The sequence below is a fragment of the Pseudomonas sp. 1L-E-NC-VB-C3 genome, assembly GCF_057291535.1.
Map to the genome: position 1 here is coordinate 55801 of NZ_JBXAWD010000009.1, position 55957 is coordinate 111757.

General features: G+C 59.0%; 57 protein-coding genes and 1 pseudogene (2 of these 58 running past the window's edge). 33 read left to right on the plus strand and 25 right to left on the minus strand.

Translation table 11 applies throughout. The annotated features are described in order from the left end of the window. The 5 genes from AC0Z5Z_RS15960 to AC0Z5Z_RS15980 all read right to left on the minus strand — a co-directional run. Positions 1-129, minus strand: the start of a protein-coding gene (locus AC0Z5Z_RS15960) for an NAD(P)/FAD-dependent oxidoreductase (RefSeq protein ID WP_485611298.1). 1125 nt of this gene lie to the left of the window's left edge; only the first 129 of its 1254 coding nucleotides appear in the window; it begins with the start codon at positions 127-129; its stop codon lies beyond the left edge, outside the window. Further along, on the minus strand, positions 119-1711 hold the full coding sequence (locus tag AC0Z5Z_RS15965; RefSeq protein ID WP_485611299.1) for an aldehyde dehydrogenase (NADP(+)): 1593 nt from the start codon (positions 1709-1711) through the stop codon (positions 119-121). Before AC0Z5Z_RS15965 ends, AC0Z5Z_RS15960 begins: the two co-directional genes overlap by 11 nt. Positions 1712-1774: 63 nt before the next feature. Next, positions 1775-2722, minus strand: a complete 948-nt coding sequence (locus tag AC0Z5Z_RS15970) for a dihydrodipicolinate synthase family protein (RefSeq protein ID WP_116657459.1) — start codon at positions 2720-2722, stop codon at positions 1775-1777. Between the two features lie 54 nt (positions 2723-2776). After that, on the minus strand, positions 2777-3703 hold the full coding sequence (locus AC0Z5Z_RS15975) for a 4-hydroxyproline epimerase (RefSeq protein WP_375123454.1): 927 nt from the start codon (positions 3701-3703) through the stop codon (positions 2777-2779). Positions 3704-3725: 22 nt separating this feature from the next. Further along, a complete protein-coding gene (locus AC0Z5Z_RS15980) occupies positions 3726-5351 on the minus strand; it encodes an APC family permease (RefSeq protein WP_375123455.1) in 1626 nt (541 codons plus the stop codon). A gap of 221 nt (positions 5352-5572) precedes the next feature. Between AC0Z5Z_RS15980 and AC0Z5Z_RS15985 the strand changes: the two genes are divergently transcribed. Further along, on the plus strand, positions 5573-6343 hold the full coding sequence (locus AC0Z5Z_RS15985; protein ID WP_110599539.1) for an AraC family transcriptional regulator: 771 nt from the start codon (positions 5573-5575) through the stop codon (positions 6341-6343). Here the strand turns inward: AC0Z5Z_RS15985 and AC0Z5Z_RS15990 are convergent. Together AC0Z5Z_RS15990 and AC0Z5Z_RS15995 are read right to left on the minus strand one after the other, a co-directional pair. Then, positions 6340-6933: a LysE family translocator gene (locus AC0Z5Z_RS15990; protein WP_485611300.1), complete on the minus strand. Its 594-nt coding sequence runs from the start codon at positions 6931-6933 to the stop codon at positions 6340-6342. The genes AC0Z5Z_RS15985 and AC0Z5Z_RS15990 overlap by 4 nt on opposite strands. Positions 6934-6987: 54 nt before the next feature. Beyond that, positions 6988-7824 carry an AraC family transcriptional regulator gene (locus tag AC0Z5Z_RS15995; RefSeq protein WP_485611301.1) on the minus strand — a complete coding sequence of 279 codons (837 nt, stop codon included), beginning with the start codon at positions 7822-7824 and terminating at the stop codon, positions 6988-6990. 1034 nt (positions 7825-8858) lie between these two features. On the opposite strand from AC0Z5Z_RS15995, the gene AC0Z5Z_RS16000 reads away from it, so the two are divergent. Beyond that, on the plus strand, positions 8859-9116 hold the full coding sequence (locus AC0Z5Z_RS16000) for a hypothetical protein (RefSeq protein WP_485611302.1): 258 nt from the start codon (positions 8859-8861) through the stop codon (positions 9114-9116). 79 nt (positions 9117-9195) lie between these two features. Here the strand turns inward: AC0Z5Z_RS16000 and AC0Z5Z_RS16005 are convergent, their stop codons facing one another. The 3 genes from AC0Z5Z_RS16005 to AC0Z5Z_RS16015 are packed head-to-tail and all read right to left on the minus strand — an operon-like array spanning position 9196 to position 12712. Further along, positions 9196-10434: a nucleoside permease gene (locus tag AC0Z5Z_RS16005; RefSeq protein ID WP_485611303.1), complete on the minus strand. Its 1239-nt coding sequence runs from the start codon at positions 10432-10434 to the stop codon at positions 9196-9198. Between the two features lie 42 nt (positions 10435-10476). Beyond that, the gene (locus AC0Z5Z_RS16010) at positions 10477-11559 is read right to left on the minus strand and encodes a sugar phosphate isomerase/epimerase family protein (RefSeq protein ID WP_056784758.1); all 1083 of its coding nucleotides are present in this window, start codon (positions 11557-11559) and stop codon (positions 10477-10479) included. Beyond that, positions 11549-12712 carry a Gfo/Idh/MocA family protein gene (locus AC0Z5Z_RS16015; RefSeq protein WP_485611304.1) on the minus strand — a complete coding sequence of 388 codons (1164 nt, stop codon included), beginning with the start codon at positions 12710-12712 and terminating at the stop codon, positions 11549-11551. The genes AC0Z5Z_RS16010 and AC0Z5Z_RS16015 overlap by 11 nt, the downstream gene beginning before the upstream one ends. Positions 12713-12915: 203 nt before the next feature. Here AC0Z5Z_RS16015 and AC0Z5Z_RS16020 point away from each other — a divergent pair, with 203 nt between their 5' ends. Further along, positions 12916-13929, plus strand: coding sequence for a LacI family DNA-binding transcriptional regulator (locus tag AC0Z5Z_RS16020; RefSeq protein WP_485611305.1), 1014 nt, complete (start codon positions 12916-12918; stop codon positions 13927-13929). 5 nt (positions 13930-13934) lie between these two features. On the opposite strand, the pseudogene AC0Z5Z_RS16025 reads toward AC0Z5Z_RS16020, so the two are convergent. Then, a pseudogene (locus AC0Z5Z_RS16025) lies at positions 13935-16314 on the minus strand (DUF3772 domain-containing protein). A 165-nt stretch (positions 16315-16479) separates the two neighbouring features. Between AC0Z5Z_RS16025 and AC0Z5Z_RS16030 the strand changes: the two are divergent. The 5 genes from AC0Z5Z_RS16030 (at position 16480) to AC0Z5Z_RS16050 (ending at position 18538) form a co-directional block, all read left to right on the plus strand. Continuing rightward, a complete protein-coding gene (locus AC0Z5Z_RS16030) occupies positions 16480-16989 on the plus strand; it encodes a CinA family protein (RefSeq protein WP_150635663.1) in 510 nt (169 codons plus the stop codon). Beyond that, positions 16986-17504: a hypothetical protein gene (locus AC0Z5Z_RS16035; RefSeq protein ID WP_252869229.1), complete on the plus strand. Its 519-nt coding sequence runs from the start codon at positions 16986-16988 to the stop codon at positions 17502-17504. The genes AC0Z5Z_RS16030 and AC0Z5Z_RS16035 overlap by 4 nt, the downstream gene beginning before the upstream one ends. A gap of 7 nt (positions 17505-17511) precedes the next feature. Continuing rightward, entirely contained in the window at positions 17512-17967 is a 456-nt protein-coding gene (locus AC0Z5Z_RS16040) for a DUF421 domain-containing protein (RefSeq protein ID WP_016774256.1), read from the plus strand. An 86-nt stretch (positions 17968-18053) separates the two neighbouring features. After that, entirely contained in the window at positions 18054-18281 is a 228-nt protein-coding gene (locus AC0Z5Z_RS16045; protein WP_024012535.1) for a PLD nuclease N-terminal domain-containing protein, read from the plus strand. A 110-nt stretch (positions 18282-18391) separates the two neighbouring features. Further along, the gene (locus AC0Z5Z_RS16050) at positions 18392-18538 is read left to right on the plus strand and encodes a hypothetical protein (RefSeq protein WP_016774259.1); all 147 of its coding nucleotides are present in this window, start codon (positions 18392-18394) and stop codon (positions 18536-18538) included. Positions 18539-18650: 112 nt separating this feature from the next. Here the strand turns inward: AC0Z5Z_RS16050 and AC0Z5Z_RS16055 are convergent, their stop codons facing one another. Next, on the minus strand, positions 18651-19877 hold the full coding sequence (locus AC0Z5Z_RS16055) for an MFS transporter (protein ID WP_150635661.1): 1227 nt from the start codon (positions 19875-19877) through the stop codon (positions 18651-18653). Positions 19878-19984: 107 nt separating this feature from the next. On the opposite strand from AC0Z5Z_RS16055, the gene AC0Z5Z_RS16060 reads away from it, so the two are divergent. Both AC0Z5Z_RS16060 and AC0Z5Z_RS16065 read left to right on the plus strand, forming a co-directional pair. Next, positions 19985-20437: a winged helix-turn-helix transcriptional regulator gene (locus AC0Z5Z_RS16060; protein ID WP_056784779.1), complete on the plus strand. Its 453-nt coding sequence runs from the start codon at positions 19985-19987 to the stop codon at positions 20435-20437. 168 nt (positions 20438-20605) lie between these two features. After that, complete coding sequence (locus AC0Z5Z_RS16065; protein WP_252887705.1) at positions 20606-21031, plus strand: VOC family protein; 426 nt, start codon at positions 20606-20608, stop codon at positions 21029-21031. Here AC0Z5Z_RS16065 and AC0Z5Z_RS16070 read toward each other — a convergent pair whose 3' ends face one another. Beyond that, positions 21032-21946 carry a LysR family transcriptional regulator gene (locus tag AC0Z5Z_RS16070; protein WP_236169564.1) on the minus strand — a complete coding sequence of 305 codons (915 nt, stop codon included), beginning with the start codon at positions 21944-21946 and terminating at the stop codon, positions 21032-21034. It lies immediately after the preceding gene. 202 nt (positions 21947-22148) lie between these two features. Between AC0Z5Z_RS16070 and AC0Z5Z_RS16075 the strand changes: the two genes are divergently transcribed. Next, complete coding sequence (locus AC0Z5Z_RS16075) at positions 22149-23489, plus strand: nucleobase:cation symporter-2 family protein (RefSeq protein ID WP_485611306.1); 1341 nt, start codon at positions 22149-22151, stop codon at positions 23487-23489. A gap of 33 nt (positions 23490-23522) precedes the next feature. Further along, on the plus strand, positions 23523-24032 hold the full coding sequence (locus AC0Z5Z_RS16080; RefSeq protein ID WP_041480581.1) for a nucleoside deaminase: 510 nt from the start codon (positions 23523-23525) through the stop codon (positions 24030-24032). A gap of 169 nt (positions 24033-24201) precedes the next feature. On the opposite strand, the gene AC0Z5Z_RS16085 is transcribed toward AC0Z5Z_RS16080, so the two are convergent. From AC0Z5Z_RS16085 to AC0Z5Z_RS16110, 6 genes are all read right to left on the minus strand, one after another. Continuing rightward, the gene (locus AC0Z5Z_RS16085; RefSeq protein WP_485611307.1) at positions 24202-24450 is read right to left on the minus strand and encodes a DUF6555 family protein; all 249 of its coding nucleotides are present in this window, start codon (positions 24448-24450) and stop codon (positions 24202-24204) included. 84 nt (positions 24451-24534) lie between these two features. Beyond that, the gene (locus AC0Z5Z_RS16090; RefSeq protein WP_370593551.1) at positions 24535-24741 is read right to left on the minus strand and encodes a hypothetical protein; all 207 of its coding nucleotides are present in this window, start codon (positions 24739-24741) and stop codon (positions 24535-24537) included. 178 nt (positions 24742-24919) lie between these two features. Continuing rightward, positions 24920-25852 (minus strand): MBL fold metallo-hydrolase, encoded by a 933-nt coding sequence (locus AC0Z5Z_RS16095; protein ID WP_252877893.1) that lies wholly within the window; start codon positions 25850-25852, stop codon positions 24920-24922. 40 nt (positions 25853-25892) lie between these two features. Then, positions 25893-27095: an NAD(P)/FAD-dependent oxidoreductase gene (locus AC0Z5Z_RS16100; protein WP_095179611.1), complete on the minus strand. Its 1203-nt coding sequence runs from the start codon at positions 27093-27095 to the stop codon at positions 25893-25895. A gap of 223 nt (positions 27096-27318) precedes the next feature. Further along, entirely contained in the window at positions 27319-27675 is a 357-nt protein-coding gene (locus AC0Z5Z_RS16105) for a response regulator transcription factor (RefSeq protein ID WP_056784799.1), read from the minus strand. 96 nt (positions 27676-27771) lie between these two features. After that, complete coding sequence (locus AC0Z5Z_RS16110) at positions 27772-28776, minus strand: GlxA family transcriptional regulator (RefSeq protein ID WP_485611308.1); 1005 nt, start codon at positions 28774-28776, stop codon at positions 27772-27774. 199 nt (positions 28777-28975) lie between these two features. Here AC0Z5Z_RS16110 and AC0Z5Z_RS16115 point away from each other — a divergent pair, with 199 nt between their 5' ends. Both AC0Z5Z_RS16115 and AC0Z5Z_RS16120 read left to right on the plus strand, forming a co-directional pair. Beyond that, positions 28976-29647 (plus strand): response regulator transcription factor, encoded by a 672-nt coding sequence (locus AC0Z5Z_RS16115; RefSeq protein ID WP_056784803.1) that lies wholly within the window; start codon positions 28976-28978, stop codon positions 29645-29647. A 56-nt stretch (positions 29648-29703) separates the two neighbouring features. After that, a complete protein-coding gene (locus AC0Z5Z_RS16120) occupies positions 29704-35166 on the plus strand; it encodes a trifunctional serine/threonine-protein kinase/ATP-binding protein/sensor histidine kinase (RefSeq protein ID WP_315435624.1) in 5463 nt (1820 codons plus the stop codon). Between the two features lie 57 nt (positions 35167-35223). Here the strand turns inward: AC0Z5Z_RS16120 and AC0Z5Z_RS16125 are convergent, their stop codons facing one another. After that, positions 35224-35988, minus strand: a complete 765-nt coding sequence (locus AC0Z5Z_RS16125; protein ID WP_315435625.1) for an SDR family oxidoreductase — start codon at positions 35986-35988, stop codon at positions 35224-35226. A gap of 116 nt (positions 35989-36104) precedes the next feature. Between AC0Z5Z_RS16125 and AC0Z5Z_RS16130 the strand changes: the two genes are divergently transcribed. Then, complete coding sequence (locus AC0Z5Z_RS16130; protein ID WP_056784807.1) at positions 36105-37049, plus strand: GlxA family transcriptional regulator; 945 nt, start codon at positions 36105-36107, stop codon at positions 37047-37049. Positions 37050-37061: 12 nt separating this feature from the next. Here the strand turns inward: AC0Z5Z_RS16130 and AC0Z5Z_RS16135 are convergent, their stop codons facing one another. Together AC0Z5Z_RS16135 and AC0Z5Z_RS16140 are read right to left on the minus strand one after the other, a co-directional pair. Next, on the minus strand, positions 37062-37829 hold the full coding sequence (locus tag AC0Z5Z_RS16135; RefSeq protein ID WP_485611309.1) for a sulfite exporter TauE/SafE family protein: 768 nt from the start codon (positions 37827-37829) through the stop codon (positions 37062-37064). A 143-nt stretch (positions 37830-37972) separates the two neighbouring features. Continuing rightward, positions 37973-38947: a hypothetical protein gene (locus AC0Z5Z_RS16140; protein ID WP_095179614.1), complete on the minus strand. Its 975-nt coding sequence runs from the start codon at positions 38945-38947 to the stop codon at positions 37973-37975. Between the two features lie 143 nt (positions 38948-39090). Here AC0Z5Z_RS16140 and AC0Z5Z_RS16145 point away from each other — a divergent pair, with 143 nt between their 5' ends. The 6 genes from AC0Z5Z_RS16145 (at position 39091) to AC0Z5Z_RS16170 (ending at position 44328) form a co-directional block, all read left to right on the plus strand. Continuing rightward, positions 39091-39957 (plus strand): LysR family transcriptional regulator, encoded by an 867-nt coding sequence (locus tag AC0Z5Z_RS16145; protein ID WP_353188059.1) that lies wholly within the window; start codon positions 39091-39093, stop codon positions 39955-39957. A 124-nt stretch (positions 39958-40081) separates the two neighbouring features. Next, a complete protein-coding gene (locus tag AC0Z5Z_RS16150) occupies positions 40082-40642 on the plus strand; it encodes a nucleotidyltransferase family protein (protein WP_095179616.1) in 561 nt (186 codons plus the stop codon). A gap of 620 nt (positions 40643-41262) precedes the next feature. Continuing rightward, positions 41263-41622 carry a DUF6124 family protein gene (locus AC0Z5Z_RS16155; protein ID WP_485611310.1) on the plus strand — a complete coding sequence of 120 codons (360 nt, stop codon included), beginning with the start codon at positions 41263-41265 and terminating at the stop codon, positions 41620-41622. Positions 41623-41761: 139 nt separating this feature from the next. Continuing rightward, the gene (locus AC0Z5Z_RS16160) at positions 41762-43303 is read left to right on the plus strand and encodes a T6SS phospholipase effector Tle1-like catalytic domain-containing protein (protein ID WP_485611311.1); all 1542 of its coding nucleotides are present in this window, start codon (positions 41762-41764) and stop codon (positions 43301-43303) included. Continuing rightward, positions 43303-43959 carry a DUF2931 family protein gene (locus AC0Z5Z_RS16165; RefSeq protein WP_460060704.1) on the plus strand — a complete coding sequence of 219 codons (657 nt, stop codon included), beginning with the start codon at positions 43303-43305 and terminating at the stop codon, positions 43957-43959. Before AC0Z5Z_RS16160 ends, AC0Z5Z_RS16165 begins: the two co-directional genes overlap by 1 nt. Positions 43960-44037: 78 nt before the next feature. After that, positions 44038-44328 carry a hypothetical protein gene (locus tag AC0Z5Z_RS16170; protein ID WP_485611312.1) on the plus strand — a complete coding sequence of 97 codons (291 nt, stop codon included), beginning with the start codon at positions 44038-44040 and terminating at the stop codon, positions 44326-44328. 64 nt (positions 44329-44392) lie between these two features. Here the strand turns inward: AC0Z5Z_RS16170 and AC0Z5Z_RS16175 are convergent, their stop codons facing one another. Together AC0Z5Z_RS16175 and AC0Z5Z_RS16180 are read right to left on the minus strand one after the other, a co-directional pair. Further along, entirely contained in the window at positions 44393-45352 is a 960-nt protein-coding gene (locus tag AC0Z5Z_RS16175; RefSeq protein ID WP_315435633.1) for an EamA family transporter, read from the minus strand. Between the two features lie 168 nt (positions 45353-45520). Continuing rightward, complete coding sequence (locus AC0Z5Z_RS16180; RefSeq protein WP_252887715.1) at positions 45521-46447, minus strand: LysR family transcriptional regulator; 927 nt, start codon at positions 46445-46447, stop codon at positions 45521-45523. Positions 46448-46559: 112 nt separating this feature from the next. On the opposite strand from AC0Z5Z_RS16180, the gene AC0Z5Z_RS16185 reads away from it, so the two are divergent. From AC0Z5Z_RS16185 to AC0Z5Z_RS16240, 12 genes are all read left to right on the plus strand, one after another. Next, on the plus strand, positions 46560-47312 hold the full coding sequence (locus tag AC0Z5Z_RS16185; protein ID WP_457263500.1) for a 3-oxoacyl-ACP reductase family protein: 753 nt from the start codon (positions 46560-46562) through the stop codon (positions 47310-47312). A 7-nt stretch (positions 47313-47319) separates the two neighbouring features. Beyond that, a complete protein-coding gene (locus AC0Z5Z_RS16190) occupies positions 47320-47916 on the plus strand; it encodes an NADPH-dependent F420 reductase (protein ID WP_485611385.1) in 597 nt (198 codons plus the stop codon). Between the two features lie 49 nt (positions 47917-47965). After that, positions 47966-48361 carry a nuclear transport factor 2 family protein gene (locus AC0Z5Z_RS16195; RefSeq protein ID WP_315435635.1) on the plus strand — a complete coding sequence of 132 codons (396 nt, stop codon included), beginning with the start codon at positions 47966-47968 and terminating at the stop codon, positions 48359-48361. A gap of 199 nt (positions 48362-48560) precedes the next feature. After that, a complete protein-coding gene (locus AC0Z5Z_RS16200; protein ID WP_315435636.1) occupies positions 48561-49322 on the plus strand; it encodes a hypothetical protein in 762 nt (253 codons plus the stop codon). A 189-nt stretch (positions 49323-49511) separates the two neighbouring features. Then, positions 49512-49952, plus strand: a complete 441-nt coding sequence (locus tag AC0Z5Z_RS16205; protein WP_236169177.1) for a hypothetical protein — start codon at positions 49512-49514, stop codon at positions 49950-49952. Between the two features lie 389 nt (positions 49953-50341). Continuing rightward, positions 50342-51172: a hypothetical protein gene (locus AC0Z5Z_RS16210; RefSeq protein WP_236169178.1), complete on the plus strand. Its 831-nt coding sequence runs from the start codon at positions 50342-50344 to the stop codon at positions 51170-51172. Between the two features lie 196 nt (positions 51173-51368). After that, positions 51369-51671 (plus strand): ArsR/SmtB family transcription factor, encoded by a 303-nt coding sequence (locus AC0Z5Z_RS16215; protein ID WP_024012559.1) that lies wholly within the window; start codon positions 51369-51371, stop codon positions 51669-51671. Between the two features lie 63 nt (positions 51672-51734). Continuing rightward, positions 51735-52709 (plus strand): zinc-dependent alcohol dehydrogenase family protein, encoded by a 975-nt coding sequence (locus AC0Z5Z_RS16220; RefSeq protein ID WP_485611313.1) that lies wholly within the window; start codon positions 51735-51737, stop codon positions 52707-52709. 28 nt (positions 52710-52737) lie between these two features. Then, on the plus strand, positions 52738-53079 hold the full coding sequence (locus AC0Z5Z_RS16225; protein ID WP_252869245.1) for an antibiotic biosynthesis monooxygenase family protein: 342 nt from the start codon (positions 52738-52740) through the stop codon (positions 53077-53079). A 164-nt stretch (positions 53080-53243) separates the two neighbouring features. Then, entirely contained in the window at positions 53244-53945 is a 702-nt protein-coding gene (locus AC0Z5Z_RS16230) for a DUF695 domain-containing protein (protein ID WP_256808796.1), read from the plus strand. 42 nt (positions 53946-53987) lie between these two features. After that, on the plus strand, positions 53988-54422 hold the full coding sequence (locus tag AC0Z5Z_RS16235; RefSeq protein ID WP_485611314.1) for a bleomycin resistance protein: 435 nt from the start codon (positions 53988-53990) through the stop codon (positions 54420-54422). Between the two features lie 169 nt (positions 54423-54591). Continuing rightward, positions 54592-55737 (plus strand): ATP-binding protein, encoded by a 1146-nt coding sequence (locus tag AC0Z5Z_RS16240; protein ID WP_485611315.1) that lies wholly within the window; start codon positions 54592-54594, stop codon positions 55735-55737. 39 nt (positions 55738-55776) lie between these two features. On the opposite strand, the gene AC0Z5Z_RS16245 is transcribed toward AC0Z5Z_RS16240, so the two are convergent. After that, positions 55777-55957, minus strand: partial view of an ABC transporter ATP-binding protein gene (locus AC0Z5Z_RS16245; RefSeq protein WP_236169182.1) — the 3' portion only. Its footprint extends 1676 nt past the window's final position; the window shows 181 of its 1857 coding nt (coding positions 1677-1857); the start codon falls outside the window, past its right edge — the gene reads right to left on this strand; its stop codon occupies positions 55777-55779.

A 55957-nucleotide genomic window follows, 5' to 3' on the forward strand; every position in this document is an offset into this window, starting at 1 on the left:
GCCGTGCCCCGGTTCCTGCTGATCGATGACCACCACGCGCAAACCCTGACGCGCCAGGCGCAGTGCGCAAGCGACGCCGATAATCCCCGCGCCGACCACCGCGATGTCGTGCGAAGGATTATTCGCCATGGTGTGTCGCTTCCCGTTGGCCATCGAGCAAGCGCCGAAGGTTGAGCGGATTGGTCTGTTGCAGCGCCGTCGGCAGCAAGCTGTCGGGGAAATCCTGATAGCACACCGGCCGCAGGAAACGCAGGATCGCCGCAGTGCCCACCGAGGTGCTGCGCGCGTCCGAGGTTGCCGGGTAAGGCCCGCCATGCACCATCGCATCGCAGACTTCCACGCCGGTCGGCCAGCCATTGACCAGCAAGCGCCCGGCCTTGCGCTCGAGGGTTGGCAGCAACGCGCGCGCCAGTGCAAGGTCGGCGTCGTCCATGTGCAAGGTCGCGGTCAGTTGACCTTCCAGATGTTCGCAGACCTGACGAATTTCCTCGTCACTGCTGCATTGCACCACTAGCGATGTCGCGCCGAACACCTCAGCCTGCAAATGCTGATCGGCGAGGAAATCCGCCGCGTCGGTGCTGAAGAGATACGCCTGGCACTGATTTGGGCCGCTGCCAACTTGGCCAACCGCTACCGCACGCGCACGGGGATTGTCTTGCAGAGCAGTCACGCCTGCTTGATAGGCGCCGAAGATGCCGGGCGTGAGCATGGTTTGCGCCGCGCTGCGCGGGATCAGTTCCGCTATCGCGCCGAGAAACCCGTCGAGCGCCGGGCCTTTGCGGGCAATCAGCAATCCCGGGTTGGTGCAGAACTGCCCGGCGCCCAGTGTCAGCGACGCGACAAACCCTTCGGCCAACGCCTGCGTCCGATTTTCCAGCGCGGCGGGAAACAGCAAAACCGGGTTGATCGAGCTCATTTCCGCATACACCGGAATCGGCTCCGGCCGCACTTGCGCGGCTTTCATCAAGGCCAGTCCACCAGCCCGTGAGCCGGTGAAACCAGCGGCTTTGATGCGCCAATCACTGACCAATGCGATGCCGACTTCGTACCCCGAATCGAACAATAAGGAAAACACGCCTTCGGGCAGAGCGCAGGCCCTGACCGCTTGCGCGACTGCGCGGCCGACCAGTTCGCTGGTGCCGGGATGCGCGCTGTGCGCCTTGACGATCACCGGGCAACCAGCCGCCAATGCCGCAGCGGTGTCGCCACCGGCCGCGGAAAATGCCAGGGGAAAGTTGCTCGCACCAAACACCGCGACCGGCCCCAGGGCAATCTGTCGTTGCCGCAGGTCGGAGCGCGGCAGCGGTTGGCGTTGCGGTTGCGCACTGTCGACGCGCACGTCCAGCCACTCACCCGCGCGCACCGTACGGGCGAGCAGGCGCAATTGCGAGCAGGTGCGGCCACGTTCGCCCTGGAGGCGTGCACGCGGCAAACCGGTTTCGGCGTGGGCGCGTTCGATCAGTTCGTCGCCAAGGTTTTCGATGTGTTCGGCAATGCTTTCGAGAAATGCCGCACGGGCGCTCAGGCTGGTTTCGCGATACGCATCTTGCGCCGCCCAGGCCAGGGCGCAGGCTTGTTCCACCTGTTCGGCTGATGCCCCGGCGTACTGCGGTTCAAGTGCCTGGTTGGTCGCCGGATCAATCGCGCGAAAGGCTGGACGATTACCGGTCACGGCTTGCTGGCCGATCAGCATGTTGCCCGTCAGAGTCATGGTGTCTTCCTGTGAAATGAGCGAGGCCTGCCGCGAATCGTGATGACTCGCAGCAGGTGGTGGTCAGGCGAAGTTCTGTTCGGCAGACCAGTTCTCGTACCAGTGACGGAACAGCGAATACTGCTTCTCGGCATAGCGCCGTTGCGAGTCGCTCAGCACGTCTGTTTCGTTGAAGTGCAGGGTGTATTCCTTGTCGCCGTTGAGCACCATCAAGTGCTTGTAATACAGCACCAGATCACAGCCTTCGTCGAACGATGACAGCACTGCCAATGCCGATTCCAGCTCCCGTGCCTGACGCCGGGCCTTGGCATCGCCCTGCGCCGCCTGCTTGCTCAGCGCGACCAGTTGCAGCACTTCGCGAGGAAGGGCGTTGCCGATACCGGTGATGGCGCCGGTGGCGTTGCAGTTGACGAAACCGTGCACCACTTGCGTGTCGACACCGACCATCAGCGTCACGTCATCGTCCTTGGATGTGATGTTCTCAGCCGCGTAGCGCAGGTCTGCGCCCCCACCAAATTCCTTGAAGCCGATCAGGTTCGGGTATTCGCGACGCAGTTCGAAAAACAGATCGGCGCGGGTGGCGAAGCCGTAGTAAGGGCTGTTGTAAATCACCGCCGGCAAGTTCGGTGCGGCTTGCAGGATGGCAGCGAAGTGGGCCTTTTGCGCCGTCGCCGAAGCACCACGGGACAGCACGCGCGGAATGACCATCAAGCCTTGCGCGCCGACTTTCGCCGCATGCGCTGCGTGGGAAACCGCTTCACGGGTATTCACCGCACCAGTGCCAACGATGGTCGGCACCCCGGCGGCGACCAGGCGCGCCACGCCTTCCTGACGCTCGGCTTCAGTCAGCAGCGGCCAGTCGCCCATCGAGCCGCAATAGACCACGGCGCTCATGCCGATATCAATCAGCTCGCGCCCCTTGCTCACCAGCGCATCGAAGTCCGGTTTGCGCTGGGCGGTGCACGGGGTCATCAGGGCCGGCATGCAACCAGTGAAGATGTTGTCGCTCATGATTCAACTCCTTGGCATTTGGTTTTATTCGAGGGAAAAAATCGGCGTGGCGGCTCAGATGCCCCACGCGAACGGGTCGCTGTCGTCGATCAGCAAGGTGCTGTCGGCGGTCATGTAGGCGCGGCCGGTGATGAACGGGCGAATGCGTTCACCTTCCCATTCGAAGCGGCCTTCGAACTGGCTGCCGGTGATGCTCGCCTGGATCCACGGTGCGCCCGGTTGCAGCTTGTCGTCGGCTGCCAGGCAGGCAAGTTTGGCGCTGGTGCCGGTGCCGCACGGTGAGCGGTCGTAGGCTTTGCCGGGACACATGACGAAGTTGCGGCTGTCGGCCTGATCGTCATCGGCGAACAATTCGATGTGGTCGATGACCGCACTGTCTTCGCCGAAGATGCCCTGATCTTCCAGCGCCTTGAGCATGGCCCAGGTGTACGCGGTCAGGTGTTCGACGTTGTCCATGGTCAGGGTCTGGCCATGCTCGGAAACCAGAAAAAACCAGTTGCCGCCATAGGCGATATCGCCGACCACGCGGCCAAAACCGGGTACGTCCACCGACACCTGTTTGCGATAACGGTAAGCGGGCACGTTGCCCAGAGTGACCGAGCCATCGTCGTGCAGCGTCGCGCTGACTTGCCCCACCGGTGTGTCGATCTTGTGCACGCCCGGCTGGATTTTCCCCAGATGCTGCAACGAATTGATCAGGCCAATGGTGCCGTGGCCGCACATGCCCAGGTAGCCGGCGTTGTTAAAGAAGATCACTCCGCAGGTGGCATCAGGCGAGACCGGCGGGCAATACAGCGCGCCGACCAGCACATCGTTGCCGCGTGGCTCGAGCAGACAGGCGCGCCGCCACTGGTCATGCTGGTTGCGCAAGGCATCGCGTTTCTCGGCCATGCTGTTGCCGGACAACTCGGGGAAGCCGCTCATCACCAGCCGTGTCGGTTCGCCGCCGGTGTGGGAATCAATGACGTGTACTCGTTTCATGGAGAGATCCCGTTGGATGATTTCAGTAGGCGCCGGCAGGGCGGGCGGTGACGGTGGACGAGGGCGCAGGGCTTTCGCTTTCTTCGTCCTCGTCGTCCAGGCGCAGCAGATGCGCAGGCACGCCGGTTGCTGCACCCCAGTAGTAAATGCCGGTGGCGCAAGCGGCGACGACGATCGTGTCGAACGGATGGGCGAGGATGCCCAGGCCACCGAAGGTGCCGAGTTTCGACAGCACGATGGTCACCGCGTAGAAGGCGATCAGCCACGCCGATGAGCGCACCTGACGCGCCAGACTCAGGTGCGCAGTGGGCACAAAGCGACCGCAGAACAGGTAGATGACAAACATCAGGATTTGCAGGCCGAGCAGCCACGACACGGTGTTCCAGCCCGACCAGTAGACGATCAGCGCGGCGATGATGAACGACACCGGCCCAAGCAGGCCCATGCTCCTGACCCGAAACGGGCGCGGCATGTCCGGCGCATTGCGCCGCAGCGCCGCAACCGATACGGGCGCCACCGCATAGCTCAACACCAGCGCGGCGGACACCACGTTGATCAGCGCTTCCCACGACGGGAATGGCAGGGTCCAGAACACCGACAGGGCGAAAGTCAGCCACAGCGCCGGACGCGGGATGCCGGACTTTTCATCGATGTGGGTGAAGACCTTGAAGAAGGTGCCGGTCTGCGCCCAGCCGTAGATCACTCGCGGCGTGGCGTTCATGTAGATGTTGCCGCAGCCGCTCGGCGAAATGACCGCATCGGCAATCACCAGATACGCCAGCCAGCCGACACCGAGCGCCAGGGCGATGTCGCGATAGGGCAGGGCGAATTCCTTGCTGATACCGGCCCAGCCGTTGGCGAGCATTTCCGTCGGGATGCTGCCGAGAAAAGCCATTTGCAGCAGCACGTAAATCAAGGTCGACAGCAGTACCGAAAGAATCAGCGCGATGGGAATGGTGCGCTGTGGATTCTTCACTTCGCTGGCGACGGAAATGATCGGCGTCAGGCCCAGATAGGCAAAGATGATCCCGCCGGCGGAGACCGCCATCTCCACGCCGGACAGGCCGAATGGAGCGAATCCCTGAACCTGGAAGTTCTCCGGTTTGAAGAAGGTGAACAGCACGCCGATGACCAGCAGCGGCACGATGAATTTGAACACGCTGACCAGATTGTTGGCCTTGGCGAAGGTCTTCACGCTGCGGTAGTTGAGCAGGAAAAACACGCAGAGCAGGCCGAACTGGACCAGCCAGCCGAGGATCGTCGGATCGCCACTGCCAGCCTTGGTCAGGCCGGGAAACCACGCCGCCGCGTATTGGCGCGAGGCGACCACTTCGATCGCCACCAGACTGGAAAACGCAATCAGCGTAATGAAGCCCATCAGGTAGCCGAGCAGCGGGCCGTGGGAATAAACCGGGTAGCGCACCACGCCGCCGGCACGGGGCAATGCCGCGCCCAGTTCGCAGTAGACGATGCCCAGCAGCAACACGGCAAAACCGCCCAGCAACCAGGAGAAAATCCCCGCCGGACCGGCAATCGCCGAGACATGGCTGGCGGCGAACAACCAGCCGGAGCCGAAGATCGCGCCGAGTCCGATAAAGGTGAGGTCGATCAATGAAAGCTGTTTTTTGAACTTGCCTTGGCCTGACATGGCATCGCCTTCTTGTGAGTTATTGGATAGGCAGTTGTGTCACGGGGACGAGCAGACTTTGCACCGCCCGGCAGTGGCGGCGATTGATGTTTTATGCCGGGATCGATGACGAATTCAGCACAATGGCACCGATGAATGCGCGGCCTCGACAGGGTCGCGACGTTGCTGCAATCTGCTGGCGAGTGACATTTGCGGTGGTTCAATTCGAGGGGAAGTCTTTGATGCAGTCAGCGTTTTCGATCCTGTGCCAAGGCACTGACGGCTTGCGTGCGCAGACCCTCGAAGAGATGGTCGCCGGTGCCGCGCAGCTGTTGCCGATACTCGATGTGATCCCCAATGCGGCGATCTTCATCAAGGATCTGCAAGCGCGCTATGTGCTGGCCAACCGTACGCTGGTGCAGCGCTGTGGCTTGAAGGACCTGCGCCCGTTGCTCGGCAAAACCAGTGCGCAGGTGTTCCCGGCGCAGTTGGGGCCGGGTTATACCGAGCAGGATCGCAAGGTGCTGGAGGAAGGTTTCGTGTTGGAGGATCAGCTCGAACTGCATCTGTATGGCAGTCGCGAGCCGGGCTGGTGCCTGACCCACAAGAGGCCGATCTACAACCGTGACGGGACGATCATCGGTCTGGTTGGGATCTCGGTGGATCTGCAGTCAGCCAGCGAAACCCATCCGGCTTTCGAGCGCCTGGCGGCTGTCGATGAATACATTCGCGGCAACTTCAATCGGCGGGTGACGCTGGGTGAACTGACGCGGATCGCCGGGATTTCCGTGGCGCAACTGGAGCGCTATTGCAAACGCGTTTTCCACCTGACACCACGGCAGATGATTCAGAAAGTCCGCCTGGAACACGCGCATCGATTGCTGCACAGCGACTTGCCGATTACCGAGGTTGCGCTGCAATGCGGCTACACCGATCACAGCGCTTTCACCCGTCAGTTCAAGGCCTCGACCGGGTTTACACCACGCGAATACCGGCAAGCCACCGGGCATTAGACCAACACGGCCAGCCAGGCCGAGAGCAGCAGAAGAAGGGCCAGTGCCGCGTTCATGCGCTTGAACGCCTGCGGTGAGCTGAGCAAGCGCGCGCTGCCAACGCCGAGCAGTGCCCAGAGCGTCATGCACGGCAACGACACCAGCAGAAACGCCAGCGACAACACCAACAGGCGCAGCGTCTTGTCGCCGCCGCCGACGAATACGCTGACCACCGCCACGGCCATCATCCATACCTTGGGGTTGACCAGTTGCAGCAGCGCCGCGCCGAATACGCTCAAGCTTTGTTCCTGCGATTTCGGGTCCAGGGATGGCGGCGGGCTGCGAAAGATCTGCCACGCCAGCCAGCTCAACCAGAGCACGCCAGCCCAGGCCATCGCTTGCTGCACGCGCGGAAAGCGCAACAGGGTTTCGCCAGCACCGAGACCGACCACCAGCACGATCAACGCGGCCGCCGCACAGGCGCCAAAAATGATCGGCAGCGTGGCGGTCAATCCGCGCCGCGAACTGTGGCTCAACACCAGAATATTGGTCGGCCCCGGCGTGATCGAGGCAACGAAAGCAAATAGTAGAAAGGGCAGTAAAGAAGCCATGGTGCAAATTCCTGAAAGTCGAAACAGGACACCATGATCGTCAGGCGGAGGGCGTCAGTCTGGAAGATTTGAGCAGCGTTTGCGGTAGTCCGCAGGGGTCAATTGATAGGCGCGGCGGAACCAGCGACCGAGATGACTTTGATCGGCAAAACCGAGCACGCTGGCGACCTGCGCTGGCGTCTCGCCGCGTGCGAGCAATTGCCGCGCCTTGGCCAGGCGCAACTGGATCAGGTAAGCGTGCGGTGCCAGACCGAACGCCGCCTTGAACGCGCGTGTCAGGCGAAAGCGATCAACGCCACAGGCTTGCGCTAGGTCGTCGAGGCCGATGTCTTCATAGGTGTGGGCATGCAGATAGTCCCGCGCAACCTGGGCAACCAGTGGCAGGCGCGGATCGAAGTGCTGACGCTTGCGCCAGTCGAGGTGGCGGGTGAGGGACGCCAGCAGGCCATCCAGCGCAGTCTGCCGGACGATGCGTAGGTCGCCATCATGTAGCGCGTGAAAGGCTTGCACGATCGCCGTCGACAGGCGCGGATCGTGGCTCAGGGTGTCGGCAAATCCTGGCTGACTGTCGGCGGGCGCCTCTTCGAACAGCGCGTGCAGTTCGCGCTCCAGCCAGTGCGGATCGAGGTACAGCATCGAATAGGTGAAGCCATCCTCGGTCGGTGCATGGCCATCGTGGATCTCTCCTGGTTCAAGCAGGAACACATGCCCCGGCGTACTGCGATGACGCACCCGGCGACAATTGAACTGCTGCACGCCCTGCTCGGTAACGCCCACGAGAAAACTGTCATGCCAGTGCGGATCGTAGGCATGCCCACGGAAATGCGCACGAATCGACTCGATCCCGGTATCGACATCCTGGGACAGGGAGATCCAGTTACGTGTGTCCATGGGAGGACTCCATAGGGCGGTTGGCTTGGGCGTTTTTAAAATACCGCGTGGGGGAGGAGAGTGTTTAGAAGATTTGTGCAGGGGCGCAGGGGGATCGAGTCAGGCAATGTGTCCTGGATGGGGTGGGACCAGAAAACGCAGACGAAAAAAAACCGCCTTCGCGGGGCGGTTTTTTAGCAGGCCTCGATTTGCGATCGAAGCCAGGTGCTTCACCAGCCACCCTAACCAGGATTGCCATGGTATGGAGTTTTACCGTTCCTTGCAACGGTTGAACAGGCGTTCGAAACAAGTGCGTCTTCGGCCCTGCGAAGAATTTATATGTTTATGTTTGTTGAAATTTGTCTGGCAGAAATAACATTTAACAAAGGCGTGGCGGCGTTTGATGAATAACGGTGTGAGCGGCGCTTTTGTCCTGGAGTTTTCAGGTTAATATGCCCGCGCTCAACTGATAGAGCGGCGGAGAGGTTTGGCTGGGGGCGCAAAAGGTTTCACGCCCTCTGACGCGGATTCGCACCCGCGCCGGAATGTTGTCTCGGAGGGATTTCAACCGGCCGCCTCACTAGCCACCCTAGCCAGTCGGCTGAAGGCACGCATGTTCCGGTAAGTTTGCTGGAGGTTTGGCCGCCAGCCCTGGAGGCCAAAACGTATGAAGCTTTTGCTGCGTACGCTGAGCCTTGTATGGAGATTGTTGAAAGCCCTGCGCTTTTACGAGTTCCTGCGAGATCACTTTGACGACCTGAAATAAGGGTCGTCCGAGTGGGGAAGACCCGTTTCGGTTTCTATCGATTCGGGTCTTTTTTTTGCTTGCGTAAAGCTGTCAAAAATACGATTGGTCAGTTTTGTGCCTTGGACGTTGTAGGGCGTTTCGTTTGGACCCGTAAGTAACAGCTTAAAGGTTAGATAAGCAGCTACTTTTGCTTAGCTCGATCATTGATTGCGTCAATAACGACCATTAAGTCAATGAAGTTCTCATATCCATAGCGCGGCGTAAGATCGACTCCATACCCAACCACTGCACCTCGGAGCACACCATCATGAAACGCCAGACTATCCTCGGTATCGCTTTCTCGGTTTTTGCACTGAATGCCTTCGCCGCCACCGAAACCGACCCACTGTTCAGCGACGCGGTGGCCGCCACTCAAACGGACCGCTTGTTCAGCGACGCAGTCGCTGCGACCGAAACTGACCCACTGTTCAGCGATGCAGTAGCCTCTGATGGCTCCTATCATCTGCAAGGCAATCGGGTTGCCGAAGGTGGCGCTGACCGTCTGCTCGAACGTCGCACCGCTTGAGCGCAACGATGAGTATCGATAGCGAATGCCGCCTCAACCACAGGCGGCATTCGTTCTGTTCATGCATTAGAACTCTGCTCTAAACCGCACTCGGCAACACGGCCTTGTCCCGATCGCGGCCCTTGAACGTCGCCCAGAAACACAGCAGCACCGCCACGGAAAAACCGGCTGGAAATAGCCAGATACTTCTCCAGTCATGGCCCGCACTCGAAGTGAAGTGGTCAGTAATCCGTCCCGCAATCCAGAAGCCAATCAACATGCCCAACCCGTACGTGGCCAAGGTGATCAGACCTTGCGCCGAACTGCGGAAGCGTTCCGGTGCTTTTGCATCGGTGTAGATCTGCCCGGACACGAAGAAGAAGTCATAGCACACGCCGTGCAGGGCAATGCCGATCAGCAGCATGAATGCCTGATCGTCGTTATTGCCGAAGGCAAACAGCACGTAACGCAACGCCCAGGCAGCCATGCCGACCAGCAGGGCGATCTTGATGCCGAAACGATGGATGAACAGCGGCAGCAACAGCATGAACAACACTTCCGACACCTGACCGATGGCCATCTTCGCTGTCGGGTTGGTCACGCCGATCTCCGCGAGAAACGGGTTGGCGTTCTGGTAATAGAAGGCCAGCGGAATGCAGATCAGGATCGAGGCGAGAAAGAACACGAGATAGCTGCGATCCTTGAGCAAACCCCACGCATCGACGCCGAGCATCTGCTTGAGGCTTGATGAGCCCGCTGCGCTTTTCAGCGGCGCAGTGGTCGGCAGACTGAAGCTGTAAAGCCCCAACAATAGCGACGCGCCGGCGGACATCAGGAACGTATTGCGCAAGCCTCCCGCCGCGATGCTTTGTTGCGAGTCCCAGGCGAACACGAAGCTGATCACCACACCGGCGACAATCCAGCCCACTGTGCCCCATACGCGGATGCGCGAGAACTCCAGCGCCGGGTCTTTGATCTGGCGGAACGCCACTGCGTTGACCAGCGCCAATGTCGGCATGTAGACCATCATGTAGGCGAGCACATAGGGATAAAACGCGCTGAAGTCTGCGGCGCGATAGAGCTGATAAAGCAGCACCGCGCCCAGCAGATGGAGCACCGCCAGGATGCGTTCGGCATTGAAAAACCGGTCGGCAATCAAGCCAATGACAAACGGCGCCAGAATCGCACCCCATGATTGCGTGGCGAAGGCCATGCCGACTTGGCCGCCGCTGGCAGTGAGCGTGGTGGCCAGAAAAGTGCCGAGGGTGACGAACCAGCCGCCCCAGATAAAGAACTGCAAAAACATCATCACGCTGAGTCGCGCATTCATTACGTTCATTTCAGATCACCGTATTGTTTTTATGTCGGTAACGCGGATGAATCAGTCGTCAGTCAGGCCGAGCAAGCGCCGGTTGGAAGCGGCATCGGCGCTGACCCCGGCGAAATCGTCGAAGGCCTTGGCGGTCTTGCGGATCATGTGTCGCTCGATGAACGCCGCGCCTTCCGCCGCGCCCTGTGCAGAGTCTTTCAGGCAGCATTCCCACTCGAGCACGGCCCAGCCGTTGAAGTCGTATTGGCACAATTTGCTGAAGATCGATTTGAAATCGATCTGGCCGTCGCCCAGCGAGCGGAAGCGCCCGGGACGCTCGACCCAGCCCTGATAGCCGCCGTAGACGCCGGAGCGCGCATCGGGGCGGAACTCGGCATCCTTGACGTGGAACATGCGGATGCGTTGGTGGTAACGGTCGATGAAGCCGAGGTAATCCATTTGCTGCAGCAGCAGATGGCTCGGGTCATACAGAATTGCGGCGCGAGGGTGATGATTCACCGCTTCGAGAAACTGCTCGAACGAAGCGCCGTCATGCAAGTCTTCGCCGGGATGGATTTCGTAGCACAGATCAACGCCAGCCTCTTCGAAGCAGTCGAGGATCGGCAGCCAGCGCTTGCCCAGTTCGGCGAAACCTTGCTCGACCAAACCGGCCGGACGTTGCGGCCATGGATAGACGTAGGGCCAGAGCAGGGCGCCGGAGAAGGTCGCATGGGCCTTGAGTCCGAGACGCTGGCTGGCACGGGCCGCCAGTTTCAACTGTTCGATGGCCCACTCGGTGCGCTCCTGCGGTTTGCCGCGCAGTGCTGGCGGGGCGAAGTCGTCGAACAGACTGTCGAACGCCGGATGCACAGCGACCAATTGCCCTTGCAGGTGCGTCGACAGCTCACTGATCACCACACCGGCGCGGGCGCAGACGGCGATGAGTTCGTCGCAGTAATCCTGGCTTTCAGCGGCGCGCTGCAAATCGATGAACCGCGTGCCGAGGGTCGGTACCTGAATGGCTTTATAGCCTTGCGAGGCTGCCCACTCGGCGATGTTGGCGAGGGAGTCGAAAGGCGCTTCGTCGGCGATAAATTGCGCGAGGAAAATCCCCGGACCTTTCAGGCCAGTCAAATTTTGCTGATCACTGTTCATTGTGCTGGGCTCCTGTCGGTTGGCCGGGAATCTCGCTCCACTTTTCATTGCCAAGGTGGTTGGCGATGGCGGTTTCAATGAAGGCCATGCCGCGCAGTCCGGTCTCGATGCCCGGTACGCCCGGGGCCTGATGGCCTTCGACGCCTTGAACAATCGCCTCGGCAAGATCGCCGTACAGGTTGGCCATCGCTTCCAGATAACCTTCGGGATGCCCGGCGGGCAGGCGCATGCGCTGACTGGCAGCGTCACACAACCACGGCTGACCGACTCCGGATCGCAGAATGCGCATCGGTTCATTCAACGGTCGATGAATCAGACTGGCCGGCTCTTCCTGACGCCATTCGAGCCCACCCTTGTCACCGTAGACGCGGATCTTCAGCGGGTTTTCTTCACCGGCGCAGACCTGACTGGCGAGCAATACACCACTGGCGCCGTCGCTCATTTTGAACAGCATCGCCACATCGTCATCCAGTTGCCGACCCTCGACATGCGAACCGAGCATTGCGCTGATGAACTGGATCGACTGGCCGGCAACGAACTCGGCGAGGGAAAACGCATGGGTGCCGATGTCGCCAATGCAGCCGCCGATCCCGGATTGCGCCGGATCGTCGCGCCAGCCGGCCTGCTTGTTGCCTTGCCCGGCGACATCGGTGCTGAGCCAGCCTTGCGGGTACTCGACGATGACTTTGCGCACGTGCCCGAGCACGCCGCTGGCGACCATTTCGCGGGCCTGCCAGACCATCGCGTAACCCAGGTAGGTGTGCGCCAGCCCGTAAATTCGCTGGCTGTTGATCACCACCGAATGCAGCGCCTGCACCTCGGCGAGGTTCAGCGCCGCGGGTTTCTCGCTGAACACGTGAAAACCGGCGCTCAATGCTTCACGGGCAATCGGTGCGTGCAGATGATTGGGGGTGACGATGACCAGCAGTTGCATGCGTTGCTCGGCGGGCAGGGCGGCCTCGCGGGTAAGCAGGGTTTGCCAATCGTCGTAACAACGTTCGGCGGACACTCCCAGGGTCGCAGCGGTGCGCTGATTATTCTCCGAGTCGCGGCTGAACGCGCCACAGACCAGTTCGAAGCGTCCGTCGAGGCCGGCGGCTTGCCGGTGGGCGCGGGCGATGAATGAACCTTCACCGCCTCCGACAAAACCCATTCTTATTTTTGCGGCAGCGTACATGGCGGTCGTCTCGGTAGCTGGATGCAATGCTGATGAGTGATGTAACCGGTTACATCGTGGGCGAAATCTAGGCGTGAAATAGCCGGGTGTCAAATGGCAGCGGATGATCGACAGCGTTTCGATCGCTCGTTGCCTGCGGTAAGCTCCGCGCCTGATCGGCATGAAACAACGAGGTGGTTTTGTCCAATATCCGCGAAGTGGCTCGGCTGGCCGGGGTTTCCGTGGCGACAGTGTCGAGGACGTTGAAGTCCCCTGAGCGCGTGCTCGCGCCAACCCGTGAGCGCGTCATGGCCGCCGTGGAACAGGCCGGCTATCGGCCGAACCTGATGGCCGTGCAGTTTCGCTCGCGGCGCACCGGCAATCTGGTGATTCTGGTGCCGACCATCGCCAATACCTTCTTTGCCCGGGTCATCAGCGGCGCGCAGCAAGCGGCGCAGGCGGCTGGCTATCGCTTGCTGCTCTGCGACACTCAGGGCCGGGAGGAACTGGAGCGGCAATTCGCCGAGCTGGTGTACGCCTATCAGGCCGACGGCGTAATCCAGTTGCGCGCTTACGATCCTTTCGAAAACGCTCCGCCCGACGCCGATGTGCCGCCGATCGTGAACGCCTGCGAAGTGATCAAGGCCGGACGTTATCCAACCATCAGCCTGGACAACGTTGCCGCCGCCAAAGCCATGACCGACCACCTGATCGCCCTGGGACACCGACGCATCGGCCTGATCAAGGGCTCGAAAAACAGCCCGCTGACTCTGGATCGACTGGCGGGTTACGAAGCGGCATTGCGCGAAGCCGGGATTGCCATCGATGAAGCACTGATCTGCCATGGCAATTTCAGCCTCGAGGCCGGTTTTGCTGGAGCGCAAAAGATGCTCGCATTGGCCGAGCGGCCGAGCGCGCTGTTCTGCGAAAACGATGAAATGGCCATTGGAGCGCTCAAGCGCATCCGGCAGGCCGGGCTGCGTGTGCCCGAGGATATTTCAGTGGTGGGTTTCGATGACATTCCCATGGCTGCGTTCTGCGATCCGCCGCTGACCACCATCTCGCAACCGGCTGAGGCCTTCGGGGCCAAGGCGGTCGAGATGTTGATTGCCCTGATCGAAAAACGGCCGCTGGCAGAAAGGCATGTCGTCCTGCCGTTCGAGCTGACGCCACGCAGCAGCACGGCCCGCATCGACAACTCGGGCAAGCGCTAACCGGATCACGCCGCTGGCGGCTTCGCCAGCGCAATCCCCGCCGCGCCCAACCGCTTCAACACTTCAAACAACAAATCGCTCTTGGTCAGCCCGACAATCCTCGGGCTGCCCACATAGCCGGTGACCGTGAGGGTTATGCCGTCCGGCGACAACTTGCTGAAACGCACGAATGGCGCCGGTTTATCGAGGATGGTTTCGTTCTCGTGATACGCATCCAGCAGCAGTTGTTTGACCTGCTCAGGATCGATATCCAGCGGAAACACCAGCTCCAGCGATGCCACGCCCTGAGCACTGCCGCCGAGGGTAACGTTGCGCAGGTTCTGCGAGATCAGTTGCGAGTTGGGCACGATCACGATCGAGCGGTCGCTGAGCTGGATCTCCGTGGCGCGCACGTTGATCCGGCGGATGTCGCCCTCGACGCCGCTGATGCTGATCAGGTCGCCGACCTTGACCGGGCGCTCGGTGAGCAGAATCAGGCCGGAGACGAAGTTCTTCGATCTCCTGCAAGCCAAAGCCGATACCCACTGACAGCGCACTGACGATCCACGCCAGATTGGTCCACTGCACGCCCAGCGACGACAGCGTCAGCAGAATCACGAAGGCGTAGCCGATATTGGAAAACAGCGTGCTCAGCGACGCGCACATGCCCGGGTCCATGTCGGTCTTGGGCAGGAATTCGTTGTCGAGCCAGCGGCTCAATGTACGGATCAGCCAGATGCCGATCAGCAGCGCCAGCAGCGCATTGAGCAGGTGCCCGGGGACGATATTCAGCTTGCGCAAACCGGCGCCGCCAAGAATCGACATGATGTTGGTGACCAGTTGGCCGAGCGTGGTGCCGATGCCGCCGACAAACAACGAAATCAGCGCCATCAGCATCAGGCCGGCGCGGCTGACGCCGGACAACAGGATCGACGTTTGCTCAAGGCGTCGATCGCTGACCCCGAGCAATTGCTTGAGCGCCTGGCCGCTCGCGTGTTTCGGTGAAAACAGGTGTTCACAGGCGTCCTTGACCAACTGAATGAGCAAATAGAAACCCGACAGCACGACGTAGCTCCACACCAGTTCATAACTGATGAACCGCGCCAGCGAAACATAGCCGGCAAGCAGGGCAATGGCCGTGACAAACATCGAGACGCTGGCGACGCTGTAGATCAGCCCGGCGAACACGCTGTTCGTCGCCGAAGCGTCGTTGGCGGCGACCAAGGCCTTGCGCACTTTGCCCACGCGCACCAGCATCGTGCCGATGATCGCCAGCACCACCATGGAAATCACGCCGCGCCCGGCCATCACGATGTGGCTGCTCATGCCTGTGGCATTGGCGACTTGCACCAGCGTCACCAACACCAGCAACGCGCAGGCGAGGATTCGCGGATAAGGCTTGAGGGCCAGCGCCACTGGATCAGCAATTGCCGGCAGGCGCCACGACGGGTGCTCGGTGGACAGCAATGCACGGCTGAGCCCGGTGATCAGCACGCAGGCATAGACGACTTTTTCGAACTCTTCGGAGAAGGTTTCCAGCACCGGCGGCAGGGCGTCGTGGCGGGTGCAGGCGTAGAACAGCAGCTTCAGGGCGATGGCGGTGGTGATGAAGGTCGCTATGGCTGAGGCGAAGGCCAAGGCACTGCGGCGCAGTCGGCCCTCCGCCACGCGATGAATGCAGAACCAGGTCAGCCCGCGCTCAGCCAGACGTCGGCCGAAGGTCCAGATCAGCAGCGCCAGCAGCACCAGTACGCAGGTGTAAAACCGCTCGCCCGGCGCCCAGACCGTGGCCCATACGTCAGCCACCTGCTCGACGAACAGTCGCAGGCGCTGGCGGTCGTCCTCGCTTGGATTGATCAGTGGCGCCCAGAACTGCGGACTCAACACACTGCGCGTGCTCAGGGTCAGTTCGCTTTCCAGTAGCGTGCGGCGGATGCCGGCGATTTGCGTGATCAGGTCGGCGGCATTCTGTTTCAGTGCGGCGAGGCTTTTCAGGGTGCCGTCGACCTTGCTTTTCTGTTCCGCCAGCGCAGCCCGTTGCGCGACGATATCGGCTTGCTCGGCAGCCACCTCAGCGTCTGGAGCGGTGCCGAGCACGCCCAGTTGCACCGCCAGTTGCGCCTGTTGCGGCAACAGCGCTGCCGACAACCGATCGACATCGAGAATGAACGCCTGCACCCGATCCTGCGGGCCTTCGAGCTGGTTGTAATTGTTCGCTGCCGAGATCTGCTGCTTGAGCCCGTCGAGGCGTTGTTGCAGGGCTTGCAGATCGCTTTGCGAAATCACAGGTAGCGGCGCTGCGCCTGAGTTCGCCGGCGCGGCAAGGTCCGCTGCCCACGGCGCAGCGCTGCCCGGCATCAGCAGCAGCAACAGAACCAAAAACAACGACTTGAATGAACAGCGCATGGGGGCGGCGGGCTCGAGTGGATCACACAGTCTATGAGGGTAGGTGATCGTGCCGAACAGGGCGGAAAACTTTCACTGGAAGAGGCGGGTATACGCTCATCCAGTCCAGCGGAATGATCCGCACAGCGAGCGGTCAACCGGCAATAACAGCTTCGAGAGCGTGCCATGTCCATCGCCAAGGAAACGATTGAATACCTGCGCCAACATTCGCTGATCATCACCACCGCCGAATCCTGCACGGCCGGGGAAATCGTCATGTTGCTGTCGGAAGTGCCCGGCAGCGGCGAGCTGATCGAATGCGGCTACGTGGTCTATTCGCCGCAAGCCAAGCAGCGCTTGCTCCACGTGAGCCCGGCGACCATGGAAACCTTCAATCTGACCAGCGTGGAAGTTGCCAGTGAAATGGCCATTGGTGCGTTGCGCGACAGCACGGCCAACGTCGCGGTCGCCACCACCGGCATTCTCGGACCCGATGATATGGACGGCATCAAGGCCGGTACGGTGTGTTTCGCCTGGGCATTCCAGTTCGATGACCAACATTTTCTGTTCAGCACCCGGCAATGGTTTCCCGGATCGCGCAGTGAAGTGCAGACCCTGGCCTGTGAGTTCGCCTTGCAGCAGTTGCCGGCCTATCACCGTCGCGCCTTGCGCGGCGAAGGAGGGTGGCGCCGATGAAGCCTGACGCTGAGCATCCCGATCTGCGCAGTCGGCAGTTCCCGGTGCAGGAGGACATGGCCTATCAACTGAAGGTCTGGCGCTTCGAGCGCATCGGTTGGTATCTGCTGGTGCTGTGCATGCTGCTGGGTCTGTTGGGGCTGTTTTCCCGGGGCGTGCTCAGTTCGCAGGACGCCCGCAGCGACGATGGCAAAGTCCAGGTCGAGTACGAGATGTTCCACCGCAACGGCTCGACCAACCCGCTGAAACTCAGCGTGCACGCGACACCTGAAGCTATCGTCGAATTGGACATCGGCGGCGAGATGCTCGATGGCTTCAGCATCGAAACCATGCAACCGGCGCCAGTGCGTATGCGCAGTTCAGCGCAGGGCATGCGTTTGTGGTTGCAGGCGGATGCGCAGGGCCAGGCAACGCTTTATCTGACCCTGCGCGGTGACGGACTGGGCCTGTTTCGCAGCCATATCGGCGCGCCGGGCTCGAGCGAAGTGAAGCTCATTCAATTCATTTATCCATAGGTGACCCATGGACTCGGTGTTGCGCGCACTCGCGATGTATCTGGCACTGATGGTGCTGTTCAAAATTGCCGGTCGGCGTTCGTTGGCCGAGCTGACGACGTTTGATTTCGTCTTGCTGATGATCATCGGTGAAGCCACCCAGCAAGCGCTGCTTGGTGATGATTTTTCCCTGACCAATGCGTTTCTGGTGATCATCACCCTGATCGCCATCGACGTTGGGTTCTCTTTGCTCAAGCAGCGTTCCAGCTGGATCTCGCGGCTGATCGATGGTGAACCAACGATCATTGTCGAGAACGGCAAGCTGTTGCAGCGGCGTCTGCGCCATGCGCGGCTGGTCGAGGCGGATGTCATGGAGGCGGCGCGCTCCAGTCAGGGCATTGAAACCATCGACCAGATCAAGTTCGCGATCATCGAGCGCAACGGCAAGATTTCCGTGATCCGCCAGGATCCGGAAGGCGGCTGAACCTTTGACGCCGCACGGCCGCAATTTTTTTGAACGCTGAAAAAGCCTCACAGCCCAATGCTTACAAGTCATCGGAGGATTGCGAAATGAACGAGGCAGCCAGTTATTTTTCCATCGCCGTGGCGGTGATCATTCTGCTGGTCGATCTGTGGGCGATCGTCAGTGTGTTTCGCAGCAACAAAAGCGTCGGCGTCAAAGCCGCCTGGGCGATCGGTCTGATCGTATTCCCGGTGCTCGGCCTGATCGTGTGGGGCATCGCTGGCCCGCGCGGCGTCAAGGAAGGGCCTTCGTCGCCGGAGCACAGTAAGGGTTGAGAGCCTGATGCGGTCCTGCAATGATTTTGCGCGCATTCCGGAAATGTAGGTGAACGATGCATGCTCAAGCTTGAACCGGGTAGCGATACCATTGCTGAAAGGAGATCGACATGAAGAAAATCTGCGTATGTCTGGGGTTCTGCTCAATGTTTCTGTTGAGCGGCTGCTTCGATTCCAACGATGCACCCAACAAGGATGGTGACAAAAGCAAACCGTCGGTGCAGATGCAGACCGAGAAGCCTGAGGAGGGCAAGTAACTGCTGGCGAGTAATCCCTGTGGGAGCGAGCCTGCTCGCGAAGGCGTCAGGTCAGACAATTCGCTGCTGACTGATGCTTAGTCTTCGCGAGCAGGCTCGCTCCCACATTGGTTCAGTCGTGTGAATAAACGTACTCCAGCCACACCCAATACATCAGTGCCACAGCACTGATCCCGCCCCCGAGAAAACACACCGCCACCCAGCCAGAGTGCGCATAGGTATACGTCGCCGCGATGGCGCCCAGACCACTGCCCACCGAGTAAAAACACATATACGCACCGACCAGTCGGCTCTGCGCATCGGGCCGTGCGGCGAAGATCAGGCTTTGATTGGTGACGTGCACCGCTTGCACGGCGAAGTCGAGCAGGATTACTCCGACGGCCATCGCTAGCAGCGAACTGTCGACAAATGCGATGGGTAGCCAGGACAGCGTCAGCAGCGCCAAGGCAATTCCGGTGGTGCGATTGCCCAAGCCGCGATCGGCCAGGCGCCCAGCCCGTGCGGCGGCGAGCGCGCCCGCTACCCCCGCCAGTCCGAACAGGCCGATCTGCGTGTGGGACAACGACAGGGGCGCGGCGCTGAGCGGCAGCACCATCGACGTCCACAACACACTGAACGCGGCGAAAATCAGCAGGGCGAAGATGCCTCTGATGCGCAATACCCGCTCAGTCAAAAAAAGTTGGAACATCGAGCGCAGCAATTGCCGATAGCTGCCCTGTGAGGGCGGTTTTGCCGAGGCGGGCAGGGTGCGCCAAAGCACCAAAGCCATACCGACCATCGTGACTGCCGAGACAAAATACACGCCGCGCCATCCGGCCAGATCAGCCACTACGCCGGAAACGAAACGCGCCAGCAAAATGCCCAGTACCACGCCACTGGTGACGGTGCCCACCGCGGCGCCGCGTTGCTCCGGGCGAGCAAGGCTGGCGGTGCAGGCGACCACCACTTGCACCACCACCGCCAGCAGACCCACCAGCATCATGGCGCCGAGCAACACTCCCCAGCTCTCGGACAGGCCCACGGCACACAGCGCCGTTGCAGACAAAAGCAGTTGGCTGACGATGAGTTTCTTGCGATCGAGCAGATCACCCAGCGGCACAATGAACAGCAGCCCGACCGCATACCCGGCTTGCGTGGCCGTGACCACAACGCCGATTGCACCGGGTGAAACGCCGAGGCTGGCGGCCATCGATTCCAACAATGGCTGTGCGAAATAAACATTGGCCACTGCCATCGCGCAGGTGATTGCAAAGAGAAAAGTCTGCAAACGACTCAGCCCGGTCGTTGCGCTGTCAGCTGCGGCTTGCGCATTGATCAGGGTTTGCGTCTGACACGGCATCCTTGCTTCCTCGTAGTGTGGTTTTGAATTGAAACCGATACGTTGATCTTTATTCATTCGGGTTGTTAAATGCAACCACATTCAATAGCCGATCCATCAGGAATCACATGGCCCGACAACAAACATTGGCGCAGAGCGAATGCCCGGTGGCCCGAACACTCGAAGCCATTGGCGATCGCTGGGCCTTGATGATCATTCGCGATGCGTTCGATGACGTGCGCCGTTTCAGTGAATTCCAGAAACGTCTGGGCTTGGCCAAGAACATCCTCACGGTCAAACTGAAAATGCTCGTCGAGCTCGGCGTGTTGCAGATTCAGCCCGCGTCCGATGGCAGCGCCTACAAGGAATACGTGCTCACCGACATGGGCCGGGCGGTGTTCCCCATCGTCGTCAGCCTGCGGCAGTGGGGCGAGCGTTTTCTGTTTGTCGAGGGGGAGGAGCACTCGATCCTGCTCGACAACGAACGGGCCGAGCCCGTCGAAACTATCGTCGTGCGCTCCAGCGCCGGCGCGGTGCTGGCCCCGGCAGACTGTCACCGAAAAGTGGTGACGCGCCGGTAAAGAAGCCGAGCAGATAGTCGTGGCGCGTATTCACAGACGCGCTATCTCAGGGCATGGAACGTCGGGTCGGCATCTGGCGAGTTTCTGATCTAGGCTGTTTCCAACCTCGAGCAACAGCGGTGCGCCGTTGCCAGATTGGTTTAACCAACGCGATTGCCGGAGTGCCTGATGAGTCTTTCACCTTTCCACCTCGCCATCCCGGTCTACGATCTTGCCGCTTGCCGCCGTTTTTACGGTGAAGTGTTCGGTCTGGACGAGGGCCGATCCAGCGCGCAGTGGGTCGATTTCAATTTTTACGGCCACCAATTGGTCATCCATGAACAGCCGCAGACAGCTGCCCAGGAAAGCGTTCACAGCAACCCGGTCGACGGTCACGACGTACCGGTCCCGCACTTCGGCATCATTTTAGAGTGGCAGCAATGGGAAGCACTGGCCGAGCGACTGAAGTCATTCGGCACGCAATTCGTGATCGAGCCCTACATTCGATTCAAGGGTCAGGTCGGCGAACAGGCGACCATGTTTCTGCTCGACCCCTGCGATAATGCGCTGGAATTCAAGGCGTTCAAGGACATGGGCCAGGTGTTCGCCAAGTAATCACAGCGTAGTGGTCTGACCGTTGCGATCGCGTTCATAAACCTTGTTGGCCTGGAGCTTTTCCTTAAGCCAGCGCTCGGCCGTCCCTAGTGGCCGTTGGCGTGCCCATAACAGGTCGACGCCGATTTGCCAGTCTGTATGCGGGTACGCCGACAGCTGCAACTCGACCAGTTCGCCATTGCCCAGTTCACGCTGGATCAGCTGGCGCGGCAGGGTCGCCCAGCCGAGGCCGGCGCGGACCATTTCGAGCAGGGCCAGATAGCTTTCCGCTTGCCAGAGCTGCGTCGAACGCAGGTATTCACTGCTCGGCAGTTTGCTGGCGTGCGCACTGAACGCCAGGCGCCGATGCACGTGCAAATCGTCGAACGTGACGATGTCCAGTTGCGCCAGCGGATGATCGGGATGACAGACGTGCAGCATGATCAGTTTGCCCAGTTGCTGGAACGCCAGTTCCCGGGGATAGCCCGGCTGCGAAAACGCCACGCCCAGCACCGCCTCGCCACTGCTGACCAGTTCGCTGACATCGCCGTAGACCGGGTGGCGAATGATCAGATCGACAAACGGAAAGGCCTGCTCGAACGCTTGCAGCACCGGCATGATCGGGCCGTACGGCGTTTCAATCGCCAGGGTCAGGCTCGGTTCGACGCTATCGGAAAGGCAATCAGCGTGGGCCTCGAAGGTCATGCAGCGCTCCAGTACCGCCTCTGCCTGGACCAGCAATTTATGCCCGCTGGCGGTGAGGGCAGGGCTGCGATTGCTGCGGTCGAACAACTCGACGCCAAGGTCGGTTTCCAGATTGGCGATCGCCGCGCTGATGGTCGATTGCGTCTTGCCCAGCTTGCGCCCGGCGGCGGAGAACGAGCCGCTTTTCACCACTTGGACGAACATCAGCAACTGATCGAGTGAGAAGCGCACGCGGTGTACTCCGAGCTTGAGCGAGACGGCGATTGTGCCGCGTCTTTGCCATCGAAAAAAGCGATGGTTGCCAATTTGTTTCATCGTTAAAAACATTCAAGGATGACCCCGCGTCTTCGAACGCCGGGGCCGATTCTGTTTGTGCGTCTGTCCCTGAGCGCCCGCGATTACACCCAACGCTGCCCCTTCAGGAGCTTGTGCCATGACTACACAACGCGTTCACCCGGTCGACGAGGTGTTGCCCCTGCGGCAGCTTTTCACCTTCGGTCTGCAGCATGTTCTGGTGATGTATGCGGGAGCGGTGGCGGTGCCGCTGATTCTCGGCAGTGCGATGGGGCTGACGTCGGCTCAGGTGGTTTTACTGATCAACGCCAACCTGCTGACGTCCGGTGTGGCGACGTTGATTCAGACCCTCGGCTTCTGGAAGTTTGGCGCGCGTTTACCGTTGATTCAGGGCTGCTCGTTCATTGCGCTGGCGCCGATGATCATGATCGGCAAGGAGTTCGGCCTCAGCCAGATCTTCGGGGCGGTGATCGCCGCCGGCTTCCTGACCATCGCACTGGCGCCGGTGTTCAGCCGCTTGCTGCGATTCTTTCCGCCCGTGGTGATTGGCAGCCTGATCACCATCATCGGTATTTCACTGATGCCGGCGGCGGCAATCTGGCTCGGTGGTGGCAATCCCGATTCGCCTGACTTCGGTCGCCCGGCCAATCTGCTGCTGGGTCTGGCCACGGTCAGTGTGACGCTGGTGATTTATGCGAAATTCAGCGGCTTCATCGGTAACCTCAGTGTGCTCATCGGCTTGTTTGTCGGCAGCCTGATCGCTGCCGCCTGCGGCATGACGCACTTCAATCGGGTCAGCGAGGCGGCGTGGTTCGAGTTGAGCGCGCCAATGGCGTTCGGTGCGCCGGAATTTTCTCTGGTACCGATTCTGATCATGACCCTGGCGATGCTGGTGATCATGGCCGAGACCACTGGCAACTGCCTGGCCATCGGCAAACTGGTCGGCAAACCGACTACGCAGCAGACCCTCGGTAACGCCTTCCGCGCCGACGGCTTGTCGACCATGCTCGGTGGTCTGTTCAACAGCTTTCCCTATAACACCTTCACGCAAAACACCGGCCTGATTGCGCTTTCCAGCATCAAGAGCCGCTTCGTCGTTGCGACCGCTGGCGCGATCATGGTGTTGATGGGCTTGTTCCCCAAGCTCGGCGCGCTGATTGCGGCGGTGCCGACGCCGGTGCTGGGCGGCTGCGCGATCGTCATGTTCGGCATGACCACGGTGGCGGGCATTCAGGAACTGTCACGGGTGCAGTTCGAGGGCACACGCAACGCCATCATTGTTGCGGTGTCGGTCAGCGTCGGCGTCTTGCCAATGTCGTTTCCGGCCCTGTTCGAACATGTCGGCCCGACGCTGAAACTGGTGCTCGACAGCGGCATTTTCCTCGGTGCGATCACCGCCATTCTGCTCAACCTCTTGCTCAACAAACAAAAACCATCGACCGACGCCGTCGGCGCTTCCACGGCCAAACTGGCCGACTGACTTTTGTCTTTTCTCACTGCCCAGGAGTTACCCATGAATCAATTCACTCAGCTTGTTCCGGCCGGCGTCAGCGATCTGGACCTGGCATTGCTGCGCCAGACCATCGCCCTGTCGCAGGCGTCGAAACAACGTGGCCGGCACCCGTTTGCGGCGCTGGTGGCGGACCGCGACGGCAAGGTCATTGCCGAAGCGGGCAACAATTCGATGCCGCCGGAAGGTGATCCCACCCAGCATGCCGAACTGGTCGCGGTCGCTGCGGCGGCGAAGCGGTTGTCACCCACGGAGCTGGAGGCGTGCACGCTGTACACCAGCGCCGAACCTTGCTGCATGTGCGCGGGCGCGGTGTATTGGACCGGTGTCGGGCGAGTGGTGTATGCGTTATCGGAACATGCTTTGCTCGGATTGACCGGCGATCATCCGGAGAACCCGACGTTCTCGTTGCCGTGTCGCGAGGTGTTTGCCAGAGGGCAGCGCACGGTGAGCGTTTTCGGGCCGATGCTGGAGGAAGAGGCGGCTGAGCCGCATAAAGGGTTCTGGTCTTAGTTGTTATTGACCGTTCCCACGCGGAGCGTGAGGAACGATCAGTTTCGCGCGGTCAGGTACTGGTCACTTCACCGGGACGATAACCGCACATTCCCCAGCGGAATGCCCCCCATGGTCTGTTGTGGGGCGCCTGGCTGGCGTGCAAGCTCAGCCAGGCGACCCGATTTGCCTAAGCCTCCGTCCAGTCCAGCGCTGCCGTCTCGCGCCACTTCACCTCCGTAATCCCATAGCGCTCGGCCTGGGGTTTGGAAATCACTTTCAACGGTGGTTTACCCGGTTTCGGAATCGGCGCAATACCGGCGTCACAGCTCGCCCAATGCCAAGCGTCGGCGTTGCGCATACTCTTGGCGCGGATGACGAATGATTTTGGCTGGTCGTGATGTTTGTATTCGATGACGAAAATATCGGTGCTACGCATGAGTTCCTCCTTACGCTCATACGTAAATGATTTTGTCCGACAAGAAAAATTCAAAGGATTTTCTGGCCAGATGATCATCGTCACTCAGCGCTCTGAAACGCGGTTCTTCATGAAGCCGCGCAGGTTCATCAGGAACAGGCAAAGCTGCAGAACGATCAGCGCGTAAGCCCCGGCATGGACGCCCCAGATCACCCACAGCAAATTGCTCAGACTGAAACAAACGAAGCCGCTCATGCGCCGTTGCGGTCGTTGCGAACCGATCAGCCAGGCGGCCAGAACGGTGACCAGCATCGCCGGCCATTGCACCCAATCCAGATATGCCAACACTCCATCCTCTGCTCAGATTTGCTTGATGCAGAAAGGGTACACAGCAACCGAAGTATGGTCACCGCCCGCACGGTTCTGCGTAGCAATGGCGGTGAAAAAGGTTTCGCCCGGCAGAAGCCGGGCGAAGATTTCAGGCGCGCAATCAGTAATCCCAAATCGCAGGTATCCAACGGAAAGCAGCACCATTGATCGCGACCCTACCCACCGAAGGGAAGGCCAGATGCGTGGCGACAAACAGCTCGCCGCTGGCGGCGGCTTCCTTGAGCATGCGCACGCGCACTTCCACCGATTTGGTCGGATCGTGTTCGAAACCGTTGTGCCAGTCAGGGTGATCGAACGCCACCGGGAACAACGCGTCACCGGCAAAGGTCAGGCGCTCGCCACCGGAGTTGACGTAGACCACGCAGTGCCCTGGCGTATGACCACCGGTGAGTTTTGCAACTACGCCCGGTGCAACCTGACATTCGTCTTCGAATATGTGCAACTTGCTTTCATAGTGGTTGATGAACGCGTTGGCGGTGCTGCGCAGGACGTCTGGTACTGGTGCGGGCATGTCGGTGCTGGTGAAGTCTGGCGTGGACCAGAAATTCACTTCGGCAGCGGTGACGTGGATGCGCACGTCGTGGCGCAGACGGCTCTTCACCGAGTCGACCAGTAGGCCGCCGATATGGTCCATGTGCATGTGCGTGATGACGATATCAGTGATGTCGGCGAGGTCCACCCCGGCAGCGGCCAGGCGCTTGGGGAACTGCCCGGCGCGCGGGAAACCGGGGAATTGGCCACCGAGGCCGGCGTCGACGAGGATGACTTGTTCGCCGCTACGCACCACCAGCACGTTGAGCGCCCAGTCGAAGGCGTCAGGGCCCAGATACATTTCCTTGAACCAGGCGGCACGGTCGGCGGGGGCGGCATTGGTTGACATGGTCTGGGTCGGCAACGGCAACACGCCGTCGCTGATCACCATCACGTCAATGTCGCCCAGGCGCAGGGCGTAGCGCGACGGCACCAGTTCTTCGCTTTGCGTTTGCAGGGCCACCGCGCGGTTGGCGGTGAAGGAATCCAGATGCAGGGTCATGGTGTTCTCCTTGTTCTCAGGGCTAAAGCGGAGGGTGAAATCAGGCTACAGGGATCAGCGGATCGGCGGCCGCGAGGGCGGCGCGACGTTCGGCGGCGGGCGGGTAGATCCACACCGTGTTGATCTGCGTCTTCAGCTCTTTGGCTTCGGCCTTCACCAGTTTCAGCTGACGATCCCAGCCTTCGGTGTACACCGCCCCCCAGGCGCCCAGATCCAGGCAAGTCACGTACTTGGGCTGGCGATACATTGTCGGAGCGACGCCGAGGATATCGGCGGCGGCGTTGTTGCCGGCGTAGCGACCCAGGCTGATCGCATGCTGGCAAGACATCGCGGCATAGTTGCCGAGGTCGTCAGTGGCGGCGCGAGCGACATCACCGGCGGCAAAGACGTGATCGATGCCGTGCACCTTGAGGTTGCCATCGACATGCAAGCGGCCCTGGCCATCGCGTTCGGCGTCGAGTTGTTCGGTGAGCGGGCTGGCGCGGAAACCTACGGTCCAGATCACGGTGTGGCTTTCGATGTGGCGGCCATCGGCGAGGGTGACGCCATTGGCATCCACAGCGGCAACGCTGGCATCGACGATCCATTCGATACCCAGGTCATTGGACGCCTCGATGATCGACGGGCGAATGCCATCGCCCATGGTCGCAGCGATGTCCTTGCTGCGATCGACAATGATCACGCGCAGGTCTTGATCCTCACCGAGAATCGCGCGCAGGCGCGCCGGCATTTCCGTCGCAGTTTCAATCCCGGTGAAACCGCCACCGGCGACCACCACGGTGTTGCGCGCAACGCTGGGCGGTTGGTTGCCGAGGGCGATGAGATGGCGTTCCAGACGCGCCGAGGATTCGATCTGATCGACATCGAACGCATGCTCCTTGAGGCCAACCACCGGAGGCCGAGCGAGCTGGCTGCCGCTGGCGAGAACCAGCCGATCGTAGGCCAGTTCACCCGGACGCCCGGCCTCGTCGCGGTAACCGATTCGGCGCGCCCGGGCGTCGATGCTTTCAGCGGTGCCTTTGACGAAGCGCACACCCACCGCATCGAACAGCGCGTCGAGCGGCGCGTACATGCTGTGCACGTCCGGCTCGTAGAAGCGCGGGCGAATACGCAATTCCGCTTGCGGGGCGAGCAGCGTGATCTCGACATCCTGACGGGCATGCATATCCAGCAAACGCGCAGCGCTCAGCGCACTCCACAGCCCGCCGAACCCTGCACCGATCACCAATAATTGCTGTTTCATAATGTGCTCCCTGACGCTGATGGATGGATGACACCCGAGTCCGATGCGGACTCTGGCGTGACGATCACTGGCCGCCGTAACTGCTTGCCGTACTGCCTGGCGCTCAATCGCCCGCTGTGTAGAGCCATGCTAGGGCGGGGAGGCTACGAGCGCAGTTGTCCATCGGTGTGCGTGGGGTACGCATGGGTGGAAGGGGGGTATACGAAGGTATGGGGAAAAAGGATCAACCCAGCGCTTTTTCCAGGCAGGCGAGCAAACGTTCAGCCTGAAATGGCTTGGCCAGACACGCGATGACCCCGGGTACGCTGTTGGGCATTTTGCCCGCATGCGCCGACACAAAAATCACCGGCATCCGCCAGCCTTGCGCCCGCAGTGCATCCAGCATCTGCAAACCACCCATGCCCGGCATCTGAATATCGGAAATCAAACAATCAGTCTGCGCCGGCCCGTCCGAGTCAAGGTAGTCCGCTGGCGCCGCATAGCAGAACACCTGATACCCCGACGCTCGCAGCAGGCTGCTCAGCGATGTGCGCATTGCCTCGTCGTCGTCCACTACCGCAATGACATGCGTCTTGTACATAAAGCTCCCGGGCCGGGCGGCCGAGCTGGTGACTCCTGTCGTTCTTGCACCATACGCTGATGGCCAGCGGGCAAAACTATACGTAGGTATAGCGGTTCAGCCATCGCGGCTGAAGCGACTGCGGTAGTCGCGCGGGGAGATCGACAGGTGGCGCTGGAAGCAGGCGCGCAGGCGTTCTTCATCGTTGAAGCCGCAGAGGCGGGCGATTCGTTCGATTTTGTGCGGGGAGTTTTCCAGCAGGCGTTTGGCCGCTTCGAGCCGGAACAGCTCGAGCGCTTTCGACGGTGTGCGCCCGGTGCGCGCTTTATAGACCCGCGTGAAGTTGCGCAGGCTCATTGCGGCTTGCTCGGCGAGGCGCTCCACCGTCAGATTCGGGTCGCCGAGGCGCTCCATGAGCCAAAGGTGCAGATCATCGAACATCGCAGCGTCCTGCGCCTGCGATTGCAGCAGCGTGCTGTATTGCGCCTGGCCGCCGGGGCGTTTGATGTACACCACCAATTCCCGCGCGACTTGCAACGTCACTTCACGGCCGTAATCGGCCTCTACCAGCGCCAGCGCCAGATCGATCCCGGCGGTGACTCCGGCCGAGGTCCAGACCTTGCCTTGCTGAATGAAGATCGCGTCGGCATCTACCTCGACCGCTGGAAAGCGATCGCGCAAAGCGTCGCACATCGCCCAGTGAGTGGCAGCGCGGCGGGCGTCGAGCAATCCGGCCTGAGCCAGCAGAAACGCACCACTGCACACCGAGACCACGCGGCGGGCGAGGTGAGCATAGTCCTGCAGCCAGTCGCTCAGTTCGCGGTGCTCCTCAAGGGTCTGGCAGATGTCAGGGGCGCCGGGCACGACCAGCGTGTCCAGCGCGGTGGTGTCGAGCGTGGTTAACGCTTGGGTGTCGATGGCCAGCCCTTCGACGGTCGGGATCAAGCCGCCGCTGAGGCTGGCGGTGTGCAGTTGATAACCGGGCTGCCCGCGCTCGACCAAGGCTTTGCTCGCCGCCCAGAACACGGTCTGCGCACCGCTGAGATCGAGCAGGCTCAGCCGTGGGTAGGCGATAAACACCACGTCGCGCGGGGCCGTTGTAAAAGCGGGATGAGTGGACATCGCGGGCCTGCCTGTTTGCAGCGCTAGAGGCGGGACTGCCTCAGCCTGGCCGATTTTCAGGGGTTTCTGGCCGGCCGGCAATGGTGCTGACTGTTAGCCTGATTGCTGACCGTCCGGCCGGTGTCTGGCTGCGGTGGCCATCCTGAACTAGATTTATTGACCAGCCCAATGCGTGCTGCGATCTCGCCGAGGAGACACAATGACCTTGTGGTCGCATTCCAGCCCTGCGCAAAGTCCCGATGTGCTCGGCGAACCAGTGGTGTACGTGGTCGATGACGATGCCTCGATGCGCCAGGCGCTCGACAGCTTGCTGCGCTCGATCGGCTTGCAGGTGCGAACCTTCGACAGCGCCGGAGATTTTCTCGCGCAAGCGCAACGTGAGGTACCCGGTTGCCTGGTGCTCGACGTGCGCCTGCGCGGCGAAAGTGGCCTGACGTTTCAGGAACAGATGGAAAAAAATGGCTTGCGCATCCCTGTGGTGTTCATGACCGGCCACGGCGACATCGCCATGAGCGTCAAGGCGATGAAGGCCGGCGCGGTGGATTTTCTGGCCAAGCCGTTCCGTGATCAGGACATGCTCGACGCCGTGGCCAGTGCGTTGGCTCGCGACCGTGCGCGGCTAGCAGCCGAACACTCCGGCGCCGTTTTGTGTCGGGCTTACCAAACCCTGACCGCACGTGAGCGCGAAGTGCTCGGCTTCGTCATTGCCGGGCTGATGAACAAACAGATTGCCGGACAGCTCAACCTCAGCGAGGTCACGGTCAAGGTCCACCGTGGCCAGGTCATGCGCAAAATGGCCGCACGTTCAGTGGCCGATCTGGTGCGTATCGCAGAAGCGCTGGGCATCGAGCCTGTCCAGCGCAACCCCTGAGCGCTGGCGACGTGCAACTCACCGTGCGGCAAAAAACCTGAGCAGTGTTGACGCAGATGGCCAGCAGAAAACAGATTTTGTGGGACGACGGCGAGCGGGTGCTGTCCCGTGAGCGCGGTTCGAATGATGGCAGCCTACTGGCGGTGCGTCCGGCGATGGGCCAGCCATTGCCGAGCACCCTGGAGCGTCTGGCGCATGAATACAGCCTCAGGGACGACCTCAATCCTGCCTGGGCGTTGCAGCCGACAGCTTTCGAGCGTACGGGCACCCGAGTTCGTCTGCTGTTCGACGATCCGGGTGGCGAGCCGTTGTCGCGATTGCTGGTCGCTCCGCTGGATATCGAAACCTGTCTGGAATTGGCCACGAACATCGCCAAGGCACTGGGCCATATGCATCAGTGTGGTCTGGTGCACAAAGACCTGAAACCGCAGCATGTCTTTGTCCATTGCCATGACGGGCAGGCGCGGCTGACCGGCTTCGGCCTGGCCACGCGCTTGCCACGGGAACGGCAAGCGCCCACGCCACCGGAATCTATCGCCGGCACGCTGGCTTACATGGCGCCGGAGCAAACCGGGCGGATGAATCGTTCGATCGATTCGCGTAGTGATCTGTATGCCTTTGGCGTGACGCTGTACCAGATGCTCACCGGCTCGCTGCCGTTCAGTGCCAGTGAACCGATGGAGTGGGTGCATTGCCATATCGCGCGGCTGCCAATGCCCGTGTGTGAACGGGTGGCGACGGTGCCGCCGATGTTCTCGCGAGTGGTCATGAAACTGCTGGCGAAAACTGCCGAGGAGCGCTATCAGAGCGCAGTCGGTGTCGAGCATGACTTGCGCCGTTGCCTCGATGACTGGCGCCGTATGCGGCAGATCGAGACGTTCACGTTGGACGAGCAGGGCGCCTGCGAGCGCTTGCTGATTCCGGAAAAACTCTACGGCCGCGAACACGAAGTGCAAACGTTGATCGATGCCTTCGCCAATGTGGTGCAGACAGGCGCGCCGACACTGGTGCTGGTATCCGGCTATTCCGGCATCGGCAAATCGTCGGTGGTCAGTGAACTGCACAAGGTGCTGGTGCCGTCGCGTGGCTTGTTCGCCGCCGGCAAGTTCGACCAGTACCAGCGCGACGTGCCTTATTCGACTCTGGTTCAGGCCTTTCAGGGGCTGGTGCGGACGCTGTTGGGCAAGCGCACCGACGTACTGGCGGGCTGGCGCGAAGCACTGTTGCGGGCACTGGAAGCGAATGCGCGGTTGATCACCGATCTGATCCCCGAACTCAAGCTGATCATCGGCGAGCCGCCGCCCGTGCCTGAGTTGGAGCCGCAACAGGCGCAGCAGCGGTTCCTTCAGGTCTTGCAGCGTTTTATCGGCGTGTTCGCTCAGTCCGAGCATCCGTTGGCGCTGTTCCTTGACGACCTGCAATGGCTCGACGCGGCCACCCTTGATCTGCTCGAAGATTTGCTCAGTCGCGCAGAGACCCCTCATCTGCTGCTGGTCGGTGCTTATCGCGACAACGAGGTAGATGGCGATCACCCACTCAGCCGCACACTCAAGACCCTGCATCACGCCGGCGTACACATTGACGAAATTCGTCTGGCGCCACTGGCTGGCGCGCACATCGAACAACTGATCAGCGAGTCACTGCGCTGCCCGCCGGCGAGCATTGTCGCGCTGGCGCGGCTGGTGCTGGACAAGACCGCTGGCAATCCGTTCTTCGTCATCCAGTTTCTGCACGCCCTGGCCGAGGAGAAGCTGCTGACATACGAGCCTGCGTGCCAGCGCTGGCGGTGGGATGTGCACCTGATCAACGGCAAGGGCTACACCGACAATGTCGTCGATTTGATGGTCGGCAAACTGGCGCGGCTGCCCCAGGAAACCCGCCAGGCGCTGCAACAACTGGCCTGCCTGGGCAACGTCGCGCGTCTCGACACGCTGGCCACAGTCCTTGATGTGCCGGTGCCTCACGTTCACTCCGCATTGTGGCCGGCGGTGCGGCTTGAGTTGGTCGAGCGTCAGGACGGTGCCTACAGGTTTGTGCATGATCGCATCCATGAGGCGGCGTATTCGCTGATCGCTGAAACCGAACGGGCGCAAATGCACTTGCGCATCGGCCGGCTGCTGGCACTGCAAACCCAGGGTGAGCGGCGCGAGGAGGCGATCTTCGAGATTGTCGGCCAGCTCAATCGCGGTGCGCATCTGATCAGCCTGCGTGCCGAGCGCGAGCAACTGGCCGAGTTCAACCTGCTCGCCGGCCAGCGAGCGAAGGCCTCGACCGCTTATACCTCAGCACTGACCTATCTGGGCGCCGGCGCAGAACTGTTGGGCGAGCAGGGTTATGACAGTCGGCATGAACTGGGTTTCGCTCTGGAGCTGAACCGTGCCGAGTGCGAATTTCTCACCGGCCAACTGCAGCTTGCCGACTCGCGCCTGGCGACATTGGCCGAGCGCGCCGTGACCACCGTCGAGCGCGCGGCGGTGGCGTGCCTGCAGATGGATGTCTACTTGCTGCTTGATCGCAGTGACCGGGCGGTGACGGTGTGTCTGGCCTTTCTGCGTCAGGTCGGCATCGATTGGCCAGCGCGTCCGGACGATATTCAGGTGCGCGACGAATATCAGCAGGTCTGGACCAGCCTGCGCGGGCGCAGTATCGAGCAGATGATCGACTTGCCGCTGATGGAGGATCCTGCCGCGCGGGCCACCCTCGATGCGCTGGGCAAACTCTTCGCGCCGGCGGTGCAGTCGGATCTGAACCTCGCCAGCCTGACCATTTGCAAAGCGATCAGCCTGAGCCTGCAATATGGCAACTGCGACGCCTCCTGCCTGCTCTATGCCAACTTCGGGCGCGTGTCGGGGCCGCGTTTTGGCGACTATGCCGCTGGTTATCGATTTGGCCGTCTGGGCTGCGATCTGGTTGATCGGCGCGGGCTCACGCGTTATGAGGCGAGCACCTGGTTGTGCTTCTCGATCTTCGTGGTGCGCTGGATGCGGCCAGTGCGCGAGTGCCGCGAACTGTTGCGCCGTGCGCTCAACGCGGCCCATCGCAGCGGCGATCTGCCGTATGCCGCGTTCGCCGGAAACAGCCTGATTTCCGATCTGTTGTTTATCGGCGAGCCGCTGGCCGAGGTGCAGGCGCAAGCGGAATCAGGGCTGGTCTATGCACAAAAGGTCGGTTTCGGTCTGGTGGCGGATTTCATGCGCTGCCAGTTGACGCTGATCCGCATGCTGCGCGGGCAGACGCCGACGTTCGGCTGTTTCGACGATGACGGGTTCGATGAAACAGCTGTCGAGGCGCATCTGGCCGGTTCGGCGGATCTGGCGCTGGCGCGCGGCAAGTACTGGGTACGCAAGTTGCAGGCGCGCTATCTGGCCGGGGATTACGCGGCGGCCGCTGAGTGCGCGGCCCAGGCGCAGGGACTTTTGTGGGTGGTTTCGGCGTTTTTCGAGGAGGCCGAATACCATTTCTACGCGGCGTTGACCTTGGCGGCCCACGGCGAAACTGACGCCGGTGCTTTGCAGCGTCTGGGTCAACATCATGAACAGTTGCAGACGTGGGCGCGCTTGTGTGCAGAGACCTTCGCCAGTCAGGTGGCGCTGGTCGGCGCGGAAATGGCGCGCGTCACCGGACAGTTGCTCGAAGCCGAATTGCAGTACGAGCAAGCCATTCAATTGGCTCAGGACAATGGTTTGCTCCATATCGAAGCGCTGGCCAACGAACTGGCCGCACGGTTCTACGGCGCTCGCGGGCTGGTCAGGATATCCCGGGTTTACCTGCGCGACGCACGCTACGCCTATCTGCGTTGGGGGGCTGCTGGCAAGGTGCGGGAGCTGGAGCGACGTCATCGTTTTCTGCGTGCCGAAGAGGCGCAACCGAATCCGGTCACCACGCTCATTACGCCAGTTGAACATCTCGACCTGGCAACGGTGCTCAAGGTCTCTCAAGCAGTCTCCGGCGAGATCGTCCTGGACCGTTTGATCGAAACGGTGATGCGCACCGCGATCGAACAGGCCGGGGCCGAGCATGGCCTGCTCATTTTGTTGAACGCCGACATTCCCTATGTCGCTGCGCGAACCCGTATCGGCGACGGTGCCACGCAGCTGTGCAACGCGCCGCTGCACACGGTGGCGCTGGCAGAGTCAGTGCTCTACCAGACGCTGCGCACCGGCGAAAACCTGTGCCTGGACGACGCGGTTGCCGATCCGCTGTTCGCCGCTGATCCATACGTTCAGCAACGAGGCGCGCGCTCGATCCTGTGCCTGGCATTGATGAATCAGGCGCGGGTCGCCGGGGCGCTGTATCTGGAAAACAACCTGTCCGCCGGGGTGTTCAGCCCGACGCGTCTCGCCGTGTTGCGCCTGGTGGCGTCGCAGGCAGCGATCTCGCTGGACAACGCGCGCCTGTACCGCGACCTCGCCGAGCGAGAAGCGAAGATCCGTCGGCTGGTCGACGCCAACATCATCGGCATCATCGTCTGGGGCGTGGAAGGGGAAATCATCGAGGCCAATGACGCGTTCCTGCGCATGGTCGGTTACACCCGTGATGAGTTGCTTTCGGGCAGTGTCCATTGGCGTGACATGACCCCGCCGGCGATGCGCGCTAACAGCGATATTGCACTGGCAACGGCGATCCACACTGGCCGGGCCCAGCCATTCGAAAAGGAGTACATCCGCAAGGACGGCAGTCGGCTGCCGGTGATTGTCGGTCTGGCTGCCTTCGAAGCGAGTCAGCAACAGGGCCTGGCCTTTGTGCTGGATATCAGCGAACGCAAGCTGGCTGAAGAGCAAGTGCGCGAAGGCGAGCGTCGTTATCGTCAGGTGCAAACGGAACTGGCCCACGCCAATCGTGTGGCGACCATGGGTCAGTTGGCCGCATCGATTGCCCACGAAGTCAATCAGCCGATCGCCGCCACGGTGACCCATGCTAATGCCGCGTTGCGCTGGCTCGGTGCAAAGCCACCAAATATCAACGAGGTCGAGCAGGGCCTGCGGCATATCATTCTCGACGGCAACCGCGCCGCCGACGTACTCGGGCGCATCCGCGCGCTGATTCACAAAACGCCACCGCAGCGTCAGCCTGTCAGCCTCAATCTGCTGATTGAAGAAATGGTCGGTTTCAGCCGGGGCGAAGCGCTCAAGCACGGCGCCGAAGTCAGCGTTGAGCTGGCGGCAGATTTGCCTTTCGTAGTGGCGGACCGGGTCGAACTGCAACAGGTGTTGCTCAACCTGATCATCAACAGCCTCGAAGCCATGACGATCATGGCAGAGGGGCAGCGACGTCTGCTGATTCGCAGTGAGGCGCTGGGCGATAACGTGCACATCAGCGTCAGCGATTCGGGGCCGGGCTTTGCCTGCGAGCGGCCGGAGCAAGTGTTCACGGCGTTCTTCACAACCAAATCCACCGGGCTGGGCATGGGCCTGTCGATTTGCCGCACGATCATTGAAGGACATGGCGGCAAATTGTGGGCCGAGCGCAATGAGCCGAGGGGGGCGCGGGTGGTGTTTGGCTTGCCGCGTTGTGAATGAACATGATCAACAGCCAGGCTACCCGGGCATTGAGCCCGGATGTTTCTGTCGGTGAGTTCAGGCCACCGGAATAGGATTTTCCAGCAGCGACAGGTTGAACTGCTCGATCAACCCGTGCTCGTTCGCGCCCTGGTTGGCTCGCAGCGGCAGCACTCGGTCGACCAGCACTTCGGTGGTGGCGGTTTCCAGCTTGATCAGGGTTTCCTCGATGAACTCGTCCAGCGGCATGGCGCGCTCGTCGCCGCTCTTGTGGATCAGGTCGGTATCGACCCAAGGTGGCGCGATTTCCAGGACCTTGACGCTGGTGTCGCGCAGCATGAAACGTTGCGACAGCGAGTAGGAATGGATCGCCGCTTTGGTCGCCGAATACAGCGCCGTGGTCGCCAGCGGCAGGTAGGCCAGCACCGAGCTGTTGTTGATGATGTAGGCCTCGGGCTGGCGCTTGAGGTGTTCGACGAACGCCGCGCTGACGCGCACCGGGCCGAGCAGGTTGGTCTGCAACAGACCTACTGCCTGCTCATCGTCGTAGTCGCCGGAACCCGCGTTGTCGAAGGGCATGATCCCGGCGTTGTTGATGATTACGTTCAACGACGGATGGCGGCGGATGACTTCGGCGGCGACGTCCTTGATCTGCTGCGCATCGTTGATGTCCAGCTGCACGGTGTCGATGCCCGGATTCGCCTGGGCAATCTCTGCCAGCAGGGTCTGGCGACGACCAGCGATGATGACCTTGTTGCCGCGCTGATGCAGGGCCTCGGCCAGTGCGCGGCCGATGCCGGAAGTGCCGCCGGTGATGAAGATCGTGTTGGCTTCAAGTTTCATGAGCTGCGTCCCGCGAGTGGATTGATTGGAATGCAAGCCATGATGGAGAAAACCTGCTCCGACCTGAATGACGTATGTGGTAGTGTTTCAGGACATTCAACAAACGGAGCGCGACCATGCATCGAGTCGGCTATCTGCTCACGGAAGGTTTTCAGGTGATGGCGCTGGCGACCCAGTCGGTGTTCGAGTTCGCCAACATCGTCACGGGCAAAGCCGTGTACAAGGTGCAGAACTTTTCCCAGGCCGGCGGCATCGTCAGCTCCTCGCTGGGCTTGCACGTCGATACGTTGCCGCTGACGCAAGCGGGGCTGGCCGACAGTTGGCTGGTGGCGGGAACGCTGACACCGCTGACGCCGCCCGATGCTGACGTGCTGCACAGCGTGCGCGGGCTCGCCGACGGCGCACGCCGCGTGGCCGGCATCTGCACCGGCTCGTTCGTACTGGCGCAGGCCGGTGTACTGGATAATCGCCGCGTGACCACGCACTGGGCGTTCGCCCCGGCGCTGCGCAGGATGCATCCCTCGGTGAATGTCGAGGACGACCGGATCTTTATTATCGACGGCCCGGTGTGGACGTCGGCGGGCATGACCGCTGGTGTCGACATGGCGTTGGGCATGGTTGAAAAAGATCTGGGCAGCGACATTGCGCGCTCGGTGGCCCATCGGCTGGTGATGCATCAGCGCCGCTCGGGCGGGCAGTCGCAGCACTCGGAATTGCTGTCGCTGTCACCCAAATCCGATCGCATTCAGAGTGCGCTGGATTACGCGCGCAAGCACCTCAATCGCCCGCTGAGTGTCGAAGAACTGGCCGAGGTGGTGCACCTGAGTCCGCGGCAATTCACCCGGGTGTTTACCGCCGAAACCGGCCAGTCTCCAGCCAAGGCGATAGAGAGCCTAAGGCTGGAAGCAGCGCGTTTGCTGATCGAGCAAAGTAGTCACAGTCTGGATGTGGTCGCCAGAGAAACCGGGTTTCGTGACCGCCGGCACATGCGCGAGGTGTTCATGCGCGGGTTTGGCGTGCCGCCGCAGGCGGTGCGGCGCGATTCGCGGCGGATGGTATGACGTGACCAGGGTCTACGAAAAAATGTTGACCCCCATTCTGCCGATCAGGAATACGAGCAGGATCAGGAAAAAAACTCTGATGAAACTGCTTCCATAACGTAATGCCAAAAAGACACCGGTCAGTGCACCGGCCATATTGCATAAAGCAACTATGCCGCCAATCGCCCACAAGACATTACCGGAGGGGATAAAAAATATGAGCGCAGCGCTGAACGTCCCCAGGTTGACCAGTTTTGCAGAGGCTGATGCATTGAGGAAATCAAAGCCAAAGACCTTGACGAAGATAAACAGCAGCAGGCTGCCACTGCCCGGGCCGAAGACACCATCGTAGAAACCGATCAGGCCGCCAAAGAAAACTCCAAGGCAAATGTCTTTCGTTCCGAAGTGGCGGTCTTTGCCTGCCAAGCCAAGTTTTTTTTCCATAAACGTGTAGATAGCCATGACTATCAATATGAAAAAGACAACGATCTCCATCAATCTTTTAGGAACAAGGGATACCGAGAGAGCTCCGAGAAAAGAAAATAAAAAAGCGGCGAGCATGGTCGGAAGGATTAAATTCCAGCGAATTTTTATGCGCTTCAGGTAACCCGATATTGATGAAATATTGCCTGCCAGAACGGCCAGTTTGTTGGTGCCGAAAATGGTGGCAAGGCTGTACTGGGGTAGAGCATGTAGAAGTGCCGGCACCTGTACCAGGCCCCCGCCACCGACCGCAGCGTCTATCAGGCCACCACAAAACGCGAAGAAACCCAATGCAAGAACAGCGTGTTCAACATCCATGCGATAGATCCCTGCGGAACGTCATTTGGCCGGAAGGTTCATGAGTCGCTCGTGGTTTGGTTTAAATATCGTCAAAACATGCCGATCATTCTCCAAGCTCACATTATGAGAGTTCATCGGCATGCTTCGTTAATCCATAGAGATCAACAGGTCATAATCCGATGCATGGCGGAGAATGCATTGCCGACTCTTTCATTGTAATTGAGCATGATGCCCTTCAGTCGCGCAGGCTTGAATTCCAGACCTACCGTCTGACCGTAAGCTTGCGCGGCCGCCAAGGCATGCAATCCGTGTTTGTTCTCAACTTCTCCGGAGTGCCCCATTACGTAGCCTTTGGCGTTACGCAGGTTTTGCGTGTTTGTCCTCAAGAACGGATTGGCCGCGAGGAGCTTTGCTTCAATATATTGAGCGATGAAATTGTATTCACGACCGTTCCACAGTTCAGATGAGATTGAAACCATCATCGCATCCATAATTGAAGATTTGTGTTCCTGCGAGTTTAGTGCCGTTTTATGCTTGGCGACCCCGGTGTTGTATAGGAAGTCCGCGAAGTCATTGCATTCAGCAATTTTGAATTGTTCTTCAACCCAGGCTGACGCACCAAAAGCTGCAGTCATGTAGTTGTACATTCCGTCATGGCCCTGATGTCCAAGACCGAAATCATCTTTCGCCACTTCATGCATATGCGCCATGACATTGTGGTAACCCTCACGTCTGTCGGCAGATACCGATATCGCATCCGCCGACAGGCGCATGATGATTTTTGCCGAGACAAGGCTGGTGGTTTTATGGGTTTCATTCCACCCATTGAAAAAGCTCAATACCGACGAGTCTATTACTGGCTTTTCGAGGAACGCCCTGAATGCGCTTTCAGCCGCCAGTTGCGCGTCTTGCGTGATGGAATGATTGAGTACCTCAAGCATGGCGTCCTGTATCTCAGCAACGTTGCCGACGCAGGCCAGCAACGGTTGACGCCGTTGGTTTTCTTCTAAGGTACGTCCGGGAATTTTCAAGTTGCGTATGTGCTTGGGCAGGGCCTGGATAAATGTCTCGCCAAATTCTTGCATGGATTTATGTTCAAGCGGTTCCAAACGACTCTGTGGCGATGCTGAGCTCATGATGTGTCCTTCTCCCTAAAGACCTATGAAATGTTTGGTTTTAACGCACTTTCTTGCCTTGCAGCGGCGAAATTAGCCCGATTTGTTGGCCTGCGACAAGTGACTTATACTGACCAAATCATTCATTTTTAATGAGCGTTTACATGGAGTTTTCGCAACTGGTCATGTTCAAGGCAGTAGCCGATCTGGGCAGTATCGTCCGTGCCTCGGAGCGATTGCACTGCGTGCCGTCCAACATCACCAACCGCATCAAGCTTCTGGAACGTGAGCTTGGAGTTGACCTGTTTATAAGGAAAGGCAGAGGATTGATCATCAGCCCTTCAGGTCGGCTTTTTCTCGGCTATACCAACAATATCCTGTCTTTGTGCGAAGAATCGCAACGAGCGCTTGATCCGTCGTCAGCTCCTTCGGGAGAACTCAGGATTGGTGCCATAGAATCATCCGCTACCGGCCGGTTACCCAAAGTGCTATCCAGGTTTCATCAACTTTATCCGGCTGTACAAATGCAATTCAGCACTGGCGATTGGTCACAATTATCCGCAGAAGTGGTCAACTACACGTTGGACGGGGCAATAATTGCCGTCAGGCCAGAACATCCGGACATCGAGAGTCTGGAGATCTATGAAGAGGATCTAGTGGTGATTGCCTCGCCGTCCGCGGGGGTGATAAACCAGCCAGAGGACCTGCGCGGTGTGGATTTATTCATGTGGCCTGAAGGATGTCCCTACAGAAAGGCTTTGGTAACCTGGCTGGAGCGGTACAAAGTTTTCAATCCGATAACAAGCATAGCCAGTTATGGCACCATCCTTGGCTGCGTAAGTTCAGGCGCCGGGATATCGTTGGTGCCCAGAGGCATGTTTGAACAGTTCCGCCAGCTCGGCGGTATTCAAGGATTCTTCTTCAATGACTTAAAGCCTGTGCAGAATTATTTTATCTGGAACAGGCACGTTGAATCTCATCGCGCAAAAGACAAGTTTGCCGATTTGCTCAAGGAAGAGTTCAAGGTTTGAGAAGTGGGCGGCAGTTGGCCCTATCCTGCAAAGTTCGCCTGCACTCGTCATTCAGCACAAGGGACCGAGCGCTTACAGAGACCACTGATAGGCTCTCGCAACCATGGTCATTGGATTGAAATAAATGAATCTGGAAGCGCAACTGCGGGATCTGATTGCTGAAGATCTCGTCCGCATGCACATCTTGCGCATAGTCAGGGATCTCAACTTGCCGGACTGCTGGGTTGCCGCAGGTTTTGTGCGCAGCCTGGTTTGGGATCATCTGCATCAGCGCCAACCTTCGCCGTTGCCCGAGGACATTGATGTCATATGGTTTGACAGAACACGTCCCGGTGATCAAACGGATTTGGCCGTGGAGGTCGAGCTTGCAGCACTGTGCAGTGACTTGAAGTGGTCGGTGAAAAACCAGGCACGCATGCACCAGCGGAACGCCGATGCGCCTTATGGGGCGGCTGCGGATGCAATGACGTTCTGGCCGGAAACTGCTACGGCAGTAGGTGTCAGGCTTGATCGGCATGGTGCGATAGAGGTTTCGGCGCCGTTGGGGCTGGAGGATTTGTTTGCGCTGAAAGTGCGGCCAACCGCCCGATTTGAAAGTGATAAATACGTGGTGTTTCTGGAGCGCCTGCAGTCGAAGAGATGGCTCGAGATCTGGCCGAAATTGACGCTCGTAACGCAGGGTTGATGCCGCCCCGATTGATCGTTTAAACCGATAAGGAAATCTTTATGCATCCCGACCTTTCGTAGAGCGCTCGGGTTTTTGATTGAGGCTTTGAAGTACCAGGGACAACTAGCGGCACACGACCGAGGAGCAAAATGGAGATTGACCCGCTGCTTAAGAAGCGACAGTTGAATGTGCAGGAGCAGAATGCTGTGACTGCCCATCGCCTGATCCCCTTGTAGGAGTGAGCCTGTTCGCGATGACGCCAGCCCATTCACCGCCACATAAACAGAAAACCCTTAGCCCGTTTAAACAGTAAATCAAGCATTAAGCAAACGGCTACAACGCCTTGCGCCATTCCCTACGACTACGCCAGAATCCGCCGGCTTGTGCGTCTGCCGTTCCCTCCGTAACTTGATTCCTGTCACTGCTCACCAGTGATCGGGTCTGCAAGCCCGTCGGAAATCAGTCGCATACCCCTGCCAAAGGACATTCGTTCGTGTCCGCTCAATGGCGGCTTTGTGCGGGAGACCTTCGGGTCTGCCGGGTTCCTGATTTCCCGGTCTTGCAGACCCGCGCACAGCTGCCACCCATCATCTGCAAGTGATGTTGGCAGCTCCAGACGAATAATCAGGAGTTTCACCATGTTCAAGGTCACACCCAATCCCCCAACCACCGACCCCGCATCCCCCTACGAATCAAGTGCATCGAAAAAACTACACGAAGCCGCCGAACGCGCCCTCGATCACTACCTCGGCCCGGCAGACATCCTGGCCAGCACCAACACCCCGGAACAGATGTTCCTCGCCAACCCGAAATACGACACCGAGTCCCTGCTGGCCAACGCCAGCAAATCCCTCGGCTCGGCCACCACCATGCTCTACGACTTCGCCGCGCTGCTCGACAACCCGCGCCGCAAAACCCTTCTAGGCATCGCCCAGGTCGTCATGCTCGGCGAAATCGCGGTCAATCAGGCTTTGGATAAAGTCGAAATAGCCAAATGACCCGCAATGCGACGAGCGCAAAACCTCGTCGCAACTCCCCGGGCGCGCCATGGCTGGCACACGGCCACGGCTTGCACCACCCGGCCTCGACTGTCACCCTTCGGGCCGTTCTTCAAGGATCAGAACAAGGAATCAAGGATTGAGTGGCTACGTTCCAAACCCGCCGAAAAACTACCGCTACGAACAAGCCAAACCCGTCGACCTGCACGCCCAGCACTGGGCCGAATATGAGAAGCACGGGAAAGAGCCCGCGCGCGAGCCTGAGAAGATAGGCATTGCGTTGAGGATCGGGGTTTTCTTTGATGGCACTGGCAACAATGCGAACAACTCTGCTGCGGGGTTGTTGTGTGGTGCTCAGCATCCGATTGCGCCTGAGGATATTCCTGCCAGCTGCATGCCTTACATGAGTGACCCGGATAGTAGTTATGGTGCCGGGCCTACGAATATCAAGAAATTGTTTTCTCTGTATAAAAAGACCCAGAAAGCCGAAGGCGATGGCTTTCTTAAGTACGTCTCAAGCCCAATATATGTCGAAGGTATAGGCACTGAAAGCAATCAGATGGATAGCGCTGTAGGTGCTGGAACGGGGCGAGGTGAGACTGGTGTTACGAGTCGCGTACAGGCGTCCTTCACGCAGATAAAACAAGCTATCGAAGAGGCACTGCAAGAGAACCCCGACAGTGAAATTGCGTCCCTGACGTTCGATACATTTGGCTTCAGTCGTGGGGCTGCTGCTGCACGGCACTTCGCAAATGAAGTGGTGCGGGGTAAGCAAGGAGCTTTAGGAGATCTCCTAAACCGGAACGCCGCAGATTTCAGTCGCACCTTTGATAATAAATACGGGAACGGCATCAAAATGGGTTTCATCGGGCTCTTTGACACGGTGCCCTCAATTGCCGGCTTCACCAATCTTGGCCGGGTGAAAAGTCCTATAGCTCCCGGTGTGAGGCTTTACCTGGACCGTCAATACTTCACGGATGTCGTACATCTCGTAGCGCGTGATGAGTGTCGCGCTAATTTTGCGCTCAGCCGAGTGAAGCCCGCGCACCCTGAGTACACTCTTCCCGGGGTTCATTCGGATATTGGCGGCAGCTATCTTGATGAAGTAGAGGAACGCGTGCTTGTCAGTCCGATGCAAACTCTCGATGTACCTCGGTACGTAGACGTTTCAACGACGTCGATTTATCACGACGCCGCGCGCGTAAAAAGCGAGTGGCTTGCTAAAGGATGGCCTGCGCATCTGCTGGATATTGTCACCCCGGCTTCCTTCGAAATTCCGCAGGAGCATCAAGACAGGCTTTCACCGGGGCAGAAGCGCGTATATGCCGCTCTACAATTGAAACGTCCGGTGAGTGGAAAACTTTCGAGAGTTTATTTAAGAGTCATGTATCAGCTGGCAAAAGAAAAGGGTGTTCAATTCATTGATATACCGGAAGATGACGAATATTCCGTGCCGGCAGAGCTGCAATCTCTTTGTGACCGATTTCTCACCGGAAACTACAGAACAACTGCAGAAGAGGAGGCTTTGCTCAAGCTGAAGTACATTCATATCTCTGCAAACTGGAATCATCCCCTTGGAAGAAGAGACGGGAGCGGTATTGATGCTGTTTACATCAACGCCCCGACGGAAGACGCGATCCGTGTACAACATCCTCACGTAGCTGATTGGAAGCTCTGGTAATGAAGTCTGTAATCGCTCTGCTTGTCGCCTTATTGTTAATGGGCTGCCAGAAAGGAGGTTTCGAAAGTGGAGAAAATGACCCCAAGTCTCCTTGGTGGCAAATAGGATTCGTTGAGCCGAATTACATGAAGATCTGGGTTGAGGACAGCTCGGTGCTGGATATCAATAACAGAATGTTTTTCAGAGTCGGTGGAAAATCCGCTCCCGGAGGCGAACCAGAAGATGGGACGGAGTCTGCCCGTGGTTGGGGAACAGTCGGTGGTTCTGGAGTTTTGGTTACCGGTGCTGACCTTCCTCGAATGATTTTTGTCCGTTGGCAGTCGATATCGGAGCAGAAAACCTATAAAGGCTTCATAGAGATTCCAGAAGAAGCGAGGCAACTGATGGTGCAGTCCACACATCAGCGGTGCCCGAAGACTCCGGAAAGAACCGCACGTTACTCCGCAACGCTGCTTGTGGGGCTCGCCCCGGGGGGAGTGCTTCAAGCGTGGGTCAGGGACTACTGCCACCGCCCGATAAAAGTCTCCCATGCTCAAGGCGAACTCGAACCTCTCGGCCCGGAGCAGGGCAAGCATGGCGGGCGCTATGCCTATCCCGTGAGTGAAAAGGCCAAGCGTTACATTGATAAGTTCGGCATCCCGTACGGTAGTTGGTAAATGACGTGGATGGAGCGCCGTCCACTTTTCAAGTGCTAGACCGTTTCACTTCTTTTGAGTCGAATTAGGGGCGGCGTCTTGAGAATAGAAAAGGTCGACCGTTTCGATGATGTCGACTACGACGCAGGCTATGAGTATCGAGGTTTCAATTACCTGATTCTGGATGGTGTCGATGAGTTTCTCGTCAGAATTTACGATGACCAACCCGGTGGCGCGACGGTTGTGCGCCCTGCCATGACCACAAGCACCAGACTCAGGAGGCTGGCGGAATTCTTACGAACGGAGCTGGAGGTAACTGCGATTTATCTCTACAAGGGTGAAATAGGAAGCTATGTCCAGGTAGACCTCGAGAGCCTGCAATTCTGCTGATCCGGTATCGAGCCGGGGGCGATAAGCAGGACTCGCCAACCAAGAGTCCCGCCACCACACCCCCTCAAACCTCAGCCTTCACCCCAACCTTCACCGCCGCTTTGCGATACGTCAGCAAAACAATCCCACTCACTACAATTACTCCACCCACGATCTGCCCTCTGCTGAGCATTTGATCCAGCACAATCCAGCCCATCAACAACGTCGCCAATGGCTCAATGTTCATCACCGGTGCGTTGCGTGGCATGTCCAGCCTGGGTACGGAAATGAACAACACAATGAAGCCGGTCCCATAGAGCACGACGAGCGTGGCAAGGGCCAGCCAGCCGGTTGAGGTGGCGGGGAGGTTGAGTCCGCCGGGGAGGGCGCCGGTCAGGCCGGCCAGGTTGACGCTGCTGAAGACGATGAAGATGGTCAGCAGGCTGCGCACCGAGCCGCGCACTTGCGACAGTTTGTGATCGGTGATCCACAGCGCGCAGGCGAATACGCTGGCGGCGCAGAAGGCGAGTGCAACTCCCAGTAGCCATTCCGGACCGACGCTGGCGCTGTCTGACAGACGTCCGGGGACGTCCAGTACGAACACCAATCCCACGAGAATCAAGCCCATCAACATCGCGGTGCGCGCGCTTGGTCGTGGGCCGCCCAGCGCCCAGGTCAGCAAGGCGAGCAGGATCGGAAACACGTTGGCCACCAGCAGCGCCAAAGCGACCGGGACCCGCGCGACAGCGGAGTACAGACACAGGCTCTGCGCAGTAATCAGCAGGCCCAACAACAGTTGCCAACGCCACGCGCCCGCCGGCACACGCAGACTTTGCCGCTGCCACAGAACGAGAATGGCAAGCACCAGCAAGGTCCCGCCCGAGCGCATCAGAATCGCCAGCAACACGCCCGCGCCATCATCAAAAGCGACCCGTGCCGCGACGTGGTTGCCGGCGAACGCACAACCCATGCACAACAGAATGATCACGGCGAGATAACGGGGGAAGGGCGGCGGTACGGTTGGCGCAAACTCAGGACGGGACATGGCAGATCTCAAAAATGATAGCCACTCGGGGTGGCTCAGGTTTTTATTATGTTGTCGTACAACTGCCCGATTTGTACCGTAATCGAGCAGGCGCGGCAAGCTCGAAAGGCTTGAAAAGCCGCTTAGGCGTGATGCTGTTTGAGTTTCAGAGATCGTATAACTTGCTTGCTAGGCACGAGCATCAAGTCGAGTTGCCCACCCATCCTCACGAGCCTGACCGACCAGAAAATCCACAAAAGCCCGGGTTTTTGCTGGCAATAGTTTCTGGCTGGAAAAGTACAAATAGATTTGCCCTGCATCGACATACCAATCGGGCAAAACCCTTTCCAGCGTACCGTCCTGCAGATAAGGCAAAACATCCGGAACTGCCAACAGCGCAACCCCCAACCCCAGTCGCGCGCACTGACACAGCGCTTGCGGATCGTTGACCAACAGGCGCGGCGTCAACTCCAGGGGCGCTCGTTGCCCGTCGGGGCCTTGCAACATCCAGCTGCGCACCTTGCCGGTCTGCACCGAGCGCATGGCCAGGTGATTCAGCGTCGACAGCTCTTCAATGCGCTGGACGCGCGGGCGCCCCGACAGATACTCCCGCGAGGCCACCAGAATCAGATGCGCCGGGGCGATGGCTCTGGCGACCACACCTTGCGCGAGTTCGATGCCGCCGCCGATAGCCGCATCAAAGCCGTCCGCGATGAGATCGACCTGGCGATTGTCGACATGCCATTCGGGGATCACGGCGGGATATCGATTGAGAAATTCCGGCATCAGCGGCAGCAGGAAATCCCTGGCAAAACCCGGTGCCGCACTTAGACGCAGGGTGCCGGAAGGCTCTCCGGCATTGCCGGCCACATCGGCGATCGCCGCTTGAACACTTTCCAGTCCTGAACCGACATTGGCCAGAAAGCGTTCTCCCGCTTCGGTCAGCGTGAGTTTGCGCGTGCTGCGCTGAAACAAGCGTACGCCGAGGTTAGCCTCCAATTGCGCGACATTGCGGCTGACCGCCGCGGGTGTCAGGCCCAGGCGGCGCCCCGCCGCAGAGAAGCTTCCCGCCTCGGCGCTGCGCACGAATGAGAGCAAATTACCCAACGTTTCCATCCGCGCACCTTCAACTAATGATTGAAAGTGATTCTAGGTGTCTTCCACTACTGGTGGAAGATCAAAAAGCGTCTCATAGCCTCATCAACTTCAACCACCCAGAGGCTCGACCATGAACACATCCACGCTTCCACTGACCGGCAAAATCGCCATCGTTACCGGTGGCTCACGCAGCATCGGCGCAGCCATCGCCAAACGGCTCGCGGGAGATGGCGCAACCGTCGCTATCACCTACAACGCATCGCCAGATCGCGCCGCAGCGGTCGTGCAGGAAATCGTTGCGGCGGGCGGCCAGGCTGTGGCGCTGGCGGCCGATGCGGGCAACCCCGAGGCTGTACGTGCAGCCATTGCCGAGGTTGCACAGCGTTTTGGCAAGATCGACATTCTGGTCAACAACGCTGGTATCAGCCTGCTCGGTGCCCCCGAGGACATCGTCTTTGAGGACTTTCAACGCATCCTTGCGGTGAACGTGACCGGCGTCTTCGTAGCCACTCAGCACGCGCTCAAACACATGGGGCAGGGCGGCCGCATCATTCACATCGGCAGCTCGATGGTGCAATACGCTGCGTTCGCTACCGCCTCCGTCTACACCCTGAGCAAAGGTGCGCTGACCGGTTTCAGTCGTGGACTGGTGCGCGACCTGGGGCCGCGCGGCATCACTGTGAACACCGTCCATCCTGGCCCGACCGACAGCGACATGAACCCGGCCGACGGGCCTATTGCGGACTTCCTACGCCCGAACATCGCCATGGGGCGGTACGGAGAGGGCAAGGATGTCGCCAGTGCGGTGGCGTACCTGGCCAGTGCAGAGGCAGGGTTTGTCACCGGCGCAGAATTAATCGTCGACGGCGGCTTCACAGCGTAAGGAGAGCATCATGACTATCAGCATCATTGGTACTGGCTCCATCGGCACCGCCATCGCTCGGTTGCTCGTCAACGCAGGCCTGCCGGTCAGCCTGGCCAACAGCCGTGGGCCGCAGAGCCTTGCCGCTTTGGTCGACGAATTGGGTCCACTCGCACAAGCGGTGACGGCTCGGCAAGCCAGCCAGGCGGACATCGTTTTTCTGGCGGTGAACTGGTCGAAGATCCCCGACGCGGTACGCGATCTCGGGCCTTGGGATGGGCGCATCGTGATCGATGCCAACAACCCGATCGAGGCACCACTGTTCAAGCCGTTCGATCTGGGCGGCCAGCCGTCTTCGCAAGTGGTGGCGCAGATGCTGCCCGGTGCGCACGTGGTCAAGGCCTTCAACCATTTGCTCGCGGCTCTGCTGAGCGATCCCTCCGCCGAGGGCGGCAAGCGTGTGCTGTTTTATTCCGGTGAAGATGCCGCGAGCAAAACCAAGGTTGCAGAGCTGATTGATCAATTGGGTTTTTACGGCATCGATCTCGGCGGTGTGCAGCAGGGAATGCTTGCGCAGTTTCCGGGCGGACCGCTGCCAGCCTTGAACCTGGTCAAACATGGTTAATCGCTGAGCCCGGGCAACCGGGCTTCACACACAAATCGAGGAATCAAAAATGGCTGGCTCAGATTCGCGAAATATCAATGAGGTGGAAAACTACGACGCCTTGCTACGGGCCAATCTGCAGCGGGTGTTCAACCAACGCGATGCACAAAGGCGCTTGGCGGCGGTGCAGGAGCTTTTTGCAGACGCACCGACGATGTATGAACCGACTGGCATCGTCACCGGGCCAGCGGCGATTTCGGCAGTGGCCGGTGCGTTGCTGGATCAGTTCGGGCCGGACTTCGTTTTTGTTCCGGAGGGGCCGGCGGTTGGGCATCATGGCTTGGGTTACCTGCGCTGGCATGCGGGCCCGGGCGATGGGCCAACTGTTGTCAGCGGTGTCGACGTGGCGGAAATCAGCGAAGGGAAAATCGTGCGGTTGTGGGTATTGCTGGATGCCTCAAACTGATGAACGTGAATGTTACGCAGAATCGCTAGCGAGCAGAGGCGCGGCTGTTCTTCACTGATGTCGTTCGCATTTCGCTTTTTTAGATGCTGATACGTAATCACTTGCTTGGCAGAGCGCCGCGCGCATGGGTTTACTGTATAGCGGCTTAATGCCATTATTGTGGGCTATTGGAACGTCTTCACCAATCAAGGAGGAACAAATGGACCAAAAAGATGAAAGCTCATCACGATTCTGGGAGTTCTACGCTCTTAGGTATAGCGTAGGCGCCGTTTTAGGCGGGTTGATTCTGTTTTTGCTCGTTCAACAAAGTCAACCCATTTCAAGTCTTGTGTTCGTTAAAGCTGGAGAACCCATCGATCTCATTCAGGTCGGAATTTTCCTGGCGGCTGGGTTGGTTTTCTCTTATGTGGCGAGTGCACCTATTTTAGTTCTCCACGCTGGCCGGTTCCTTATTCAGCGCTCCACACTCCGATTGCAACGCCCTAGCAAGTCGGTGGTGTGGTTTTTGGGATTGACCTCGATCATTCCAGTTGCATTTCTCTCATTGAGTGCAATGAGTGCCCTGCTGAGAATTTGGTTTGCTGTCGTGATTTTTCTGGCAGTGGCTGTGGTTTTGGCGCAGTTCTTTATAATAGTCAAATGTCTTTTGCGAAGCTCAGACCTGTACGCCTTTTATGAAAAACTGGCGGACAAGCGATCGAGCGCGAAAGGGGGTATCGTGGACTCATATAGACATCTGCGGGAGCATGGTAACGCGTTTGGAATTCTGTTCTTTCAAGTCGTTTTGGGGTTATTTTTGTTCGCTGCAACTATGTTTTCATCATATTCAAGCTCTTTTCAGAGCCAAAGTCCGCTGGAAGTTGCTGTGGTTCTGGTCCTTGTCGTGCTCACTTGGATCCTGCCTGCGGCGTTGGTGTGGTTGATTGCATGCATGATTGAAAAGGAGTTTGTCGAGTCCTGATATTTACTCGATAACGATTTGATCGAAGGGCGGATATTTCATCAGTCCGCTCCCGATTTTATATGCGTTTGGATTTTGATATTTGACGTTATTTCCCAGCTCGTCAAACTAGCAAAAGGACTGATGGTAATCGGTGGTCATCGAGTTCTATTCTTTGAGAGAATGGCTGGCTATTTTTAAGGAGGATTCATGTTCTTTGGTCTTGGTCGTAAACCGTTGTTGGATTTCCTGCGCAATCTCACGCCGCAAATAATTATGCTGACAATCGCATTAGTGGCTGGTAGTAAATTAGATCTTGGAAAGTTCGATCTCAGCCTCGCTGGTTTAAAGCGGACGCTACCGTTTGCGATGTGCATGTTGGTTTTCTTTATATCGCTTATTGCGAACTTGTCGACTTTTCTCGAAGAGTCGCTCGAGGAGTTCAAAGGTAACAAAGCAAGCGCTATGGTTGCTACGGAAGACATGCGTGGTGCCAAGCGGATTTGGGCATTGCTAGTCAATGCCTGGTCAAACCATAAGCTTGCGGTGTTTAGAATGGTCTTGGTCATGACCGTTGCGGAGGCGGCGATAAGCGTGGTCTTCATCATGAGTATTCAAAGTGCGGTATTAAGTCCGTTTCTGCACGGATAATTCAAACTGGAAAGTGCATCCGGCGATTTCCGAGTGGCAATCATTGCTGATTGATCTCACGGCGCCGGAAATTGCCCTGAAACCGCACCAAAGCCCGGGCCTTCGCCGGTAACAGTTTCTGACTGGAGAAAATACAAAAAATCTGCCCGCCTCCGACATTCCAATCCTGCAAAGCCCTTTCCAGGATGCGTTCCTGCAGGTAAAGCGGCGCATGCGGAACCGCCAGTAGCGCAACCCCCAACCCCAACCGCTGCTGAAAAACAACCGCTCTAGGTAATGGCTCAAGGCCGCGCGGCCATGTTGTAATGGTTATCTACTGAGGGAAGCTTAAAACCCCAATACGCTTTTAACGAATTTCCTACCACGTTCATGACTGCAGAGATTTTCCATTGCTAAAACAGATTTTGGCACACGCAAAGTTACCGAAAAATAAAACCTTCATCTCAATGCTAAAGGCAGTAATGGCGTTTCTCTCATTGGGTACGGTTCATTACATTGGGTTTCTTATAGAGGTGCCGTTTGAGATAGTATCAGTAGCCTCGCTGAGGTTTGTTACGAGCTTTGTAGCGACATTCACCTTCTATGTGATGTTTTGCTATATGGTTACTAAGGTTTTTTCCTTTGCAATTTCTCAGTTCTACTATTCTGCACTCGCTCCTCTAGCAGCGTTAACAATCGCGGCAAGTAAACGATTTCCCAAATGGTTAGCTAAACCTGCCAAAAAAATGCACAGAGAAACCAATATTGCAGAAAAGCTGATTTACTGGGTCTTCTTTTTTCTGATATTCACTGTCATGTTCAATTTTGCATATCTGGATTTTGATTTTTCAACTGTCGGCCAACTAACATGGATGGGTGTCATTGGTGTGGTTATAGCGTCTATATTGAAGTCCGGTATACTTATTCGCCCTAAAACCCAGATTCAACGAATCCTTGATAAAAAAAGAATCGCTCTTAGAAGGTCGCTAATGCGTGACTACAGTTATTTGCTCGCTGGATCAGTTGTGGCAATTTCTTTTTATACAGGAATGCTGCGATTTGACAAAATGATGACTGAAGACTTGGTTAATTTCGAGAGCGAGAGATTTCGAGGGCAGGTTCATGTGCTTTTGAACGTAAATGACACATACCTGTTGGTCGAAACCGGTTTCAAAAAGCGAATTTTCATATTTCTTACAGAGTCAATGATGATGCGACTTCCAACCGATCATGGTAAATAGTGCCTCATTGGCCCTAACGCTAACGGCCTCTTAATTTACTAGCGAACCGCATTGGTCTCGACTGATAAGGCAGCGCGCTTCCCATGTCCTGAATAGAGTAGTCACTGCTGATGGCTGGTGGTGTGACTGCTCGCTATTATCTGGACGCTTTGCACGCGGGCATTGACATATCGAATAATCTCGATATCCTCGGCGCATGGAACTGATCGAAATCTTCAAAGCCCTCTCGAACCCGACGCGCCTCAAGATCCTTGAAGGCCTGAAGGATCCCGTGAAGAACTTCCCCCCGCAGGATGAGGGTGACGTTCTCGTTGAGGGTGTCTGCGTCAGCAGTATCCAGGAAGGTATCGGCCTGTCGCAGTCGACGGTGTCGAGTTATCTGGCCACTTTGCAGCGGGTGGGGCTGGTGGAAGTGCGGCGCATCGGTCAATGGACCTACTACAAACGCAATGAGGCAGCAATCAGCGCGCTTGCAGAGATCATAGGGAAAGAGCTGTAAATTTTTTTACTCTAGTATATCGAGAAATCTCGATATCCCTCTTTATCGATACGAGGTTTTGCCATGAAAGCGATGATTCTGAAATCCTTCGGCGGTCCTGATTCGTTCGAACTCAGCGAAGTGCCCAAACCGGTTCCGCAAGCGGGCCAAGTGCTGGTCCGAGTGCACGCCACTTCCATCAATCCGCTGGATTACCAGGTTCGGCGCGGTGACTATCCCGACCTGGTGCCGCTGCCAGCCATTACCGGTCACGACGTGTCGGGCGTGGTTGAAGCCATCGGGCCGGGCGTCAGCGCTTTCGCGCCGGGCGACGAAGTCTGGTACACCCCGCAGATATTCGACGGGCAGGGCAGCTATGCCGAGTACCACGTGGCTGCTGAAAGCATCATCGCCAGAAAGCCTGCATCGCTGAGCCACCTTGAGGCGGCCAGTCTGAGTCTGGTCGGCGGTACGGTTTGGGAAGCGCTGACCGTGCGCGCCGTGCTCCGCGTTGGCGAAAGCATTCTGATCCACGGCGGCGCCGGCGGGGTCGGCCATGTGGCGATTCAGGTGGCCAAAGCCATGGGCGCCAGAGTCTTTACGACCGTGCGCGAGGCCAACGCCGATTTCGTCCGCAGCCTGGGCGCTGACGTGGTGATCGATTACACCCAAGAGGACTACGTCGAAGCGATCATGCGCGAAACCGCCGGGCATGGCGTTGATGTGGTGTTCGATACCATCGGCGGCGATACCCTGTCTCGCAGTGCTGACGCGCTCGCCCAGCTTGGCCGCGTGGTCTCGATCGTCGACATCGCGCAGCCACAAAACCTCGTCCAGGCCTGGGGCAAGAACGCCAGCTACCACTTCGTTTTCACCCGGCAGAATCGCGGCAAGCTCGATGAATTGAGCGCGTTGGTCGAGCGCGGCCAGTTGCGGCCCCACGTTGGCACGGTCTATTCCCTCGCCGACATCCCGCTCGCCCACGCTCGACTGGAGAGCGCCAACAACGGTCTGCTGGGAAAAATCGCCATCGCCGTCGAGCCTTCGCTCATCGTCTGAATCCGCTCACTGATTTTGGAGAAACATCATGGTTTACGAGATCGCTGTGCTGCCCGTTCACCCGCATCAGACTGAAGCCTTCCGGCGCGCATTTGCCGAAGTCGAACCGTTGCTGACCCGCGCCAAGGGATACGGCGGCCACTTGCTGGCGCAAGGTATTGAAACTCCCGAGCAGTTCAATCTGATCGTGCGCTGGCAGTCACTTGAGGATCACTCGCCGGGGTTTGAGCAGAGTGAAGACCACCAGCGGTTCATGCTGGGGTTGGAGGATTATTTTTCGGCGGAACCGATGGTGTACCACATTGAGGGTGGTGCTTTTCCGGGTGGCGACTTTGGCGTATCGGACAGCGGAGCCAGCGTAGGCATCTGAGGGAGCGTGTGGCTGTTCGTCACAAGCGGCTGTGGCTGGTCGAGCACTGTTTGTGATGAATTGCCACTTTAATTCCGCTTTGGCCTGTTCGTGGGGCAGGGGTGGCAGGCAAAATGCGCCGTTTTCCATATGTCTCGTACTGCAACTCATCCAAGGAAGGCCACTTGAAAGTCACTCCCCACGCTTCCCTGCGCCCTGAAATCTGGCCAGCCGTTGTTTTATTGGTGCTGGCAAGCCTGATCACTACCGGCTGCACGCGCTCCCATACTCCAAAACCGGTGGAGCGCGATCCTTGTCTGGATGCCGGTCCAGCGCATACAACGGCCTACGCCAAATGCATGAGCGAGCGGGAAGAGCGCCAAGCTGAAGCGCTCAGAATACTGCTCAGTGATGATCCTGCTGACAATCCGCAACAGCAAGTGGCCGTGCCAGGCGACAGCGATTTCCAACCGTCTGATTTTCCTGACGACCCAATGCCAGCGAGTTTTCGCATGCCTTCCGACCTGAATCTCAAGGATACCCGGGCATTTCCTTACAAGGCTCGCATCAGCTGGAAATACGTGTCGGATCGCTTCCTGCCGAGTTCAAAGGAATCCGCGCGGATGATGCAGGTAGACCGCCTGATTAAGGCGGCCGTAACGGCGGATGGGTTCGCAAAGTGGGGGTGCACGGTCACCGGCGGAAAGCGTCAGGTGTGGGTTTTCTACACCCTGGACGACGCGGCCTTTGTCAGCCGTGTGCAGGCAGCTCTGGCGCAGACCGGGCCTTATCCGATCGAGTTCAGCAGCCGTAAACAGACGGATGTGAGTGCTGAGGTGCAGAATGCCGAGCAACCTCGACTCACGCCCAAACGATGCCTGGAGTGAAACAACCCTCGCTGCATAAGCTTCTGAAACGGATTTATCGCCATGCTTGAACGAAACAAACTGGTTCCTGAACTGATGGTCACCGAGCTGTCGAAGAGCTTGGCGTTCTGGGTGAACTGTCTGGGCTTCAAAGTCGCCTATCAACGCCGTGAAGACGGTTTCGCCTACCTCGATCTGAACGGCGCGCAAGTGATGCTGGAGCAATTCGATCCGCAGGCCGGCCAGTGGCTCACCGCGCCTCTGAGCAAGCCTTTTGGGCGCGGCATCAACCTGCAAATAGATGTAGTCGCGGTCGCACCTGTCCTCGAACGACTCGAACAAGCTGGTTTTCCACTCTTTCGAAACTGCCAGGACACCTGGTATCGCGCAGAAAGTGTTGAAACAGGGCAGCGGGAATTCATTGTGCAGGATCCGGACGGTTATCTCGTCAGGCTGGTTGAGCGATTAGGTGAGCGGCCGGTCTGGGCCGCGGAGTAGGTGAGGTCCGCGACACTTCAGCCCTGGATTTTCCTTCCGCGTTAGCCCAGCGCTTTGATGGTAGGCTGCATAACGTCAGCCGTACCTTCTGTACTCCTGAGTTTGCTTTTTTAGCTGTCTGCGCCGGTTCGCCTCATAGCGTTGATGGATTGCCTTTAGGACCACAGCCATGCGCCTGCCAGATTTCATTCTCGAAAACCTAGAGCCGATCCTGCAGGCCTGGGAAGATTTCGCCCGCACCATCGAGACACCAGGTGCGGAACTCGATAACGTCGCACTGCGCGATCACGCCGAGCAGATGTTGCACGCCATCGTCATCGATCTGCGGAGCAAGCAGACCATCAGCGAGCAAATTGCCAAGGCCCAGGGGCATGCGCCGCGCGACGATGAAGAAACGGCTGCGGAAACCCACGCCGTGACGCGGCTGATGGCCGGTTTCACCATTGATCAGATGGTTTCCGAGTATCGCGCGCTGCGCACCAGCGTGCTGAGCCAGTGGCTGCGTCAGGTCAAGGATGGCAAATCGGTGAATGTCGACGACATGACGCGCTTTCACGAAGCCATCGATCAGGCGCTCGCCGAGTCGATTGCCAGCTATTCACGCGCCGTCGAGGCGTCGCGCAATGTGTTTCTGGGGATTCTCGGCCATGACTTGCGCACGCCACTGGGGGCGATTCTGCTTGGTGCGGATATGTTGCGGCGTACAGAAACTGCCGACCCGCGCACCAGCAAGGTGGCCCGGCAGATCTACGCCAGCGTGCAGCGCGCCAGCGAGATCGTTGGCGACCTGCTGGATCTGACGCGCTGCCAGATGGGGCCGGGGATTCCGGTGAAAAAATCCCTGATCGATCTCAGCCCTGTGTGCGAACGGGTGATCGAGGAAATCCGCGCCTTTCATCCGCAGGCCAACGTGCGGTTCGATGCGAAGGAAGCGGTGATGGGAGCCTTCGATGGCGCCAGGATGGAACAGGTCTTTTCCAACATCATCAGCAATGCGGTGACCCACGGCGACAATAAGTTTCCGGTCTCGGTCGAGTTGCAGGTCCGCGAGGATTGCGCGGTGTTCACCGTACATAACGGCGGTGAACCGATCCCGGGGGATGTATTGCCGTTCATCTTCAACCCGATGGGGCGGTTCTCGCAGCGCTCCGTGGTTGATCACGGGCCGGTTGCCGGGCTCGGTCTAGGCCTGTTTATCGCTTCGGAAATCGTCGCCTCGCATGCCGGCTCGATCGAGGTCAGCTCTGACCTGGAAGGCGGAACCGTGTTTCGCGTAAAGCTTCCGGTTAATGCAGAAAGCCCCGTCACCATCTAGGCCAATCGATGGAGGGCCGGCCCCGGCCCTCCAGCCTGATCACTCCTCCATCACCTCAACCAAACCGCGATCCTCACCGAGGAAGCCGCCGCTCTGGTGCTGCCACAGCCGCGCATAGGTGCCGTTCTTCTCCAGCAGTTGCGCGTGGGTGCCTTGTTCGATGATGCGGCCTTCGTCCATGACGATCAGCCGGTCCATCGCTGCAATGGTCGACAAGCGA

Coding starts and splice junctions, on each gene's coding strand:
- AC0Z5Z_RS16075 (WP_485611306.1), top strand. CDS start 22,149: ATGACTACACAACGCGTTCACCCGGTCGACGAGGTGTTGCCCCTGCGG.
- AC0Z5Z_RS15965 (WP_485611299.1), bottom strand. CDS start 1,711: ATGACTCTGACGGGCAACATGCTGATCGGCCAGCAAGCCGTGACCGGT.
- AC0Z5Z_RS15970 (WP_116657459.1), bottom strand. CDS start 2,722: ATGAGCGACAACATCTTCACTGGTTGCATGCCGGCCCTGATGACCCCG.
- AC0Z5Z_RS16130 (WP_056784807.1), top strand. CDS start 36,105: ATGCATCGAGTCGGCTATCTGCTCACGGAAGGTTTTCAGGTGATGGCG.
- AC0Z5Z_RS16110 (WP_485611308.1), bottom strand. CDS start 28,776: ATGTCCACTCATCCCGCTTTTACAACGGCCCCGCGCGACGTGGTGTTT.
- AC0Z5Z_RS16095 (WP_252877893.1), bottom strand. CDS start 25,852: ATGACCCTGCATCTGGATTCCTTCACCGCCAACCGCGCGGTGGCCCTG.
- AC0Z5Z_RS16140 (WP_095179614.1), bottom strand. CDS start 38,947: ATGAGCTCAGCATCGCCACAGAGTCGTTTGGAACCGCTTGAACATAAA.
- AC0Z5Z_RS16125 (WP_315435625.1), bottom strand. CDS start 35,988: ATGAAACTTGAAGCCAACACGATCTTCATCACCGGCGGCACTTCCGGC.
- AC0Z5Z_RS16205 (WP_236169177.1), top strand. CDS start 49,512: ATGTTCTTTGGTCTTGGTCGTAAACCGTTGTTGGATTTCCTGCGCAAT.
- AC0Z5Z_RS15975 (WP_375123454.1), bottom strand. CDS start 3,703: ATGAAACGAGTACACGTCATTGATTCCCACACCGGCGGCGAACCGACA.
- AC0Z5Z_RS16000 (WP_485611302.1), top strand. CDS start 8,859: ATGAAACGCCAGACTATCCTCGGTATCGCTTTCTCGGTTTTTGCACTG.
- AC0Z5Z_RS16165 (WP_460060704.1), top strand. CDS start 43,303: ATGAAGTCTGTAATCGCTCTGCTTGTCGCCTTATTGTTAATGGGCTGC.
- AC0Z5Z_RS16055 (WP_150635661.1), bottom strand. CDS start 19,877: ATGCCGTGTCAGACGCAAACCCTGATCAATGCGCAAGCCGCAGCTGAC.
- AC0Z5Z_RS16015 (WP_485611304.1), bottom strand. CDS start 12,712: ATGGGTTTTGTCGGAGGCGGTGAAGGTTCATTCATCGCCCGCGCCCAC.
- AC0Z5Z_RS16215 (WP_024012559.1), top strand. CDS start 51,369: ATGGAACTGATCGAAATCTTCAAAGCCCTCTCGAACCCGACGCGCCTC.
- AC0Z5Z_RS15980 (WP_375123455.1), bottom strand. CDS start 5,351: ATGTCAGGCCAAGGCAAGTTCAAAAAACAGCTTTCATTGATCGACCTC.
- AC0Z5Z_RS16175 (WP_315435633.1), bottom strand. CDS start 45,352: ATGTCCCGTCCTGAGTTTGCGCCAACCGTACCGCCGCCCTTCCCCCGT.
- AC0Z5Z_RS15985 (WP_110599539.1), top strand. CDS start 5,573: ATGCAGTCAGCGTTTTCGATCCTGTGCCAAGGCACTGACGGCTTGCGT.
- AC0Z5Z_RS15990 (WP_485611300.1), bottom strand. CDS start 6,933: ATGGCTTCTTTACTGCCCTTTCTACTATTTGCTTTCGTTGCCTCGATC.
- AC0Z5Z_RS16180 (WP_252887715.1), bottom strand. CDS start 46,447: ATGGAAACGTTGGGTAATTTGCTCTCATTCGTGCGCAGCGCCGAGGCG.
- AC0Z5Z_RS16010 (WP_056784758.1), bottom strand. CDS start 11,559: ATGAACAGTGATCAGCAAAATTTGACTGGCCTGAAAGGTCCGGGGATT.
- AC0Z5Z_RS15995 (WP_485611301.1), bottom strand. CDS start 7,824: ATGGACACACGTAACTGGATCTCCCTGTCCCAGGATGTCGATACCGGG.
- AC0Z5Z_RS16065 (WP_252887705.1), top strand. CDS start 20,606: ATGAGTCTTTCACCTTTCCACCTCGCCATCCCGGTCTACGATCTTGCC.
- AC0Z5Z_RS16050 (WP_016774259.1), top strand. CDS start 18,392: ATGAAGAAAATCTGCGTATGTCTGGGGTTCTGCTCAATGTTTCTGTTG.
- AC0Z5Z_RS16150 (WP_095179616.1), top strand. CDS start 40,082: ATGAATCTGGAAGCGCAACTGCGGGATCTGATTGCTGAAGATCTCGTC.
- AC0Z5Z_RS16035 (WP_252869229.1), top strand. CDS start 16,986: ATGAAGCCTGACGCTGAGCATCCCGATCTGCGCAGTCGGCAGTTCCCG.
- AC0Z5Z_RS16240 (WP_485611315.1), top strand. CDS start 54,592: ATGCGCCTGCCAGATTTCATTCTCGAAAACCTAGAGCCGATCCTGCAG.
- AC0Z5Z_RS16080 (WP_041480581.1), top strand. CDS start 23,523: ATGAATCAATTCACTCAGCTTGTTCCGGCCGGCGTCAGCGATCTGGAC.
- AC0Z5Z_RS16045 (WP_024012535.1), top strand. CDS start 18,054: ATGAACGAGGCAGCCAGTTATTTTTCCATCGCCGTGGCGGTGATCATT.
- AC0Z5Z_RS16060 (WP_056784779.1), top strand. CDS start 19,985: ATGGCCCGACAACAAACATTGGCGCAGAGCGAATGCCCGGTGGCCCGA.
- AC0Z5Z_RS16090 (WP_370593551.1), bottom strand. CDS start 24,741: ATGCTGGTCACCGTTCTGGCCGCCTGGCTGATCGGTTCGCAACGACCG.
- AC0Z5Z_RS16135 (WP_485611309.1), bottom strand. CDS start 37,829: ATGGATGTTGAACACGCTGTTCTTGCATTGGGTTTCTTCGCGTTTTGT.
- AC0Z5Z_RS16155 (WP_485611310.1), top strand. CDS start 41,263: ATGTTCAAGGTCACACCCAATCCCCCAACCACCGACCCCGCATCCCCC.
- AC0Z5Z_RS16030 (WP_150635663.1), top strand. CDS start 16,480: ATGTCCATCGCCAAGGAAACGATTGAATACCTGCGCCAACATTCGCTG.
- AC0Z5Z_RS16005 (WP_485611303.1), bottom strand. CDS start 10,434: ATGAACGTAATGAATGCGCGACTCAGCGTGATGATGTTTTTGCAGTTC.
- AC0Z5Z_RS16200 (WP_315435636.1), top strand. CDS start 48,561: ATGGACCAAAAAGATGAAAGCTCATCACGATTCTGGGAGTTCTACGCT.
- AC0Z5Z_RS16085 (WP_485611307.1), bottom strand. CDS start 24,450: ATGCGTAGCACCGATATTTTCGTCATCGAATACAAACATCACGACCAG.
- AC0Z5Z_RS16220 (WP_485611313.1), top strand. CDS start 51,735: ATGAAAGCGATGATTCTGAAATCCTTCGGCGGTCCTGATTCGTTCGAA.
- AC0Z5Z_RS16195 (WP_315435635.1), top strand. CDS start 47,966: ATGGCTGGCTCAGATTCGCGAAATATCAATGAGGTGGAAAACTACGAC.
- AC0Z5Z_RS16100 (WP_095179611.1), bottom strand. CDS start 27,095: ATGAAACAGCAATTATTGGTGATCGGTGCAGGGTTCGGCGGGCTGTGG.
- AC0Z5Z_RS16235 (WP_485611314.1), top strand. CDS start 53,988: ATGCTTGAACGAAACAAACTGGTTCCTGAACTGATGGTCACCGAGCTG.
- AC0Z5Z_RS16145 (WP_353188059.1), top strand. CDS start 39,091: ATGGAGTTTTCGCAACTGGTCATGTTCAAGGCAGTAGCCGATCTGGGC.
- AC0Z5Z_RS16225 (WP_252869245.1), top strand. CDS start 52,738: ATGGTTTACGAGATCGCTGTGCTGCCCGTTCACCCGCATCAGACTGAA.
- AC0Z5Z_RS16120 (WP_315435624.1), top strand. CDS start 29,704: ATGGCCAGCAGAAAACAGATTTTGTGGGACGACGGCGAGCGGGTGCTG.
- AC0Z5Z_RS16185 (WP_457263500.1), top strand. CDS start 46,560: ATGAACACATCCACGCTTCCACTGACCGGCAAAATCGCCATCGTTACC.
- AC0Z5Z_RS16105 (WP_056784799.1), bottom strand. CDS start 27,675: ATGTACAAGACGCATGTCATTGCGGTAGTGGACGACGACGAGGCAATG.
- AC0Z5Z_RS16115 (WP_056784803.1), top strand. CDS start 28,976: ATGACCTTGTGGTCGCATTCCAGCCCTGCGCAAAGTCCCGATGTGCTC.
- AC0Z5Z_RS16040 (WP_016774256.1), top strand. CDS start 17,512: ATGGACTCGGTGTTGCGCGCACTCGCGATGTATCTGGCACTGATGGTG.